Raw genomic sequence first — 57,671 nt, 5'->3', positions numbered from 1 at the left:
GCAGCGGGGCGCTGCGCGCCACCACCGACGTGCGCGAGGCGATCGAGGGCAGCGAGGTGTCCCTGGTCTGCGTGGGCACTCCGTCGGAGCCCAACGGCAGCCTGTGCACGGCCTACTTGGAGCGGGTCACCGAGGAGATCGGCGCGGCGCTGGCCGAGCGGGGCGGGCGGCACACGGTGGTGTTCCGCAGCACGATGCTGCCGGGGACCTGCCTGGATCTGCTGGTGCCGATCCTGGAGAAGCACGTCGGCGGCACCGCCGGCGTCGACGTCGGCGTCGCGGTCAATCCGGAGTTCCTGCGCGAGGGCACCAGCGTGCGGGACTTCTTCGACCCGCCGAAGACCGTCATCGGCGAACTCGACACGGCGAGCGGCGACGTCGTCGCGGCGCTGTACGAGGACCTGCCCGGCGAGGTGTTCCGGGTGCCGGTGCCCACGGCCGAGGCGGTCAAGTACGCGGACAACGCCTTCCACGGACTGAAGATCGGCTTCGCCAACGAGCTGGGCGCGGTGTGCCGGGCGCTCGGGGTGGACTCGCACCAGGTGATGGACGTCTTCCTCGCCGACCGCAAGCTCAACATCAGCCCCGCCTATCTGCGTCCGGGCTTCGCCTTCGGCGGCTCCTGCCTGCCGAAGGACCTGCGCAGCCTGGTGCACGCGGCGCACCGGGCCGACGTGTCGGTGCCGATCCTCGCGCATGTGCTGCCCTCGAACGAGGAGCATCTGCAGCGCGCGGTGGAGCTGGTGGAGCGCACCGGGAAGCGCAAGGTCGGCCTGTTCGGGCTGTCGTTCAAGCCCGGCACCGACGACCTGCGCGAGAGCCCGCTGGTCGAACTGGCGGAACGGCTCTTCGGCAAGGGGTACGACCTGCGGATCCACGACGCCAACGTCAGCCTGTCCCGGCTGCTCGGCGCGAACCGGGAGTACATCGAGACCCGGCTGCCGCACCTGGCGCACCTGCTCGCCGACTCCGTCGAGGACGTGCTGGACCACGCCGAGGCCGTCCTGGTCGGGACGAAGGACCCGGCCGTGCTGTCGGCGCTGCCGCACGGCGACGACCCCGTGATCATCGACCTCGTCCGCCTCCCCGACGCCGAGGCGCGCCGGGCCGAATCCGGGTACGTGGGCCTTGCTTGGTGAGACGAAGGGCGCACGGGGCCGCCGCGCGCTGATCCTGGTGGAGAACCTGTCGGTGCCGTTCGACCGGCGGGTGTGGCAGGAGTGCCGGACGCTGCGCGACGCGGGCTGGGAGGTGGACGTCATCTGCCCGCGCGGCAGCAGGCGGGACACCGAGCCGGAGGCCGTGATCGACGGGGTGCGGATCCACCGCTACCCGCTGCGCGCGGCCACCGGAGGACCGGCCGGCTACCTGAAGGAGTACGGCACGGCGCTGTGGCACACCGCCCGCCTGGCCCGCAAGGTCGGCCCGGTCGACGTGGTGCACGCCTGCAACCCGCCGGACCTGCTGTTCCTGCCCGCGCTGTGGCTGAAGCGGCGCGGGGCGAAGTTCGTCTTCGACCAGCACGACCTGGTGCCGGAGCTGTACCTGTCCCGGTTCGGCCGGGGCGAGGACCTGCTGCACCGGGGCGTGTGCGCGCTGGAGCGGATGACGTACCGGGCGGCGGACGTGGTGCTCGCCACCAACGAGAGCTACCGGGACGTCGCCGTGCGCCGGGGCGGACGGCGGCCCGAGGACGTGTTCGTGGTGCGCAGCGCGCCGGACACCGAGCGGTTCCACCCGGTGGACCCGGAGCCGGAGCTGAAGCGCGGCAAACCCCATCTGCTGTGCTACCTGGGGGTGATGGGCCCGCAGGACGGCGTCGACTACGCGCTGCGGGCGCTGGCGAAGCTCCGCGACGAGGTGGGCCGCACCGACTGGCACGCGGTGTTCGTCGGCGGCGGCGACACCTTCGAGGCGATGGTGGAGCTGTCCCGCCGGCTGGGGCTCGCGGAGCAGGTGGAGTTCACGGGACGCGTGCCGGACGCCGACCTGGTGCGCTACCTGTCCACCGCGGACGTGTGCCTCTCCCCCGACCCGTGCAATCCGCTCAACGACGTGTCGACCATGAACAAGGTCCTGGAGTACATGGTGATGGGCCGGCCGATCGTCTCCTTCGACCTGAAGGAGGCGCGGGTCTCCGCCGGCGAGGCCGCCGTGTACGCGAAGGACGACGACGAGGGCGAGTTCGCCGCACTGATCGCCCGGCTGCTGGACGACCCCGAACAGCGCTCCCGCATGGGGAGGTCCGGGCAGGAACGGATCAACGGCCCGCTGGCGTGGCGCCATTCGCAGGCGGCGCTGCTGGCCGCCTACGAGGCCGCCGTCCGGGGCGGCGCGGGTGCGGCGGCGCGGAGCGGGCGGGAACGAGGCACGTCCCTTGAGCGATGACGCGATACGCCTGGTCACCGTCGGGCGGGTGCTGCGCGGGCGCGGCAGGCTGCTGACGGTCCTCGCCGTGCTGGGGGCGCTGGCCGGCCTCGGCGCCTCCCTGGTGTTCCCGCCGCGGTACACGACGTCGGCGTCGGTGCTGCTGCCGGGCGCCTGGGAGGAGCGCGTGCTGCTCACCCAGGCGGAGATCGCCACCAGCACGGTGGTGACCGACCGTACGGCCGCCGCGCTCGGCTGGGACGGGGTCGACGGCGAGGAGCTGCGCGAGCGGGTGCGCGCCGAGGTCACCGACGGCAACATCATCAGGATCTCGGGCACCGCCGAGAGCCCCGGGAGGGCCCAGCGGCTCTCCGACGAACTGGCGCGGCAGTTCGTGACGTTCTCCGCCCGGATCGTCGACGACACCGCCGACCCGACGGCGGCGGCCGGCCCCGACCAGCTGCGGCAGATGGTCCTCGCCGCCAGCCGCCGCATCACCGAGCTGGCCGACTCCGCCGACCCCGGCCGGACCGTGGAGAGCGTGCAGACCCGCACCGAGCTGGCGAAGCTGCGCACCGAGCTGCAGCAGGCGGTCGAGAAGCTGGACCGGACCGGCTCCGACGCGGCCGGCTCCCGTCTGGTCGTCATGGGTCCGGCGGCCGAGCCCTCCGGCGAGGCCCCGCCGACCCGGGTCCAGCTCATCGCCGCCGGTGCGGTGCTGTTCTTCCTGCTGACGGTCGTCGGGCATCTCACCGCGGCCCGGGTGAACCGCCGGCTGCGCGCCGAGCCGGAGATCGCCGCCGCGCTCGGCTCCGGGCTGCTGGGCGGTGTCGACGTGCCCGCGGACAAGGGCGCGCACCGGCCGGTGGGCGGCGGTGCGCGGCACCGGATCCGCCGGCTGCTCGGACTCGACACGCCCTGGAACACGCCCGCCCCGCCGGCCGCCGGGGACGAGGCGAGCCTGGGGATCCGCTACCGCAGGATGTGCGGCCGGATCCGCGGCCTGGTGCCGGGCGCGCGGCGGCTGCTGCTGGTCGTGCCCGACGACGACGGCATCGCGCTGCGGGCGGCACGGCGGCTGGCCGAGGAGGCCGGCGGCGCTCCGCTGCTGCGGGTGACGGAGGTCTCCGCCGAGGCGCCGCTGGTGCCCGACCGCGAGGACGCGGCGGGCGTCCTGGTCGTGCTGAGCGCGGGCTCCCGCACCGCCGCCGAACTGGCCGGTGTCGCCGAGGCGTGCGCGGACGCGGGCCACGACGTCGTCGGCGTCGTCCTGGCCGGCGCGGTCCGGACCCGCCCGGCGCGGTCCGCCGGCCCGCCGCGGGAGGCCGCCGCGCCGGCGCTCGCCCTCGGCGACGGCGCGCGGGGAGGTACGCGATGACGACCGCCACGGCGGAGCCGGCGGCCGCCGCTCCCCTGCTGGATCTGCAGGCGCTGGTGGTGTCGGTGCGCAGACGCCGCCGCGTGTGGGGGACCCTGGCGCTGCTGGGGCTGCTGATCGGCGTGGCGGTGGCGGTGGTGCTGCCCCCGCCGCCGACCGCGGTGACCAAGGTGCTGGTCGCGCACCAGGACGACCAGCCGAACGACCCCGGCACGCTGATCCGCACCGACGTGGCGCTGCTGCACACCACGCGGATCGCCGACGCGGCGCTCGAGTCGCTCGGGTCCTCCGAGAGCGCGGAGGACTTCATGGAGGACTACGAGGGCGCCGGCCTGACCAACAACCTGCTGGAGATCAGGGCCACGGGCGCGACCGGCGAGGAGGCGGTGGCCCGTGCCGAGGCGGTGGCCGAGGCGTTCGTCGCGGACCACGTGCGGCGGATCAAGCAGGCCGCGACCGCCGACGCCTCGACCCTGCTCGCGCAGCGCGACCGCATGCAGGAAGAGCTCGACCAGGTGAACGAGGCGATCGGCGACGGGCCGCCGGAGGGCAGCCCGGAGGAGTCGGCGAACCTGGAGTCGCTGTTCGCCCGCCGCGCCGAACTCAGCTCGCGCATCAGCGAGTTCTCGCAGCGGGCCGCGGAGGCCCGGGTGGGCACGCCCCGGCTGGTCGCGGGCACGCAGATCGTCGACGCCCCGCACACCGTGAAGCACTCGCTGCCCGTGGCCGTCGCCACCGACGGCGGCATCGGGCTGGTCCTCGGCCTGGTGCTGGGCCTCGTGGTCGCCGCGGTCGCCTCGGTGGTGGGCGACCGTCCGGTGCTGCGCCGGGACATCGCGCGGCACCTGGGCGCCTCGGTCACCGCGGAGCTGTCCCGGTCGGCGCTGCGGCCGGGCCTGTGGCGGCGCCGGCGCGCACGCGCGGCGCGGGCCCGGGTCACCTCGTCGCTGGCCCGTACGGCGCGCGGTGCCGCGGAGCCGCTGGCGCTGCTGGAGCTGGGCTGCGCGCGCGGGGCGGGGATGCTCGCCCTGGGCCTGGCGCGGACGCTGGCGGAGGACGAGCCGGTGGTCGTGGTCGACGCCCTGCCCCGGCACGGCCTCACCGGCCGCCGGCCGGAACCGGGCGACCCGGAGGTGGTCGGCGTGGAGCGGGCCGCGTCCCTGCCGGCCGGCCGGCGCCGGATCGGCGTCGCCTCGGTGGCGCCCGGCGCGGCCTGGTCCGACCTCGCCGACCTCGCCGGCCGGGCCGTGCTGGTGGTGCGGGCCGGGCACGGCACCACCGCGTGGCTGCACACCGTGGCGCGGCAGCTCGCGGACCGGCGCGTGGAGGTGGCCGGTGTGGTGCTGGTCGACCCCGATCCGCAGGACCGGACGGACGGGACGCTGTGGGACGGGCCGTTCCCGGGGCAGCGCGTCCGCGACGAGGGCCGGCCGGCCCGGCAGGACCGCGGGAGCGCCTCCCACCCCGTCCAGGCGGTGGGGGACGGTCCGCGGCGGACTCAGCGGCTGCCGATGTGGGCGGCGCGGGTCCCGGACAGCGACCAGGAGGGGCGGTAGCTCATGTGCGGCATCGCAGGCACGTACCGGTGGCCGGACGGCAAGGCGGTCACCGACCGGCTCACCGAGACCCTCGCCCACCGCGGCCCGGACGGGTCCGGCGGCTACGCCCACGCGCTGGGCGACGGCGAGGTGCACCTCGGGCACCGCAGGCTGGCCATCCTCGACCTGTCCGGCACCGGCGCCCAGCCGATGGCGTCGGACGGTCTGGCCCTGACGTACAACGGCGAGCTGTACAACGCGCCGGAGCTGCGGGCCGAGCTGGAGGGCGCCGGGGTGCGGTTCCGGGGCAGCTCGGACACCGAGGTGCTGCTGGAGGCGTGGCGGCGCTGGGGCACGGACTGTCTGCCCCGGCTGCGCGGCATGTTCGCGTTCGCCGTGTTCGACGAGCGGACCGGCGAGCTGGTGCTGGTCCGCGACCAGCTCGGCATCAAGCCGCTGTTCCTGCTGCGGCGGGGTGAGGGGCTGGTGTTCTCCTCGGAGCTGAAGGCGCTGGCGGCGGTGGCCGGCGGGTCGCTGGAGGTGGACCCGGCGGCGCTGGTCGCCTCGCTGCTGTACTACTGGGTGCCGGACTCGCGGTGCGCGCTGCGGGGGGCGGAGAAGCTGCCGCCGGGCACCTGGCTGCGGTGCCGGCCGGACGGCTCCGTGCAGCGCGGGCGGTTCTGGGACCTGCGGGAGGTCGCCGCCGAGGGCCAGGAGCGCGCCCTGTCCGGTGAGCTGCCGGACCTGGCGGCGGTGGTGGAGGAGTCGACGCGGCTCCACCTGCTGTCCGACGTGCCGGTGGCGACGTTCCTGTCCGGCGGGCTGGACTCCAGCTATCTGACCGCGCTCGCGGCCCGCGACCGGCCCGGCATCCCCGCGTACACCATCGGGTTCCGGGCGGAGGACGCGCGGTTCGAGGCGATGCCGGACGACCTGCGCTACGCCCGGCGGGTGGCCGAGCGGTTCGGGGTCGACCTGCGGGAGATCGAGATCGCGCCGGACGTGCAGGACCTGCTGCCGCGGATGACGTACCACCTGGACGAGCCGGTCGGCGACCCGGCCGCGATCAACACCTTCCTCATCTGCTCGGCCGCCCGGGAGGCCGGGGTGAAGGTGATGCTGTCGGGGATGGGCGCCGACGAGCTGTTCGCCGGGTACCGCAAGCACCTGGCGAACCTGATCGCGGTGCGCTACCGGCGGGTGCCGGGGCCGGTGCGGCGCGGGGTGGCCGCCGCCGTGGACCGGCTGCCGGTCGCCACCCGGCGGCGCGGGCTGCGGTCGGTGCGGTTCGCCAAGCGGTTCCTGTCCTTCGCGGGCCTGCCGGAGGAGACCGCGTTCCGGCGCAGCTACACCCTGTACGACCGCGAGGAGCTGATCGGGCTGCTCGACCCGGACCTGGCCCCGGCGGTGGACGACGTGCTGACCGAGCACGCGGACGTCTACCGGGACAACGCCCTCGACGACTTCGTGAACCGCATGTGCCTGGCGGACGCCCGGATGTTCCTGCCGGGTCTCAACCTCGCCTACACCGACCGGTCGAGCATGGCCGCGTCGACCGAGGTGCGGGTGCCGTACGTGGACGTCGAGGTGGTCAGGGCGGCGTTCGCGGTCCCGGGCGCGCGCAAGATCGCCGGGCGGCAGGGCAAGGCGGTGCTCAAGGAGGCGGCCACGACGGTGCTGCCGCGGGAGATCGTGTACCGGCCCAAGGGGCTGTTCAGCGCCCCGCTGCGGGCCTGGATGAGCCGGGACCTCGCGCCGCTGGTGCGCGAGGTGGTGCACGACGGCCTGCTGGTCCGCTCCGGCTTCCTGCGCCGGGAGGCGCTGGCGCGCATGGTCGCCGAGGACGCCGCCGGGCAGCGGGACCACTCCAAGCACCTCTGGCACGTGCTGACCCTCGAGCACTGGTACCGCGACGCGACCTCCCGGACCGGCCACGACTCCCCCGCCCCGACGGCGTAGAGACAAGAGGAACTCCGTGAAACAGGTAGTGCAGAACTACAAGAGCGGTGAGCTGACGCTGCTCGACGTGCCGGTGCCGGGCTGCAAGCCGGGCGGGGTGCTGGTGCGCAGCGCCTTCTCGCTGATATCCACCGGCACGGAGCTGATGAAGGTGTCCGAGGCCGGCATGTCGATGCTGGGCAAGGCGCGTTCGCGGCCGGACCAGGTGGCGAAGGTCGTGCAGAGCGTCGCCGCCAACGGGGTGCCCGCCACGTACCGCAAGGTGATGGGCAAGCTCGACTCGTACACGCCGCTGGGCTATTCGCTGTGCGGGGTGGTGGAGCAGGTCGGCGCCGGTACCGACGACGTGAAGGCGGGCGACCTGGTGGCGTGCGCGGGCAACGAGCACGCGCTGCACGCCGAGCTGAACTGGGTGCCGAAGAACCTCTACGTCCCGGTGCCGGACGGGGTGGCGCCCCGGCACGCGGCCTTCGGCACGGTCGGGTCGATCGCGCTGCAGGGCGTGCGGCAGGGCGAGTCGCGGCTCGGCGAGACGGCCCTGGTCATCGGGCTGGGGCTGATCGGGCAGCTGGTGGTGCAGCTGCTGAACGCCTCCGGTGTGCGGGTGGTCGGCGTGGATCCCGACCCGGCCCGCTGCGAGCTGGCCGAGCGGCTGGGCGCGGCGGCCTGCGGCGACCCAGACTCCGCGGGCGTGGAGAGCGCGGTCGCGGAACTCACCGGCGGCATGGGCGTGGACCAGGTGTACCTGGCGGCCGGCGGGAGCAGCAACCAGCCCGTCGAGCTGGCCGCGCGGCTGTGCCGGGACCGCGGCCGGGTGATCGACATCGGCAAGTGCCGGCTCGACCTGCCGTGGAACGCGTACTACGAGAAGGAGCTCGACGTCCGCTTCTCCCGCAGCTACGGGCCCGGCCGCTACGACCCGGAGTACGAACTCCAGGGCCGGGACTACCCGATCGGCTACGTCCGCTGGACCGAGCGGCGCAATCTGGCGTGCTTCCTCGACCTGATCGCCCGGGGCGCCGTCGACGTGGAGCCGCTGGTGTCGCACGTCGCGGACTTCGGGGACGCCGTGGAGACGTACCGGCGGCTTCAGGAGGGCGGGCTCGAGGCGGTGGCCGTGCTGTTCCGGTACCCGTCGGCCGGGGACCCGCCCGCCGTCGAGGCCCCGGAGGCGACGGTGCCCGAGGTGCGGCGGCGCGCCGCCCGGCCGGCTCCGGCGCGGCGCCCCGGCCCGGTGCGGCTGGCGTTCGTGGGCGCGGGGAACTACGCCTCGTCGATGCTGCTGCCGCATCTGGCGCGGCGCGACGGCGTGGAGCTGTCCACGGTCGTCACCACCACGGCGCTGTCCGCGGCCAACGCGCAGCGGAAGTTCGGCTTCGGAAAGGCCACCACCGATCTGGACGCGGTGCTCGGCGACCCGGCCGTGGACGCGGTGTTCGTGGTGACCCGGCACAGCTCGCACGCCGAGCTGGCCCGCCGGGCGCTGCTGGCGGGCAAGGCGGTGTTCGTGGAGAAGCCGCTGGCGCTCACCGAGGAGGAGCTGGCCGGGGTGCTCGCGGCGGTCGAGGAGTCCGGCAACGACCGGATCCAGGTGGGCTTCAACCGCCGGTTCGCCCCGCTGCTGCGGGAGGCCCGGGAGCGGTTCGGCGCCCGCACCGGCCCGGCGAGCCTGCGCTACCTGGTCAACGCGGGCCGTCTGGAGCAGGGCAGCTGGTACCTGCGGCAGGACACCGAGGGATCGCGGTTCGCCGGGGAGGGCGGGCACTTCGTCGACACCGCGAGCTGGCTGCTGGGCGCCGACCCGGTGTCGGTGTACGCGGTCGCCCCGGCCGGCGACGAGGACCTGCAGATCGTGCTGCGCTACCCGGACGGCTCCACGGCCGCCATCAGCTACGTCACCTCCGGTCCTTCGTCCTTCCCGAAGGAGACGCTGGACCTCATCGCGGACGGCAAGGTGCTGCGGCTGGACGACTTCGTGCGGGCCGCCGTGCACGACGGCCGGCGCCGGCAGTGGGTCGGCTCCCGGCTGCCGAAGGCCCGGGACAAGGGGCAGAACGCACAGCTGGCGGCGTTCGTGAGGGCCGTGCGGACCGGCGGGCCGATGCCGGTGCCGCTGGAGTCGCTGGCCGCCACCACGACGGCCACGCTCGCCGTGCGCACGGCGCTGGCGAGCGGCGTCCCGGTCACCCTGGCGGGGGCGCGATGAGCATGAGCGCGGGGTGGTACCTGCGGCGGCTGTCCCGGATGGGGCCGCGGGAGGCCGGCGGCCGGGCGGCCGACGCGGTGCGCCGGCGGCGGTGGCGCGCGGGGCTGCCCGGACGGCCGCCGGTGACGGGCGTCCGGTTCACGGCCGTGCTGCCGGAGGGCGCGCTCGCCGCGGTGGCGCCGGACGCGGTGAAGCGCCTGGTCGCCGAGGCCGACCGGCTGATGGCGGGGCGGGCCGAGTTCTTCGGGGTGGTCCGCGACGACATGACGGACCCGGACTGGCACCACGACCCGAGGACCGGGCGCCGCGCCCCGCTGGAGCACGCCTTCGACGTGCCGTACCGCGACGAGGAGGCGGTCGGCGACATCAAGCAGATCTGGGAGCCGTCCCGGCACCAGTACCTGACCGTGCTGGCCGCCGCGTACGCGCTCACCGGGAACGACCGGTACGCGGAGCGGGTGGCCGCGCATCTGCGGTCGTGGTGGGAGGCCGACCCGCCGCTGCGGGGCGCGCACTGGGTCAGCGGCATCGAGCTGGGCATCCGGCTGCTGTCGTGGGTGTGGATCCGCCGGCTGCTGGACGGCTGGGCGGGCGCGCCCGCGCTGTTCGAGGAGAACCCGGTGGCGCTGGACCAGATCTGGCACCACCAGCGCTGGCTGGCGGCGTTCCCCAGCCGGGGGTCGTCGGCGAACAACCACGCGGTCGCCGAGGCCGCCGGGCAGCTCGCCGCCTCCTGCGCGTTCGGCTGGTTCCCGTACTCGCCGCGCCTGCGGGCGGACGCGCTGCGCGACCTGGACCGGCACCTGCGCGCCAACACCTTCCCGTCGGGGATCAACCGGGAGCTGGCGAGCGAGTACCACGGGCTGGTGCTGGAGCTGGGCCTGGCCGCGCTGGCCGAGGCGGACGCCGCGGGCGTGGCCGTCCCGCCGACGGTGCGGCTGGTGCTGCTGCGGATGACGGACGCGCTCGCGGCCGTCGTCGACGACCGGCTGCGCCCGCCCCGCCAGGGGGACGCGGACGACGGGCACGGGCTGGTGCTGGACGGCCCCGGCACCGGCCGCTGGGGGTCGCTGCTGGCCACCGGGGACGCGGTGTTCGGCCGGCGCGACTGGTGGCCGAAGGTGCCGGGCGGTGACGTCCGCACCCCGCTGCTGGCCTCGCTGATCGAGCCGTACCGGAACGGTGCGGCGCGTCCGGAGAGCCGGCCGGCGCACTTCGCGGACGCGGGGCTCACCGTGCTGCGGGGGCCCGGGGGGATCTGGTGCCGCTGCGACGGCGGGCCGCACGGTTTCCTGTCGATCGCCGCGCACGCGCACGCCGACGCGCTGTCCGTGGAGGTCCGGCACGACGGGGTCGACGTGCTGGCCGACCCGGGCACGTACTGCTATCACGGCCAACCGGAGTGGCGGAGCTACTTCCGGTCCACGCTCGGCCACAACACGTTCGAGGCGGGCGGCCGGGACCAGTCGGTGTCCGGCGGCCCGTTCCTGTGGACGCGGCACGCCACGACGCGGGTGCTGGCGGTGGACACCGACGGGGAGGAGGCGGCGCGCTGGTGCGCCGAGCACGACGGCTACCGGCCGCTGATCCACCGGCGGCAGGTGGAACTGGCGTACGAGAGCCGCGAGGTGCGGGTGGTCGACACGGTGAGCGGCGACCGCCGGGAGGTGCGCCTGGCGTTCCACCTCGGCCCGGAGATCGGCGCGGAGCTGGAGGGGAGCCGGGCGCGGCTCACCTGGAGCCGGGACGGCGAGTCCCGCTCGGCGGTGCTCGACCTGCCGGCCGGGCTCACCTGGCGGGCGCACCGCGGGGAGAGCGAGCCGCCGCTGGGCTGGTACTCCCCCGGGTTCGGACGCAAGGAGCCGAGCACCACGCTGGTCGGCAGCGGATCCGTCGACGGGACGGCCGAGTTCACCACCGTCCTCGGGTTCGACGGCTAGGGGCTGCGATGGGTCCGCGTGGAGGAGGGGGCGTGCGCCGGTGGCGGCGCTGGGCGTCCGCGGCCGGGCTGGCGCTGGCGCTGGTGGCGACCGCCGGCTGCGAGCAGCAGCCCGGGACGGCGAAGAAGCCGGACGCGCGGTCGAGGCCGGACGCGCGCACGCAGCCGGGGGACACCGCCGGGGCGCCGCGGACCGTGCCCCGGGTGTGCGAGAGGCCGAGGCCCGGACCGGCGGAGGCGCCGGCCGGCGCGGTGACCGTGGACCCCGCGGTGCCCGGTGACCTCTCCGCGAAGACCGACGCCCGCCCGGCCGGCACCACCTTCTGGCTGCGGCCGGGCAGGCACCGTCTGGCCGACGACCGGTACGCCCAGGTGGAGCCCAAGGAGGGCAACACCTACCTCGGAGCGCCCGGCGCGGTGCTCGACGGCCGAAGGACGAATCAGTACGCCTTCGGCGGCGGCGCGCGCGACGTCACCCTCCGGCACCTGACCGTGCAGGGGTTCGTCGCGCCGCACGACGAGGGTGTGGTCAACCACGACTCGGCCGACGGCTGGGTGATCGAGCACTCCAGGATCCAGTTCAACTCCGGCGCCGGGCTGATGGCCGGCTCCGGCCAGCGGGTGCGGGCCAACTGCCTGCGCGGCAACGGCCAGTACGGCATGAACGCGTACAAGGGGTCGGGTCCGCTGCGCGACCTGGTGCTGGAGGGCAACGAGATCACCGACAACAACCGGCACGACTGGGAGCGGAGGCGGCCCGGCTGCGGCTGCACCGGCGGGGTGAAGTTCTGGGCCGTCGACGGCGCGGACGTGCGCGGCAACTGGGTGCACGACAACCGCGGCACCGGCCTGTGGGCGGACACCAACAACAACGACTTCCTGATCGAGGGCAACGTCCTGGAGGACAACCACGGGGCCGCGCTGATGTACGAGACCAGCTACAACGCGGTCGTCCGGAACAACACGATCCGGCGGAACAACTGGGTCGAGGGCCGGCGGTACGCGGAGCGCGGCGACACCTTCCCGTTCGCCACCCTCTACGTGTCGGAGTCCGGCGGCGAGCCCCGCGTGCGGGCGCGCACCGACGAACTGGAGATCACCGGGAACGTCTTCGAGGACAACTGGAACGCGATCACCCTGTGGGAGAACGCCGACCGGTTCTGCAACAGCCCCGCCAACACCTCCTCGGGCGACTGCACGCTGCTCGTCGAGGACATGGACCGCTGCTCGCGGCCGGGCATCGCCACCGCGCCGCTCTACGCCGACTGCCGGTGGCGGACCCAGCGGGTGGACATCCACCACAACCGGTTCCTGCTGGACAAGTCGGCGGTGGACTGCACGTCCGGGTGCGACCGCATGGCGGTGCTCGCCAACTACGGCACCTACCCGGACTGGTCGCCGTACATGGGCGAGAAGGTGGCCGACGCCATCACGCTGAAGCAGCACAACCGCTGGCGGGACAACGTCTACGAGGGGCCGTGGACGTTCGTCGCCCACGACCCGAGCGGGGAGCTCGGCTTCGAGGAGTGGCGGGGTGCGCCGTACCGGCAGGACGCGGGGAGCACCTACCGCGCCGGGGACGGTGGTTGACGTGCGGGTGGAGCACACGCCGAGGACGGTCCAGGCGGTGTGGGGGCTGCTGGTCCTCAACACCCTCGGCTCCACGGGGGCCGTGACCATCGTGCCGCTGCCCCGGTCGCTGATCCAGATGGTCACGATGGGCGCACTGGTCGCCGCGTTCGTGCTGGCGCTCGCCCTCAACCTGCGGCTGCGGGTGCGGGCCAGCGCGTTCCTGCTGCTGCTCAGCCTGCTGCTGGTGCCGAGCCTGATCTCCAGCGCGGACCTGAGCGCCGGCTTCGGGGCGCTGTTCCGCTGCGGCCGGTTCGCGGTGTTCGTCGCCACGCTGTGGCTGCTCAGCCGCTGGTGGGACGGCTCCACCGCGTTCGTACGGTTCCACGTCCGCTGGTACTTCCTGGTGCTGTGCTCGGTGGCCGCGGGGCTGCTGCTGTCGCCGGGCGCCGCCCTGCCCGACCTCTACGGCGGCCGGCTGGTGGGGGCGCTGTGGCCGCTGACGCCGCCGCAGATCGGGCAGTACGCGGCGGTGGTCGTGGGGCTCGCCGTGCTGCTGGTGCTGGGCCGCCGCACCGACGGGCGCAGTGCCGCGCTGGTGATCGTGCCGTCGCTGGCGCTGCTCGCCCTGACGCACACCCGGACGGCCACCATCGGGCTGCTCGCCGGTCTGGTGGTGGCGGTCGGCTCGATGATGCCGACCAGCGCCGTCGCCCGCCGCTGGTTCGGCCGGGCGGTGCTGTGCGCCGCCGTCGCCGCGGTCGCGTTCGGGCCCCTGCTCCAGGCGTGGTTCCTGCGCGGGCAGACCGAGGAGAACTTCTCCTCCCTCACCGGCCGGGCCAAGGTGTGGGGGGCGCTGCTGGACGCGCCCCGGACGGGAGCGGAGCGGCTGTTCGGCGTCGGGCTGGGCGACAAGTCGTTCGACGGGCTGCCCATCGACAACAGCTGGCTGGCCGTCTACCACGAACAGGGCCTGCTGGGCGTGACGCTGGTGGCGGCGTTCGTGCTGGTGCTGGCCACGGTGGCGTTGCTGCGGCCGCCGTCGCCGGCGCGGGCCTGCGCGCTGTTCCTGATCACCTACTGCGGGATCGCCTCGTACACCGAGGCCGGTCTGGGCGACGCCTCGCCGTACCTGCTGCACCTGGCGGTGGCGGCCTCGCTGCTGGTGTCCCCCGCGGCCCGGCCGGCGCCCGGGTCCGGGCCGCCGGCGCCGGAACCCGCACGGCGGCCCGTCGCGCGGCCGGTCCCCGGGAAGGAGGTGGTGTGAATGCACGTCATGGTGGTGCACAACCGTTACGCGTCGGCACAGCCGAGCGGGGAGAACAAGGTCGTCGACCAGGAGGTGGCGCTGCTGCGGGAGGGCGGCCACCGGGTCGGGGTGTTCGAGCGGCGCAGCGACGACATCGCCGCCCGCTCGCTGCCCGCCAAGGCCGCAATACCGCTGCTGGTGCCGTGGAACCCGGCGGTGCGCGCCCGGCTGGCGGAGCGGCTGCGCGCCGAGCGGCCGGACGTGGTGCACCTCCACAACGTCTTCCCGCTGCTGTCGCCCGCGGTGATCGCCGCCTGCGCGGACGCCGGGGTGCCGGCCGTCGCCACGCTGCACAACTACACCCAGGTGTGCCCGCCGGGCACCCTGCACCGGGACGGCTCGCCGTGCACCGCGTGCGTGGGCCGGGCGCCGCTGCCCGCCGTCCGGCACGGCTGCTACCGCGGCAGCGCGCTGGCGACGGTGCCGCTCGCGGTGAGCCTGTCGGTCAACCGGCGGCGCTGGTGGTCGGGCGTGGAGCGGTTCTTCTGCATCTCGGCGGCGCAGCGCGAGGTGCTGGTGGACGCCGGGATGCCGGCCGAACGGCTCGTGGTGAAGCACAACTTCGTGCCCGAGACGGACGTGCGCCGCACCGGTCCGGGCGAGCACCTGCTGTACCTGGGGCGGCTCGCGGAGGTCAAGGGTGTCCGGCTGCTGATGGCCGCGTGGGACGAGCTCGCCGCCGCCGGCGGGGTGGGGGTGCCGCTGGTGATCGCCGGCACCGGCCCGCTGGAGGCGGAGGTGGCGGCCTGGGCGGCGGGCCGGGACGACGTGCGCCACGTCGGCCTGTACGACCGGGTGCGGTGCCGCCGGGCCGTGGCGGAGGCGGTGGCCGTGGTGGCGCCGTCGACGTGGAAGGAGGCGTTCGGGCTGGTCGTGGTGGAGGCGATGGCGGCGGGGGTGCCGGCCGTCGCCGCCGGGCACGGCGCCTTCACCGAGCTGGTCGAGGACGGGGTGACCGGGCTGCTGCACCGGCCGGACGACGCCGCGTCGCTGGCCGCCGCGCTGCGCCGGATCACCGCGGAGGACGAACGCAACCGGGACATGGGCCGGACCGCCCGGCTCCGGTACGAGCGGGGCTTCAGCCCGGAGGTCGGGCTGGAGCGCCTGGAGGAGGGGTACCGCGCGGCGATCGCGGGACGCGGCGGGGCGGCCCCGCCGCGAGGGGACACGCACACGGGCTCGCGCCGGGGGGACCCGCGCGAGCGGGATGGGGGAAGCAGATGACACGTTGCCGACTGTGCGGTGCGACGGCGCTGGAGAGCGTCGTCGACCTGGGGGCGACCCCGCCGTGCGAGAGCTTTCTCGCGGCGGACCGGCTGGACGCGCCGGAACCGACGTACCCGCTGCACCTGCGGGTGTGCACGGACTGCTGGCTGGCGCAGATACCGCCGCTGATCACGCCGGAGGAGACGTTCAGCGAGTACGCGTACTTCTCCTCGTACTCCTCCTCCTGGGTGGAGCACGCGCGGGTGTTCGTCGAGGACGCGGCCGCGCGGCTGGGGCTCGGCGAGGACTCCTTCGTGGTGGAGGTGGCGAGCAACGACGGCTATCTGCTGCGGCACGTGGTGGACCGGGGCGTCCGCTGCCTGGGCGTCGAGCCGTCGGTGAACGTCGGGGCGGCGGCGCGGGAGGCGGGCGTGCCCACGCTCACCGCGTTCCTGAGCCCCGAGACGGGTGCCGCCGTGCGCGCCGAGCACGGGCCGGCCGACCTGGTGGTCGCCAACAACGTGTACGCGCACATCCCCGACGTCATCGGCTTCACCGGGGGCCTGCGCGCCCTGGTCGCCGACGACGGCTGGGTCTCGATCGAGGTGCAGCACCTGCTGACCCTCATCGAGGGGAACCAGTACGACACGATCTACCACGAGCACTTCCAGTACTACACGGTCGCGTCCGCGGTCCGGGCGCTGGCCAGTGGCGGGCTGACGCTGGTGGACGTGGAGCTGCTGCCCACGCACGGCGGTTCGCTGCGGCTGTGGGCCCGCCCCGACGAGGCGGCCGGCGAGCCGAGCCGCCGGGTGGCCGACGTGCTGGCGCGGGAGAAGGCCGCCGGGCTCCAGGAGCTGTCCGGGTACACCGAGTTCTCCGCGCGGGTGGCGAAGGTGCGCCGGGACCTGCTGCGGTTCCTGGTCGACGCGGCCGAGCGCGGCGAGACGGTCGTCGGGTACGGCGCGCCGGGCAAGGGCAACACGCTGCTCAACCACTGCGGGATCCGGCCCGACCTGCTGCCGTACACGGTGGACCGCAACCCCTACAAGCACGGCCGGTACACGCCCGGCACCCGCATCCCGATCCTGCCGCCGGACCGGATCGCCGCCGACCGGCCGGACTACGTGCTGGTGCTGCCCTGGAACCTGCGCGCCGAGCTGGTCGAACAGCTGGCGTACGTGCACGAGTGGGGCGGCCGGCTGGTCTTCCCCATCCCGGAACTGAGCATTGTCGAGGTCGAGCGATGAAGGTCGTACTGTTCTGCGGCGGTTACGGGCTGCGCATGCGCGCCGGGGCGAACGACGACATCCCCAAGCCGATGGCGATGGTCGGCCCGCGCCCGCTGATCTGGCACGTGATGCGCTACTACGCGCACTACGGGCACAAGGAGTTCATCCTGTGCCTGGGCTACGGCGCCCACCACATCAAGAACTTCTTCCTCACCTACGAGGAGACCACGTCCAACGACTTCGTGCTGCGCGGCGGCCGCACCGAGCTGCTGTCCACCGACATCGCGGACTGGACCATCACGTTCGCGCAGACCGGCATCGAGTCGCCGATCGGTGAGCGGCTGCGCCGGGTGCGGCACCACCTGGACGGCGACGAGATGTTCCTCGCCAACTACGCGGACGTGCTCACCGACGCCCCGCTGCCGGAGATGATCGACCGGTTCTCCCGCCGGGACGCGGGCGCGTCGATGATGGTGGTGCCGCCGCAGTCGTCGTTCCACTGCGTCGAGCTGGGCGAGGACGGCCTGGTGGGCGGCATCACCCCGGTGAGCGAGCTGCCGCTGTGGGAGAACGGCGGCTACTTCGTGCTGCGCCAGGAGATCTTCGACCACATCCCCGAGAACGGGGATCTCGTCGCCGACGGGTGTGCCCGACTGGCCAAGCGGGGAAGGCTCGTCGCGCAGCAGCACCGCGGTTTCTGGCAGCCGACCGACACCGTGAAGGAGCGTACGGCCCTGGACGAGGCCTACGCCCGGGGGGACAGGCCGTGGGCCGTGTGGGAGCGGCGGCGTGCGGAGACGGGGGTGAGCGCGTGATCCGGCTGGGCACCGGACGGCTGGAGCGGATCGTCGCGGTGGGCGCGCACTGCGACGACATCGCCATCGGCGCCGGCGGCACCCTGCTGACCCTGTGCCGGGCCCACCCGGGCCTCAGGGTCGACGCGCTGGTGCTGACCGGCGGCGGCACGGAGCGCGAGCAGGAGGAGGCCGAGGCGCTCGCCGCGTTCTGCCCGGGCGCCGACCTCAGGCTGACCGTGGACAAGCTGCCCGACGGCCGGCTGCCCGCGCACTGGGCGGAGGTCAAGGCGGCGGTCGAGGAGCTGCGTGCCCGCACCGGGCCCGACCTGGTGCTCGCGCCGCGCACCGAGGACGCGCACCAGGACCACCGCGGCCTGGCCAAGCTGATCACGACCGCGTTCCGCGACCATCTCGTGCTCGGCTACGAGATCGTCAAGTGGGACGGGGACCTGGGCCGTCCGGTGGTGTACCAGCCGCTGGCGCCGGAGACGGCCGAGGACAAGGTGCGGCTGCTGCAGGAGCACTACCCCTCGCAGCGGCACCGGCCCTGGTACGACCGGGAGGCCTTCCTCGGGCTCGCCCGGATCCGCGGCATCGAAAGCAACGTGCGCTACGCCGAGGCGTTCGCCGTCACCAAACTCACTGTCGACCTGGGGGGTTGAAACCTTGCGCGTACTGCTCACCGGACACCAGGGCTATCTGGGCACCGTGATGGCCCCGGTGCTCACGGCCGCCGGACACGAGGTGGTCGGGCTGGACGCCGGCCTGTTCGCCGACTGCGTGCTGGGGCCGGACCCCGCGGACCCTCCGGGGACGCGGGTGGACCTGCGGGACGTCACGGCCGGCCACGTGGCCGGGGTGGACGCCGTGATCCACCTGGCCGCCCTGTCCAACGACCCGCTGGGGGCGCTGGCGCCGGAACTCACCTACGACATCAACCACCACGCGTCCGTGCGGCTGGCGAGGCTGGCCCGCGACGCGGGGGTGCGGCGCTTCCTGTACGCCTCGACCTGCTCGGTCTACGGCGCGGCGGGCGGCGACGAGCTGGTGGCCGAGGACGCCCCGCTGCGCCCGGTGACGCCGTACGCCGAGTCCAAGGTGCGGGTGGAGGACGACCTGCACGAGCTGGCCGACGACGACTTCAGCCCGGTGTACATGCGCAACGCGACCGCCTTCGGGTACTCGCCGCGGCTGCGCGCCGACATCGTGCTGAACAACCTGGTGGGTCACGCCCTGCTGTCCGGTGAGGTGCTGGTGCTGTCCGACGGCACGCCGTGGCGTCCGCTGGTGCACGCCGAGGACATCGCCCGCGCGTTCACGGCCGCCCTCCAGGCGCCGCGGGAGGCGGTGCACGACCGGGCGTTCAACATCGGCAGCGAGGTCAACAACGTCACGGTCGCGGAGATCGCCCAGCAGGTCGCGGACGCGGTGGACGGCTCCAAGGTGGTCATCACCGGGGAGACAGGCGCCGACCCGCGCTCCTACCGGGTGGACTTCTCCCGGTTCCGCGCGGCGGTCCCCGGCTTCGAGTGCGAGTGGACCGTGAAGCGCGGCGCGCTGGAACTCGCCGACGCCTACCGGACGCACGGGCTGACCCGGGAGGCGTTCGAGCAGCGGTTCACCCGGCTCGCCGTGCTGCGCGCGGCGTCCGGCGCGGGCACGGTCGACGACACCCTGCGGTGGCGGTCGTGACCACGCCGGGCGAGGAGATGCACGCCCTGGTGGAGCGGATGTACCCGCTGTGCCGGAGCATCACCGGCGACGGGGTGCGCGCCACCCTGGACATCGTCGGGGAGCACCTGCCGCTGGAGGTGCACGAGGTGCCCACCGGCACGCAGGTGCTCGACTGGACCGTGCCGCAGGAGTGGAACGTCCGGGAGGCGTGGATCGCCGACCCGTCCGGCCGGCGGGTCGTCGACCTCGCCGACTCCAGCCTGCACGTGCTCGGGTACAGCGTGCCGGTGGCGGCGCGGATGCCGCTGTCCGAGCTGCGCCCGCACCTGCACACCCTGCCCGAGCATCCGGCGTGGGTGCCGTACCGGACCAGTTACTACAAGCCGGACTGGGGGTTCTGCCTGGCGCAGGAGACCCTGGACGCGCTGCCGGACGGCGAGTACGAGGTGCGGATCGACTCCACCCTCGCGGACGGGCACCTCACCTACGCCGAGCACGTGGTGCCGGGGCGGGTGCCGGACGAGGTGATCGTCTCCAGTCACGTCTGCCACCCGTCGCTGGCCAACGACAACCTGGCCGGCATCGCGGTGGCGGTGTTCCTCGCCCGGTCGCTGGCCCGGGGCACGCCGTACCACACGTACCGGTTCCTGTTCGCGCCCGGCACCATCGGGGCGATCACCTGGCTGGCCCGCAACGCCGGGCGGGTGGAGCGGGTGAAGCACGGGCTGGTGCTGGCGTGCGCGGGCGACCGGGGCTCGCTGACGTACAAGCGGAGCAGGCGCGGGGACGCGGAGATCGACCGGGTGATGCGCCACGTGCTGCGGACCTCCGGACGCCCGCACGAGATACGGGAGTTCACGCCCTACGGCTACGACGAGCGGCAGTTCTGCTCGCCGGGCTTCGACCTCGGCGTGGGTTCCCTCAGCCGGACCCCGTACGCCGGCTACCCGGAGTACCACACCTCGGCGGACGACCTGGACTTCGTGTCCCCGGAGGCGATGGAGGACACTCTCGCCGTCTGCCGGGAGGCGTTCGCCGTGCTCGACCGCAACCGCCGGTACGTCAACCTCAGCCCGTACGGGGAGCCGCAGTTGGGCCGGCGCGGCCTCTACGGGGCGCTCGGCGGCCGCAGCGACGCGCAGGAGGCCCAGCTGGCGATGCTGTGGGTGCTCAGCCTCTCCGACGGCGAGCACGGTCTGCTGGACGTGGCCGAGCGGGCCGGTCTGCCGTTCGACACCGTCGCCGCGGCGGCCGACGCCCTGCACGGCGCCGGACTGGTCAAGGCGTGAGACCGGTGGCCGCCGAGGGGGACGGGACGTCGACAGCGCCGGAGCGGCCGGCCCGCACCGTCACGCGGGCCGTCGCGGGCCGGCTGTCGTGGGGGCTGGCCGACCAGGCGGCCTCCAGCCTGTCCAACTTCGTCGTGGGCGTGTACGTGGCGCGCTCGCTGGGCCTGACCGCGTTCGGCGTGTTCAGCCTGGCCTGGGTGACCTACGGCGTGGTGCTCAGCGTCTCCCGGGGCCTGGCCACCGACCCGCTCGTGGTGCGGTTCAGCGGCGTGTCCGAGGCGTCCTGGCGGCAGGCGGTGGCCCGCTCCACGGGCACCTCGCTGGGCGTCGGCGCGGTCGTCGGCGCGCCGTGCCTGGCGTTGTGGCCGCTGCTCGGCGGCAGCGTGGGGGCCGCGTTCGGCTGCCTGGGCGTGGTGCTGCCCGGCCTGCTGCTGCAGGACGCCTGGCGGTACTCGTTCTTCGCGGCCGGCGTCGGCCGGAAGGCGTTCGTCAACGACGTGGTGTGGGGCGTGGCGCTGATCCCCGCCATGGTCGTGGCGGCCCAGGTGGGCACCGTGCCCGCGTTCCTGCTCGCCTGGGGCGGGTCGGCGGCGGTGGCGGGGGCGTACGGCTGGGCGCAGTCCGGCGTCCTGCCCCGGCCGGCCGGGGCCCGGGCGTGGATCCGCGACCACCGTGACCTGGGCTACCGGTACCTGGTCGAGAACACGTGCGTGAGCGGCGCGAGCCAGCTGCGCGCGTACGGGCTCGGCGCGATCGTCGGCGTCGGCGCGGTCGGCGTCGTCCGGGGCGCCGAGCTGCTGCAGGGCCCGTTCCTGGCCGTGCTGATGGGGCTGACGCTGGTCACCGTGGCGGAGGCGGCGCGGATGCTGCGGCAGGCCCCGCACCGGCTGGGCCGGTTCTGCCTGTTCCTGGGCGGCGGTCAGGCGGTCGCCGCCCTGCTGTGGGGCGGCGTGCTGCTGCTGATGCCGGACCGGGCGGGCGAACTCGTCCTCGGCGACGTCTGGCCCGCCGCCGCGGAACTCATCGTGCCGGCCACCCTCGGTGTCGCGGGGGCCGGTGTCGGCACCGGAGCGGCCGCCGGGCTGCGCGCGCTCGGCGCGGCCCGGCTCAGTCTGCGGTGCCAGATCTTCGCCTCCGTCTGCTACGTCGGCCTCGGGATCGGCGGTGCGGCCCTCGGCGGCACCGTCGGTTCCGCCTGGGGCGCCGCCGCCGCCTCCGTGTGCGGCTCGGCCGCGTGGTGGCTGCATCTGCGCGTCGCCCTGCGCGAGCACCACCGAGATCCCATCCGTGAAGTGAGGACGTCATGACCGCGCAACCCCGGCTGAGCATCGGCCTTCCCGTGTACAACGGCGAGGAGTACCTCGCCGAGTCGCTGGAGGCCCTGCTCGGCCAGACGTACGAGGAGTTCGAGTTGGTCATCTCCGACAACGCGTCGACCGACGGCACCCAGGACATCTGCCGCCGCTACGCCGCGCGGGACTCCCGGATCCGGTACCTCCGGCTGCCCCGGAACATCGGCGCCGCGCCCAACCACAACTACGTCTTCACCCAGTGCCGCGGCGAGCTGTTCAAATGGGCCTCGCACGACGACCTGTACGCCCGGGACCTGCTGAAGCGCTGTGTGGAGGCGCTGGACGAGCGCCCGGACGTGATCCTCGCGCACAGCGACCAGGCCGTCATCGACGAGGACGGCAAGGTCAAGGTGCCCTACGCGTATACGCTCGCCACCGACTCGCCGCACGCGCCGGAGCGCTTCCGCAGCCTGCTGTTCGAGCCGGGCGGCGACGACTTCTACGGGGTGATGCGGGCCGACGTGCTGCGCCGGGTGAAGCCGCACGACAGCTACCACCACGCGGACCGCACGTTCGTCGCCGAGATCACCCTGCACGGCCCCTTCCACCAGGTGCCGGAGCTGCTGTACTTCCGCCGCGACCACCCCACCCGCGCCGAGCGGGCCAACCCCTCCAAGCGCGCCCGCTGCGTCAACCTGGACCCCCGCCGGGCCGGACCGCTGCACCCGACGCCCCGGCTGCTCGCCGAGTACGTGTGGGGGTTCGTCTCGGCGGTCAGACGGGCGCCGCTGTCCGCCGCCGACCGGCGCGCCTGCTACCGGCACCTGGCCGCGTGGGCGGCCGGCCGGGTCCGTCCGGGCGCCGGCGAGCGGGTCGAGGACCGGGCCCCGGTGGACCCGGACGCGCTGGGCGTCTCCGTCGACGCCCTGGTCGCCGGCCGCGAGAGGAGGGACGCGTGAGGTCCCCTCGTGTGGGCATCTTCGGCCTGTTCGGCTCCGGGAACGTCGGCAACGACGGGTCGCTGGAGGCCGTGCTGGGCCACCTCCGCGCCGCGCACCCGGACGCGGCCCTGGACGCCCTGTGCGGCGGACCCGAGACCGTCACGGCCCGGTACGGGGTCCCGGCGGCCCGGCTGCACTGGTACCGCGGGGAGTACCGCACCGCCTCGCGTTTGAAGGACGTCGCGGGCAAGGGCGCGGGCAAGCTCGTGGACGCCTTCCGCATCGCGGCCTGGGTGCGCCGGCACGACGTGGTGGTCGTGCCGGGCACGGGCATCCTGGAGAGCACGCTGCCGCTGCGGCCGTGGGGCATGCCGTACTCGCTGTTCCTGGTGTGCGCGGCCGGGCGGCTGCTCGGCACCCCGGTCGCGCTGGTCGGCGTCGGGGCGTCCGAGACCGGCAGCCGGGCGGTGCGGGCGCTGACCCGGTGGGCGGCGCGGCTGGCCGCATACCGGTCGTACCGGGACACGCTGTCGCGGGACGCGATGCGGGCGACGGGCGTGGACACCCGGGGCGACGAGGTCTACACGGACCTGGTGTTCGCCCTGCCCACTCCCCCGCCGGGCGACCCGGCGGGACCGGGCGGACCGGTGTGCGTGGGCGTCATGGACTTCGGCGGGAACAACGACGAGCGGGACCGGGCGGAGGAGCTGCGCCGCCGCTACCTGGACGGCACCACGCGGTTCGTGCGCGCCCTGGCCGCGGAGGGCAGGCCGGTGCGGCTGCTCACCGGCGACGACGTCGACCGGCCGGTGACCGAGGCGATCCTCGAGGCGGTGGACTCGCCGCTGGTCACCGCCGCCGCGACGGCGTCCCTGGGCGACCTGATGAAGGAGATGGCGGTCGCGGACACCGTGGTGGCGACCCGCTACCACAACCTGGTCTGCGCGCTGAAGGTCGGCACCCCGGTGCTCGCCCTGAGCTACGCGGCGAAGAGCGACCGGTTGATGGCGGACATGGGTGTGGGCGAGTACTGCCACGCGGCGCGCGAGATCGACGCGGGCCGGCTGCTGGAGCAGTTCCGGGAGCTGGAGCGGAACCGGTCGGCGGTGCGGCGGACCCTCGCCGGACGGGGCCCGGTGCTCGCCGGGCGGGTCCGGCAGCAGTTCGCCGCGCTGTCCGCCCTGATCCCGGGGCCCGGCCCCGCCCCCACCCCCGCACGACAGGAGACCCCATGAAGGTGACCGAGGTCCCGGCGATCGCCGGGGCGTTCCTGTTCGAGCCGACGCCGTTCACCGACGAGCGCGGCTTCTTCTGCCGCACGTTCGACGCGGACGTGGTGCGTTCCGCGGGCATCGACCCGGACGCCTTCGTCCAGGACAGCCTCTCCCGGTCGGTGCGGGGCGTGGTGCGCGGCATGCATCTGCGGTCCGGCGAGGGCGAGGCCAAGCTGGTGCGCTGTTCCCACGGGCGGATCTTCGACGTGGTGGTGGACCTGCGGCCCGGCTCGCCGACGTACCGGGGCCGGGCCACGTTCGAGCTGTCCGGCGACACGCAGGCGACGCTGTACGTCCCGGCGGGCTGCGCGCACGGCTTCCAGGCGCTGACGGACACCGCCGACACGTCGTACCGGATCGACCGTCCGCACGACCCGGCGGAAGACGTGACGATCGCCTTCGACGACCCGGAACTGGCCGTCCCCTGGCCGCTGCCGGTCACGGCGACGTCCGAACGGGACCGCAAGGCGCCGGGCCTCGCGGAGGCGCTGAGGACGCCGGCGGGGCGGCGGACGGCGGTGAGGCCGTCGTGAGCGGGGAGGAGCTGCGGCTGCCGCTGTCGCAGGCCGTCAACGAACGGCTGCACGCGCTGGTCCCCGGCGGGGCGCACACGTACGCCAAGGGCGACGACCAGTACCCGCAGGACCTGGCGCCGGTCATCAGTCACGGGCGCGGCGCCCATGTGTGGGACGTCGACGGCAACCGCTACATCGAGTACGGCTCGGGGCTGCGGTCGGTGAGCCTCGGCCACGCCCATCCGCGGGTGCTGGAGGCGGTGCGGCGGGAACTCGACCGCGGCAGCAACTTCGTGCGCCCGTCGGTGGTGGAGGCGGAGGCGGCGGAGCGGTTCCTCGCCACGGTGCCGACCGCCGAGATGGTCAAGTTCGCGAAGAACGGCTCCGACGCCACCACGGCGGCGGTCCGTCTGGCGCGCGCCGTCACCGGGCGCCCGCGGGTGGCGCTCTGCGCCGACCATCCGTTCTTCTCGGTCGACGACTGGTTCATCGGCACCACCCCGATGCCGGCGGGCGTCCCGCGGGCGACCACGGACCTGACGGTCACCTTCCCCTACGGCGACCTGACCGCCACGGAGGAGCTGTTCGACCGGTACCCGGGCGAGATCGCCTGCCTGATCCTGGAGCCCGCCGCCCAGACCGAGCCGCCGCCCGGTTACCTCGCCGGGCTGCGCGACCTGGCCGACCGGCACGGCTGCGTGCTGGTCTTCGACGAGATGATCACCGGCTTCCGCTGGTCCGAGGCGGGCGCCCAGGGCCTGTACGGGGTCACCCCCGACCTCTCCACCTTCGGCAAGGCGCTGGGCAACGGCTTCGCGGTGTCCGCGCTGGCCGGGCGCCGGGCGCTGATGGAGCGGGGCGGGCTGCGCCACGACGCCGACCGGGTGTTCCTGCTGTCCACCACGCACGGCGCGGAGACGCACGCCCTGGCGGCGGCGATGGCGGTGCAGGCCACGTACGTGGAGGAGGGCGTCACCGCGCGGCTGCACGCGCTGGGCGAGCGGCTGGCCGCCGGGGTCCGGGACGCGGCGGCCGCGATGGGCGTCGCCGGGCACGTGGTCGTCCGGGGCCGCGCGAGCAACCTGGTCTTCGCGACGCTCGACGCGCGGGGACGGCCGTCGCAGGAGTACCGGACGCTGTTCCTGCGCCGCCTGCTGACGGGCGGGGTGCTCGCCCCGTCGTTCGTGGTGAGCAGCGCGCTGGAGGAGTCCGACATCGACCGCACGGTGGACGTGGTCGGCCAGGCGTGCGCGGTCTACCGCAAGGCGCTGGACGCGGGTGACCCGACACCGTGGCTGGGGGGCAGGCCGGTACGGCCGGTGTTCCGGCGGAGGGCGTGAGGCAAGCCGTCAACGCGCGCGGCGGCGCAGGGAGTCGGCCGTACGGTCGATTCCCCACGCCGCCGCCGGCACCACCGCCAGGGCGGTGCAGCAACCGCCCACGGTGTCGGTCGCGTAGTGCGCCCCGGTGGCGACCTGCGCCCAGCCCATGACGGCTCCGGCGGCGAAGGCGGCGCCCAGCGCGAGGGCGGTTCCGGCGGCTTGCCCGAGCCCGTGCCGCCCCGCCGCGAGCAGCGCCAGGGTGAGGGCCAGGGCGGTGAGGAAGGCGGTGTGCCCGCTCGGGTAGGCCAGGTTCTCGTCGCCGTGGATGGTGCGGGCGGCCAGTGGCTTGAGCAGCCGCGTGACCCCGACGGCCAGCCCGGGTCCGGCGAGGAGCAGCACGGCGGCGCGGGGACGGCGGGCCGTCAGGCAGCCGATGACACCGGCCGTGAGCAGCAGGAGCGCGCCCGCCGGGTCGCCGAGGAAGTCCGTCGCGGAGGCGACGTGCCACCACGGCGCCCCGGCCCCGTACGCCGCCTCCCCGATCCGCGCGTCCGTCCGGCCGGGCCCGTCGTCACCGGCGTACCGGACCCCGAGCACGACGACCACCGACGCGGCGAGGGCGGCGACGACCGCGAGGCGCCGGCGCAGCACCCCGGGCAGCACCGCCGCGGCGGTCGCCTTGCCGTCCGTCACCGTCACCGTGCCGTCCACCCCCGTGCAACGCCCCGTGTCAGCCTAACCGACGGTGAGGGAAGGGCAGTTGAGGGACGGACGGCGTCGAGGGGCGTCGGGCGGCGCGAACCGGCGGTACGCGGGCGCCGTTCACGCCCGCGTACCGCACGACGGCGGGGGCGCCGCTCGTGCACAGCGCGCCCCCGCCGTCGGCCGGCGGCCCCTCAGGCCGGGTGGTCCGGCTGCTGCTCCGGGGGCGTACCGCCGCCCCGGCCGCCGCCCTTGTTGCCGCGGTCGGTGCCGTGGGCGCGCCCGCCCTCGCCCCGGCCGGGCTGGGACGCCTTGCGGGCTCCGCTGTCCTGCGGCGTGCCCCCGCCCTTGTCGCTGCGCCGCAGCTCGGGCTGTTGCGGATTCGACATCGGCTTCCTCCTTGCGTCGCCTGCGCCTCGGTGCGCCTGCCGCTCACCGGGTGTCTCGTGTGCGCGGGCCGAAACGCCCGGCCGTCCGGATCAGTCCCGCGGGCCGTCGCCCGTCCCCGGCTCGGCCAGCCGCCGGTGGGCCGCCGCCTTCACGCCGTCGGGCAGCACCTTCCCGGCCAGGCCCTGCGCCTTGGTCATCAGCGACCCGGTGACGGCCTTCTTCTCGCCCTTCACGATCGCTTCGAACGCCTGCTCGGCCACCTGGGCCGGGGGGTCCTTCTTCATGGAGCCCATGCGGGTGTCGTCCGTCATGTCGGCCCGGTCGAAGAACTCCGTCTCCGTCGGGCCCGGCATGAAGGCGGTGACCGTCACCCCGGTGTCCTTCACCTCCTCCGCCAGCGCCTGCGCGAAGCTCTGCACGAACGACTTGGAGGCGTTGTAGACCGGCTGGAAGGAGCCGGGCATCTGGGCGGCGACGGAGGAGGTGAAGGCGAGGCGTCCCGCGCCGCGCGCCACCATCGCCCGCAGCAGCGGCTTGGCCAGCCGCACGGTCGCGGTGACGTTGAGGTCGATGACCTCCTGGTCGTCGGTGAGGTCGGTGTCCACGAAGGCGCCGCCCTGACCGACCCCGGCGTTGAGGACGGCGACGTCGACGGTCAGGCCGTCGAGCGCGTCGAGAAGCAGGAAGCGTCCTTCGCCGGTCCGCAGGTCGGCGCGCACCGCGCGCACCTCCGCGCCCGACTCCCGCAGCTTCTCCGCCGCGCCCTCCAGCTCCTCGTCCTCGGCGTTCACCACGAGGTCGTAGCCGTGCGACGCGAACTGTCCGGCCAGCTCGAGGCCGATGCCGCTGGACGCGCCGGTGATCAATGCGAGTGGCCGTGTGTCAGTCATGCCGGACGGGTAACCCCGCCGGTCCGGGTCACGCACCCCGCCCTCCCCCGACGTTTCCCGCCCGTCCGCCCGGTTACCCGCGCGGTGGCGCGTCCCGCACGTCCGGGGCCGCGCCGCGCCCCCTTTCCCGGCGCCGGGGACCGGCCGTCCGCCGGCGGGAGCAGAAACGGAGTCCGCATGGCCAGCACGAAGGTGTCCGACTTCATCCTCCAGCGGCTGCGCGACTGGGACGTCGACCATGTCTTCGGCTACGCGGGCGACGGCATCAACGGACTGCTGGCCGCCTGGGGCCGCGCCGGCAACGAGCCGAAGTTCGTCCAGGCGCGGCACGAGGAGATGTCCGCCTTCCAGGCCGTCGGCTACGCCAAGTTCTCCGGCAAGGCGGGTGTCTGTGCCGCCACCTCGGGCCCCGGCGCGATCCACCTCCTGAACGGCCTCTACGACGCCAAGCTGGACCACGTCCCGGTCGTGGCGCTGGTCGGGCAGACGAACCGCAGCGCCATGGGCGGCTCCTACCAGCAGGAGGTGGACCTCGCCGCGCTCTTCAAGGACGTCGCGTCCGACTTCTGCGAGACGGCGACGGTCCCCGAGCAGCTGCCGAACCTGATCGACCGCGCCTTCCGCACCGCGTACGCCCGGCGCACGGTCACCGCGGTCATCCTGCCGGGCGACGTGCAGGAGATGGACTACAGCCCGCCCACGCACGCCTTCAAGATGGTGCCCTCCAGCCTCGGCCTGGGCCGGTACGCGCCGGTCCCCGCCGACGAGGACCTCCAGCGGGCCGCCGACGTGCTGAACGCGGGCGAGAAGGTCGCCGTGCTGATCGGGCAGGGCGCGCGCGGCGCCCGCGAGGAGGTCGAGCGGCTCGCGGACGTGCTGGGCGCCGGGGTGGCGAAGGCGCTGCTCGGCAAGGACGCCCTGCCCGACGACCTGCCGTACGTCACCGGCTCCATCGGGCTGCTGGGCACCCGCCCCTCGTACGAGCTGATGCGGGACTGCGACACGCTGCTGATGATCGGGTCCAGCTTCCCGTACACGCAGTTCCTGCCGGAGCTGGACCAGGCGCGGGCCGTGCAGATCGACATCGACCCGCACATGATCGGCCTGCGCTACCCGAACGAGGTGAACCTGGTCGGCGACGCCCGCGAGACCCTGCGGCGGCTGCTGCCGCGCCTGCACCGCAAGGAGGACCGGACCTGGCGGGAGCAGGTCGAGAAGAACGTCACCCGTTGGTGGGAGGTGATGCAGCGGCGCGCCGCCGTGAGCGCGGACCCGGTGAACCCGGAGTACGTGGTGCACGCCCTGGACGGCAGGCTGCCCGACGACGTGGTCCTCGCCGCCGACTCCGGCTCGGCCGCCAACTGGTACGCCCGGCACCTGCGGCTGCGCGGCCGGATGCGCGGCTCACTGTCCGGGACGCTGGCGACGATGGGCCCCGGTGTGCCGTACTGCATCGGCGCGAAGTTCGCCCACCCCGACCGGCCGGCCATCGCCCTGGTCGGGGACGGGGCCATGCAGATGAACGGCATGATGGAGATGGTCACGGCGGCGAAGTACTACCGCGAGTGGTCCGACCCCCGGCTGATCGTCGCCGTGCTGAACAACGGCGACCTCAACCAGGTCACCTGGGAGATGCGGGCCATGTCCGGCGCGCCGCAGTTCGAGGAGTCGCAAGCCATCCCGGACCTGCCGTACGCGGACATCGCCCGGCGCATGGGCCTGGACGGGGTCCGGGTGGAGAAGCCGAAGCAGGTCGAGGCCGCGTGGGACCGGGCGCTCGCCGCGGACCGGCCGTTCGTCATCGACTTCCGCACCGACCCGGCGGTGCCGCCGATCCCGCCGCACGCGTCCCTGGACCAAATCGAGGCGGCGGCCGCCGCGATCCTCAAGGGCGACAGCGACCGCGGCTCGATGGTGCGGCAGGGCCTGAAGGCGAAGGTCCAGGAGATGCTCCCCGGCACCCGGCACCGCGCCGGCCGGCCGGGCGCGGGCCCGGACGACAGCGCCTGAGCCCGGTACCGTGCCTCCCGGGACCGCGCGCCCTCCACCTCTTCCGTCCGGCGTCCCCGGGAGCGCTCCGCGCCCGGCCGGGCGCGGGTCGCCGGCGGGCGGTGCGAGGCGCCGCCGCTCCGGGGCGGGTGCGGACACCCGCCCCGCCCTTTCGCCCCGCGGGGGCCGACTCGTAGGATCGACGGGTCATCAACACCGCGACGGGAGACAGGAAGCCGGTGCGAGTCCGGCACGGTCCCGCCACTGTGACCGGGAAGTGCACCCCCTTCCACGTGCCACTGCGCGCCGCGCGGGAAGGCCAGGGGGAAGCGTCGATCCGGGAGTCAGGACACTGGCCTGTCGCGGGCCCGTTCCGAGGAGCGCGGACTCCCCAGGAGGCTTCACGTGTACGACGGCACGTCCCGTCCCGCCCTGTCCACCCCTGCCCGCGGGCGGCTCGCCGTGCGGGCGGCCGCCGCCGCCCTCGCCCTCGCGGCCGCCCTGCTGACCGCCGGCTGCGGATCGTCGCGGGACACCGCCCAGGACGCGAAGGCGCCGGCCGCACCGGCCGCAGGCTTCCCCGTCACCGTCGACAACTGCGGCGTGCGGACCACGTACGAGAAGCCGCCCGCGCGCGTCGTCACCATCCACCAGCACCCGGCGGAACTGATGCTCGCCCTCGGTCTGAAGGACCACATGGTCGGCACCGCCTTCCCCGACTCCCCGGTCCTGCCCGAGCTGAGGAAGGACTACGCGTCGATCCCCGAACTGGCCAGGAAGGAACCGTCGTTCGAGACGGTCCTGGAGGCCGACCCGGACCTCGTCTACGGCGGTTACGGCAGCGCCTTCGCCGAGAACGAGGGCCGTTCCCGCACGGCGTTCGCCGACGCCGGCATCGACACCCACCTCAACCGCGAGTACTGCGGCAGGAAACGGGTCACGATGCGGGACACCTACGACGAGATCCGCACCGTCGGCCGGATCTTCGGCGTCCCGGAGCGGGCCGACACGCTGGTCGCCGGCCTCGCGGACCGTGTCGAGAAGGCCGCCGGCAAGGTCGCGGACGCGCCGAAGGTGCCCGTCTTCGTCTACGACAGCGGCGACCGGACCGCCTTCACCGCGGGCGGCAAGAGCCTGGGCACCGAACTGATCCGGCTGGCCGGCGGCGAGAACGTCTTCGCCGACCTCGACGACGTCTTCGGCGACGTCTCCTGGGAACAGGTCGTCGACCGCAGGCCCGAGGTCATCGCGATCTACGACTACGCCGGCGCCGGCAGCGTGGGACGGAAGAAGAAGTTCCTGCTCTCCCAGCCCGCTCTCGAGGACGTGCCCGCCATCAGGAACAAGCGGTTCGTCGTCCTGCCGCTGACCGCCACCCTGGTGGGCGTCCGCTCCGCCTACGCGGTGGAGGACCTGGCCCGCGGCCTCCACCCCGAGAGCTTCGCGTGACGGCCCCGGCCGTGGGGACCGGCACCGAGCGGGCCGCACGGCGACGGCACGAGGACGACGGGCGGGCCGGCCTGGCCGGTCTCACCGTCACCCTCGTCGTCCTGGCCGTCACCCTGGCGGTCTCCGCCACCGCCGGTCTGGCCATCGGGTCGGTGCGGGTGCCGCCCGGCCAGGTGTGGGGCATCGTGACGCACGCGCTGGGCGCCGGCTGGACGGAACCGGACTGGTCGCGGGCGCGGGAGACCATCGTGCTGGACGTGCGCGCGCCGCGCGTGCTCCTCGGGGCCGTGGCCGGGGCGGGCCTCGCGGTTGTGGGCACCGCCCTGCAGGCCCTGATCCGCAACCCGCTCGCCGAGCCCTACCTGCTCGGCGTCTCCTCGGGGGCGTCCCTGGGCGCCGTGTCGGTGATCGTGTTCGGGGTGACCCTGTTCGGGCCGGCGTCGCTGTCGGTCGCCGCGTTCGCGGGCGCGCTGGGCGCCCTGGTGCTCGTCTACGCCACCGCCCGCACCGGCGGCCGCATCACGTCGGCACGGCTGGTGCTGTCCGGTGTGGCCGTCGCCGCGATGCTCACCGCCGTGCTGGACCTGCTGCTGCTCGCCACCGACCGGGGCAACGAGGCCCGCGCGGTCCTCGCCTGGACCCTGGGCGGCCTCGGCGGGGTCACCTGGGACACGGTCCGGCTGCCCGGCGCGGCCCTGCTCCTGGGGGTCGCCGTCCTCATGGTGCAGGCCCGCAACCTCAACCTCCTGCTCGCCGGTGAGGAGGCCGCGACCACGATGGGCCTGGACGTGGCCCGCTTCCGCGCCCGCATGTTCGTCGTGCTCTCCCTCGTCACCGGCATCCTGGTGGCGGCGTGCGGCCCGATCGGATTCGTCGGCCTGATGGTGCCGCACATCGTCCGCATCGCCGTCGGCGGCGACCACCGGCGCGTCCTGCCGACGGCGGCCCTCGGCGGCGCGGTCTTCCTCGTCTGGGCGGACATCGCCGCCCGCGTCGTCGTGGCGCCCATGGAGATCCCCGTCGGCGTGCTGACCGCCCTGTGCGGCGGCCCCTTCTTCCTGTGGCTGATGCGCCGCACTGCCCGCCGGAGCACCGACCGGGGAGCGGTATGACCGGCACCGAACTCGTCATCGACACGGTCACCCTCACCGCCGGCGCGCACCGGCTGGTCGAGGAGGTCTCCCTGACGGCCCGCCCCGGCGAGGTCATCGGCCTGGTCGGTCCGAACGGCAGCGGGAAGTCCAGCCTGCTGCGCGCCGTCTACCGCGTCCTGCGCCCCGCGGCCGGCCGGGTGTCCGTCGACGGCGCCGACGCCTGGTCGCTGCCCGTGCGGCGACTGGCCCGCACGGTGGCGGCGGTGGTGCAGGAGACGGGCGCCTCGTTCGGCCTCTCGGTGCGTGAGGTCGTCGCCATGGGCCGCACCCCGCACAAGCGGCTGCTCGACGGCGACACCGCCGAGGACGCCGGTGCGATCGCGTCGGCGCTCGAAGCGGTCGACGCCACGAGCCTCGCCCACCGCCCCTTCGACCTGCTCTCCGGCGGTGAGCGCCAGCGCGTCCTCATCGCCCGCGCCCTCGCCCAGCAGCCCGCACTGCTGGTCCTGGACGAGCCGACCAACCACCTCGACATCCGGCACCAGCTCGAGCTCCTCGGCACCCTGCGGAGGCTGCCGGCGACGGTCCTGACCGCCCTGCACGACCTCAACCTCGCCGCCCGCTACTGCGACCGCCTCTACGTCCTGCACGCCGGCCGGGTCACGGCCTCGGGCCCGCCCGCGGACGTCCTGACGCCCCGCCTGCTGGCCGAGGTCTACGGCGTGGCGGCCGAGGTCGCCGTCCATCCGCGCACGGGTGCTCCCCAGGTGACCTTCCTCCCGTGACCGTGGAAGGGCCCCGTGAGCGGCGTGCTCACGGGGCCGGTGCGGCGACGGGATCAGCCGGAGACCGTGATGGTGGAGCTTCCGCTGCTCTGGTAGCCCTCGGTGGCCATGATCATGTAGTACCTGAACTGGCCCAGGTTCAGGCCCGCGCGCGCCCAGGCGTCGAAGTGGTTCCCGGTGGTGATGGTGCCGGATCCACTGGTCACCTTCGACCGGCGGACGCTCCAGTACTGGTCGAAGGTGCGGGTTCCCTCGACGGACGGGGCGTTGTACCGGGTCGTCCGGTAGATGTCGTACGTGCCGCCGTCGCTGGTGACGGTGCCCCGGTGCTCGCCGGTGGGCCGGTAGCTGCCCCAGTTGTCGACGATGTAGTACTCGACCAGCGGGTTCGAGGTCCAGCCGTAGAGGCAGCCGTAGCCGTTGCCCGACGGGTTGAAGTAGCCGGTGTACCGGACCGTCCTGCGTCCGCCGTTGTTCCAGCCCTTGCCGGCGACGAAGTTGCCGCAGTTGGTCCACCGGGTGCTGTAGCTGCCGCCGCCGTTGAGCGTCATGGAGACGGAGCCGCCGCCGTCGGTCCAGAACGAGTAATACATGCCGTCGTAGCCGGTCTGGTTGGTGGTGATGGTGGTGGCGGCGTGGGCGGTGCCGGGCACCAGCAGCCCCGACGCGGTGGCGAGCGCGGCGGCGCCGGCGCCGGCGCCGACGAGGAAGCCGCGTCGGCTCAGGCCGCTGAAGGGGGCGGGGCTTTGCCGGATCCGGTCCTGCTGCGTGCCGTCCTGGTGCATGCGTCCTCCCGATGAAGGTCGGTGGGGGCCGGGCGGCTCCTGCCGCCCGCGGCCTTGCATGGAGCGGCCACCGTCCCCGGTCGTGCGACGTGAGGGGAACGGGGACCTGCTGTCGTGCGGTGGCCACAGTTTTCGAAGGACGCCATGGGCCTGTCAACAGTTTCGACAGTCTTTCGGAAACTATTCTTCCAGCGGGCCACCCGGGACGGTACACATACGCCCAGGTCATCCCCGCTCACAAGGGCGTTACCGTGAAGCGTCGACGGAGGGGCGAGGCGCGCGCAACGCAAGCACGCACAGCTCCATCGAAACTTTCGAAGCGACTGTCACGGGTTCCGGGACATCGCCGCGTGGACCCGGCCGAAGCGCCCCGCAGCCAGATCCCGCCGCGCGACCGACCACCCGAGGACGGCCCCCTCCAGGCCGTGGACCGCATGTTCCCACCGGGCCGGACACACCCGGTCCTCAGGCCGTACGTCCCCGCCTTCCCCCGGACCCTGAGAAGGTCGTCGGCCCGGGGGTGTCATGGGCGGAATGACAGAAGCCCGGTGTGACAACGGAGCGGCGCGGGGAGCCCGTACCGACCATCTTCGCGCGGGCGGCAGTTGTCCCCGACGCTCGTCGCACGGCCTGCGCCGGGTCGGCCGACGGCCCGTCACCCGCCGCCGGCCGTGAGGACCGTCGGCCCGCCGGGCGGACCCGGCAGCCGACGGTCCCCCGGGTCAGGGCGCGGCTACCGCGAGCACGGTGGCGGCGCGTCCGCGGTGACGACCAGGGCGGCCTGGTCGTCGTCGACCGTGCGGCCGTCCATGAAGGCGCGGATGTCCTCCGTCAGGGTCCGCACGACGTCCGTCGCGGTGGGGCGGAGCGGGGCGGAGGCCAGGGCGTCGGCCAGTCGCGCGTCCCCGTACTGCTCCGCGCCCGCGGCCCGGCACTCGGTGATGCCGTCGGTGTACAGCACCAGGCTCTCCGCGGGGCGCAGCGTGAAACGGACGGCGTCGAGCAGGGGCGGGATGCCGATGCCGAGCAGGCCGCCGGAGGCCTCGACCGGGGTGACCGCGTGGCCGGCGTCCAGCAGGAGGGGCGGTGTGTGGCCCGCCCTGACGAGTTCGACGGCGAGTCCGTCGCCGACCGGCGTCAGGTGGCCGTAGACCAGCGTGACGAAGCCGTTGTTCTGCTCGGGGTTGCGGTCGTTCAGGGCTCGGTCGACGGCCTTGACGACGCTGACCGGGTCGTCGAGCAGCGGGGCGACGGCGCGAGCGGTGTGCCGGACCAGGGCCGTCGTGGTGGCGGCCCTGGCACCGCGCCCGCAGACGTCCCCGAGGACGAAGGACCAGCTTCCGTCCCCGCGGGAGAAGACGTCGTAGAAGTCGCCCCCGATGTCGAGCCCCTGGCCGGCCGGGTGGTAGAAGGCGGCGAGCTGCGCGCCGGGGACGTCGGGCAGGTCCGGCAGCAGCAGGCCGGTCTGGAGGTCACGGGCGAGGGCGGCGCGCTGCGCGTACTGGCGTGCGTTGCGCGCGGCCGAAGCGGCGCGGCGGGCCACTTCCTCCGCCAGAGCGATCCGGTGGCCGTCGAGGGACGCTTCGTCCGTCGCGTACAGGCTCAGCGCGCCGAAAGGACGCCCCCGGTCCAGCAGAGGCACGCAGAGGTATCCGGTGACGCCCAGCTCCTGCCAGAGGCCGGGACCGGTCGGGGTGCGGCGGGCCACTTCGGTGACGCCGGAGGCCAGGACCCGCGCGAGGGCGTCGTCCCCGGTGTCCGGGACGGGGCGGTGCGAGGCGAGCAGCTCACGAGCGCGCTCGCTCGTGGCGGCGGCCGCCACCCGCTGGACGCGTCCCGCCTCCACGACGTCCACCGCGGCGAGCGGGGCCAGCACCGGGACGGCCAGGGCGGCCAGCCGTCGCAGTGTCTGCCCCTCGTCCAGCGGGCCGGCCAGCGCGGTGCTGACGGCCAGCAGGTAGGAGAGGTCGTCGCGGGCCGCCTTCTCCCGGGCGTCGGCCGCCCGCCGGGCCTGTTCGGCGTGATGCCGCTCGACGGCGAGGGCGGCGGTGTCGACGAAGAGGCGGGCCAGCGCGAGGTGGATGTCCTGGGGGGCGCACGGTGTGCGGTGGTACATCGCGAACGTGCCCAGCACCCGCCCGTCACGGCCGAGGATCGGCGTGGACCAGCACGCGGCGAGTCCGGCCCGGCCGGCCAGGTCACGGAAGTCCTCCCACAGGGGGTCGCGGGCGATGTCGGTGACGATCACCTGCTGCCGCCGGTGGGCGGCCGTGCCGCACGAGCCGACTCCCTCGCCGATGGCGATGCCGTCGATGGCCCGGGTGTAGAAGCCGGGCAGGCTGGGTGCGGCACCGTGGTGCAGGCGGCGGCCGTCCTCGTCCGCCAGCAGGACCGAGACGATGACGCCGGGGGAGAGCTCCTCGATCGCCCGGCACATCCCCTCCAGCACCTCGGGCAGGGGCGCCTGACGGGCGATCTGTTCCAGGAGCGCGCGCTGCTCGGCGGCCAGCCGCCGGGCGTGTTTGACCTGAGTGGTCTCCACTCCGATCATGCGTACGCCGATGACGTTGCCGCCGGCGTCGCGGCGGGCCTCGTAGGTGAAGTCGAAGAACGCCTCACGGGCCTGGCTGCCGACACCGACGACGACACGGGTGTCGCGGCCGATGTGCCGCTCCCCCGAGCGGTAGACCTGGTCGAGCAGCCCGAGGAAGCCCTGGGCCTTCAACTCGGGCATCAGATCGCCCAGAGGCACACCGGTGCGTTCCCGCCGCCCGCCCCCGATCGCGGTGAAGAACGCGGGGTTCGCGGCCTCCAGCACATGGGCGGGACCCGCCATGGAGGCGAACAGCGCGGTCGACGTCCCGAACAGCAGCGACAGGTCCTCGTCCACGTCCCGTTCCGCCGGTGACGGGCGCGCCCCCTCCTCGGACCGCGGTTCCCGTTCAGCTCTCATCTCGTCCCCTCCACCGGCGCGTGCACCGGCCCGGCACTCGTTCCCCCCGGCTCCGGCCCGTGCCTTCGGCGGGAGCGTGCGACGTGACGTCCCGGCCGCGCGGGACATCACCGCGTCCGACGGGGTGGGGCGCGACCGGCCGGCGAGGCGCGCCCGTCCCGCGGCGGGGCCGTCCGGAGCGGCCGGGGCGACGGGCCGCCTCACGGCTCATCGCCTCGCCCCGCCGGCGGACCGCCCTCCTCGGCACCGCGGCGGAGCGGCCACGGGCATCACCCGGACGCGCCGGCGCCGTCGGCGGCACCGTCCGGGGCGACGGCGGCCAGCGCGTCGGCGACCGTGTCGTGGAGGGGGAGCAACTCGGAGATGCCGGTCATGTTCACCATGCGCACGAGACGGTCGGGCACGCTCGCGATGCGGAGCGAACCGCCCGCCTTCTGGGTGGCGTGCATCAGGACGATGAGGGTGCTGAGGCCGGTGGAGTCGACGAAGTCCACCTGGGCCATGTCCAGGACGAGGTGCGGAGCGCCTTGGCTCACGGCGGTCAGCGCCTGCGCCCGCAGCACGGGCGCGGTGTGCAGGTCGACATCTCCGGTGACCACGACGACGGCTGTGCGCCTCCCGGTGTATCGGACGGTCGTGTCGAGGGTGTCACTCACGTGAGACTTCACTCCTGGACGGACGGCTCTGGTACGGACGGTCTCTGTGCGGCGTGGCGCGTACGGCGGCGGGTGTCACCGCCGCACGGGCGTGCGAAGAGGAGGGGCATGGTGCGGTTTCCCCGTGCGGGTCGGGTCAATCCCGCGGTCCGTTCCGGGCGCCGGGGCCGTGAACGGTGGCCAGTTCGGCGAGACCCGAGACGGTGACGACGGGTTCGAGCAGCGGGGGAACGATCAGTTCCAGCCTCTCGGCGTGGGCGAACAGCACGCTCAGCCCTGCGCTGTCGAGGTATTCCACCTCCGTCAGGTCCACGACGAGGGGGCCCGGGTCACCGTCCAGGGCTTCGGCCAGATGACCGACGTTGCTCATGTCGATCTCGCCGCTGACGACGAGCCGGACGGTGCCGTCGGGGCTCCGTCCGGGTATGAGCGTGAGCGGGGTTGTCATCAGGCGATCCTCATCTGCATGTCGACGGTGGTGCCGGACGGGCCGGGAGAGACGGTGACCTGCTGCATCAGGGCGTGCATCAGGGAGATGCCCCGGCCGCGGTGAGCGTTGGTCTCGGGCCGTGGAACCTTCCACCGGCCGCTGTCGGCGACCGTCACGCGCAGGGTGTCCACCAGCGCCACGGCGCGCAGCCGCACGTCCTCGCCGGGGGCGTTGCGGTGGCCGTGCTCGATCGCGTTCGCGCAGGCCTCACCGGCGGCGACGAGAACGTTCTGCACGGTGTTCGGCGGCAGGTCGCACTGGGCGAGCCAGCTCCGCAACGCCTTGCGGACGGGGGCGAGCTGGGCGGACTCGGCCGGGAAGGTGATCTCCAGCGGCGCCGGATGGCGGTACAGCAGCAGCGCCACGTCGTCGTCGTACCCGCCTGTCGGCGCGAGCCTCGACATCACGGCGCTGGCGAGGTCCTCGACCGGCATGTCGCGGCCCTCCTGCACGGCGTCGCCCGCCTGCTCGATCCCCGTGCTGAGCGGACGCCGCCGGCGTTCGACGAGGCCGTCGGTGTACAGCAGCAGCGTGGCCCGGGCGGGAAGGGAGCACGCGGCCTCCGGGCGCGGCCGGCCCGGCCGTACGGCCAGGGGCAGCGCACGCCCCTCCTCCAGCAGCCGGGTGGTGCCGTCGGGGTGCACGAGGATGCCCGGCGGATGCCCGGCGCTGGAGTAGGTGAGCTCTCCGGTGGCGGGATCGAGCACACCGCAGAACACGGTCGTGCACTGCGCACCGGTCACGCCGGCCGCGAACTGGTCGAGCGCCGTGAGCGTCCGGGCGGGGCTGGGGTCCTGGAGCAGCAGGGCGCGGCAGGCGCTGCGCAGCTGTCCCATGACGCTGGCCGCCTCCAGGCCACGTCCGACGCAGTCACCCACGACGATGCCGATGCGCCCGTCCGGCAGGGCGACGGTGTCGTACCAGTCGCCGCCCACCTCCAGCGGGCGTGTGGCGGGTTCGTACCGCACGGCGAAACCGTCGGGAAGCCGCGCGGGGCCGAGGATGGCGCGCTGGAGCGCGATCGCGGCCTCCCGCTGCTGGTCGATCTGATGCGCCCGCACCAGACCCTGCGCGAGATGCCCGGCCAGCAGCGACAGCAGCAGCTGGTCCTCGGAGGTGAACGGCCGGTGTCCCCCCAGATCGACCCACAGGGCCAGCGGACCTCGCGGGTGTTCCAGCAGGACACTCGCGCCGTTGTCCTCCGGCACCACGGTGAGCGGGGACCGGCGACGCAGCGCCGCGAGCAGTTCCCGGCGCTCGGCCGGCAGGTCCTCCCACCGCAGATCCGCGTCGGCGGTCGTGAGCTCCGGCGTGTCGTCGTCGAAGACGGCGGCCACCACGTCGCGTGCGTGCCACAGCGACCGCAGCTCGTCCAGGGCCCCGGAGAGCGCCTCGGGCAGGCTGGCGGCGCGTGACAGCGAGGTGCTCAGCGCCGCGAGCGCCGTCTCGCGCTGGATGGCGTAGTGCTCGGCGGTGACGTCGCGGAAGGTGCCGACCGTGACCCGGCGGCCCGTGTCCGGGTCCTCGGCCTTGTTGTAGGTCACGGTTATCCACAGGCGGCGGCCGTCCCGGCGGGTGACCGGGACGGTGTACGAGCCCTGCGGGTTCTCCAGCAGGCCGGCGAAGGCGAGGCCGACCTGCTCGTGCGCGCCCGGATCGGTGTCCGCGTCCGGCCACCACGGATGGATCGGGGCGTACGGCAGGCCCTCGGGCCCGTAGCCGAGGATGTCGGTGAAAGCCGCGTTGATCTCCACGACGGCCCCGGACTCGTCGCAGACGAAGAACGCCTCCTGGAGCGAGTCGATGAGCGCCGTCCGCCAGCGCAGGTGGTGGCTGCGCAGCCGGGCCAGTTCGACGTTCGCGCGGACCCGGGCGAGCAGCTCGGCCGCGGCGAAGGGCTTCACCAGGTAGTCGTCGGCGCCGGCCTGCAGTCCCTCGATCGACGCCTCCTGCCCGGCCCTGGCCGACAGCAGCAGGACGGGCACCGAGGCCGTACGGGTGTCGCCACGCAGTCGCGCCACCAGCTCCAGTCCGTCCAGCCGGGGCATCATCACGTCGCTGACGACGAGATCGGGAATGCGCCGGCGGGCGGCGTCGAGCGCCGCGACGCCGTCGGCGACCGCGGTGACCTCGTACCCCGCGGCAGCCAGGATGCGGGTGAGGTACTCGCGCATGTCGGCGTTGTCGTCGGCCACCAGTACCCGTGCGCTGCGCGCGGGACCGGCGTCCGGCCCGAGCGGGACGGCTCCCGCTGCTTCCGGGCCGTCGTCGGGCGACGCGCCCGACGCGCTCACCGGGAGCCAGCGGTGGGCCTCGTGGACGTAGGGGTCGGCGGTGACCGGGGCCGTGGCGCCGGCCGGCTCCGCCACCGTGGAGCCCTCGGGCAGGTGCGCGGTGCCGAACGGCATCCGGATGGTGAAGGTGGTGCCCTTCCCCTCGGTGCTCTCGGCGTCGATCGTGCCGCCGTGCAGACCGACGAGTTCCCGCACCAGGGCCAGCCCGATGCCGCTCCCCTCGTTCGACCGGGAGCGGGCGTTCTCGATGCGGTGGAAGCGCTCGAACAGCCGGGGCATCTCCGCCTCCGGCACGCCGGTCCCGGTGTCGGCCACGGTGACCACGGCATGGGAGCCGGAGCGGCGCACGGCCACGCGGACCGCTCCCTCGAAGGTGAACTTCAACGCGTTGCTCAGCAGGTTGAGGACCACCTTCTCCCACAGGGTGCGGTCCACGTACACCGGTTCGTCCAGGGGGGAGCAGTCCACGTCGAAGGTGAGCCCGGCTCTCTCCATGGCCGAGCGGAAGACGCTGGCCAGTTCCGCCGTCACCGTGGCCAGATCGACCGGCTCGTAGCGGGCCTGCATCCGGCCGGCCTCGATGCGGGAGAAGTCCAGCAGCGTGTTGACCAGTTTGCCGAGCCGCAGCCCGTTGCGGTGGATGACGTCGAGTTCCGCCCGTATCTCCTCCCCCGCGTCGGTGAGCCGGGTGCGCAGTTCCTCGACCGGTCCCATGATCAGGGTCAGCGGGGTGCGGAGCTCGTGGCTGATGTTCGAGAAGAAGGTGGTCTTGGCGCGGTCCAGCTCCGCCAGTTCCTCCGCGCGCCGCTGCTGCGCCTCGTAGCTGCGGGCACTGCCGATGCCGGAGGCGATGTGCCCGGCCGCCAGCTCGATGAAGCCCCGGTAGTGGTCGTCCAGGTCGCGGTAACGGTTCAGGGCGGCCACGAAGAAGCCGTACGGCGCGCTGCCCTGCTGCAGCAAGGGCACCACGAGCGCCTCCTCGGGCGGCTCCGGCCAGCCGCCGCCGGGCAGTCCGTCGAACGGTGCGCCGGTCAGCGGGACCAGGCGCGTCTCGCCCTCGGCCAGCGCCGCCGCCGGCCACACGCCCTCGGAGCCGGCCACGGGAAGGCGCCGCGGTGCGGCGGGCAGCCCGGGGGTGACGCCGGTCGCGCCCGCCAGCCGGGCGTCGTCGCCGTCGAACAGGTAGGTCAGGGTGAAGGGCAGGTCCTTGGGGTTGCGGGACAGCTGCCGGTCGGCGAAGGCCAGCACCTCCTGCTCGGTGCGGATCACGCTGGGGTCCGAGCCCAGGTCCCGCAGGGTGGCCATGCGCCGCTCACCGATCACCCGCTCGGTGTCCTCGCTGACCACGCACAGCATGCCGACGACGTCACCGGCGTCGTCCCGCAGCGGGCTGTAGGAGAACGTGTGGTACGTCTCCTCGGTGTAGCCGGAGCGTTCCAGGAACAGGAGCAGTCCCTCGTCCCACGTGGCCTGCCCGGTGCCGAGCACGGCCTCGATGCGCGGGCCGATGTCCCCCCAGATCTCCGCCCACACCTCGTTCGCGGGCCGGCCCAGCGCCCACGGGTACTTACGGCCGAGCGTGTCCCGCCGGTAGGCCGCGTTGCAGAAGAACGTCAGCTCCTCGCCCCACGCCATCCACATCGGGAACCGGGAGGAGAGCAGGATGCTGACGGCCGTCTGCAGGCTCTGCGGCCACTCCCGCGGCGGGCCGAGCGGCGTGGCCGCCCAGTCCACTTCGGCGAGGTCCCGGCCCACCTCCGGGTCGGCGGTGAACACCTGTTCCCCGACCCTCGCTTGTGGCCTGCTCACCGACCGGCCTGAACGCTCCACGCGACACCCTTCCCCTCCTGCCGACCCCTACGCCTTGGTTCACCCGTCACCCTTCGCAGGGATACGCACACCCGCGGGCCACCGGTCGCGGGTCTCAGAATAATGGGCCTTGCACCTGCGCCGGAGCACCCCACCCGCACACCGCTCGCCTGACGGCCCGGCACCCGTCCACGGCGGGCCGCGCGAGCTCCGGCAGACCGTCGCGCCGACGGCACCCGCGCCCTTGGACCACGGCGGGGATGCCTCCGCCGAGGCGCGGAGGGCGACAGGCGGCGCACACCGAGCACCCGGAAGCGCTGGTGCGCGCGCACGCCGACGGCCGACGACGGCCTCTTCCCCGGTGTCGCCCTGCGGGTGGCGGTCACGTCGGCCCGCCGAGGGCAGGTCGAGGAAGGGCTGATGCGAAGCCGGTCGCTGCCCGTGAGTGCGGCACGTCGTCAGACGTCAGGATCGCTCTCTCCCGTACGCCGCCGGGTGAGCGGCAGGACCCCGGCCGCCAGGGCGATCCCGAAGGCGTCCGTCACCGGGAACGGCGTCACCCCCATGGCGACCGCCTCGTCGGCACCGACGTGGAGATCCAGGGCCGGCCATGTGGCGCCGACCACGTGGATGACGGCGTCGCCGAGGGCCATCAGGCCGATGGTGCCGAGTACGCCTCTGTCGTTGCCGCGGCGGGCGAGTTCGCCGACGAACGCGGCAGCGAGGACGAAGCTCACGATGCAGCCGACGCCCGGACCGCCCCAGCCGTGTCCCTGGCCGGCGAACCAGGGGACACCCGCGGTGCCCGCCGCCAGGCACAGCAGCATGGCGGCCGCTCCGCGCGCGGCTCCCAGCGCCGCGCCGGTCAGCAGGACGGCGAGGGCCTGGAGGGTGAGGGATACCGGGCTGAGCGGAGTGGGCACGGAGACCTGGGCCGCGAGACCGGTGAGAGCGGCGCCGCCGATGACGAGGAGGCTGTCGCGCACGGGGACCGGACCCGGCACGCGATCGGCGAGGACTCCGTGGCGGAGAACAGACGAGACCGTGGCGGTCGTCATGGGGGTGACCTCCGTTCCGCACGGACCGCGCCTTCCTGTGAAGACGCGTCAGGACCGGCCGACTTCTCTGTGCATGGCGTCCATATGGGCACTCGGCAGCGGTACGAGAATGAGATCCATTTCGGTAGGATTCCAGCCAGGTTGTCGGCTGCCGTGGCACGTCGCCCCAGCAAGCCCGGAGGCTTCTGGGAGGTGCCCATGGCACTGTGCGCGTCGCTGACAGCGACGGCGTCCCGCACGCCGGCGCAGCGGTTGTGCGCCCGCTCTCACCGCCTGCTGCCCGGACGCCTGCAGTTGGCGGGTGAGAGGTATGGCGGTGCGCCGGCACCGGTCCGGTGACCGCCCGTACCCCGTGTCCGGGACGGTGACGGCGGAAGGGCCCCGCGAGCGGTGTGCTCGCGGGGCCCTTCGTCGCGCCTGCCCGGTGAAAGGTGAGAAGACGATCACGAGCAGGACGACGGGGCGGCTACAGCGTCACGGCTCGAGCAGCGGGCCGCCGCCGCGCTCCTCGGCGGCGGCGTAGCGCCTGGCCACGTCCTGCCAGTTGACGACGGCCCACATGGCGTCGATGAAGTCGGCCTTCTGGTTCTTGTACTGGAGGTAGAAGGCGTGCCCCCAGGCGTCGAAGACCAGGATCGGGGTGGAGCCCTGGCCGACGTTGCCCTGGTGGTCGTAGACCTGCTCCACGATCAGCCGCCCGCTCAGCGGCTCGTACGCGAGCACGCCCCAGCCCGAGCCCTGCGTGGTGGCGGCGGCCTTGGACAGCTGGGCCTTGAAGCCGGCGAAGGAGCCGAAGGACTCCTTGATCGCCTCGGCCAGGTCCCCCACGCCGTCCTGGGCGAGCGGCTCGCCGCCGCCCTCCTTCGGTCCGGTCATGTTCTGCCAGTGGATCGAGTGCAGGATGTGGCCCGAGAGGTGGAAGGCCAGGTTCTTCTCCAGGCCGTTGACCGAACCCCACGACTCCTTGTCGCGCGCCTCGGCCAGCTGCTCCACGGCGTCGTTCGCGCCCTTCACATAGGCCGCGTGGTGCTTGTCGTGGTGCAGCTCGATGATCTCCGGGCTGATCACCGGTGCCGGCGCCGCGTAGTCGTACGGAAGCTCCGGGAGCGTGTGAAGCGCCATGTCCAACGTCCTCCGACATTATTGCGAGTCATGTGCAACTGCACGCCAATAGCAAGAACCTTGTTGCACACTATGCGCGACAACCGGGCCCGCAGGAAGGAGGGCCATGGGCTTTCCGGCCTCCTCGTGGCGGGCCGGGGCCCGGAGGGCGGAGCGTGCGAAGACGCCGGTGGCGGTGATCAGCGGGAACGCGCCCGTGGACGCTCGTCCTCCGCCGGGTCCGGCCCCGCGGCCGGACAGCGGTGTGCCCTCGCCACCGCAGCATCGAGGCCGCTGTGACGAGGGCACGCGCGGAGTCAGTGTCCGGGGACGACGCCCGACAGTTCGTTGGTGCTCTCCGGCAGGGTGACGGAAGTGATCTTCTTCCCCGTCTCCACGTCGATGGCGTGCAGCGCCTTCTTACCGGGCTCGGAGACGTACGCGACGTGTCCGCGGACGAACAGGGTGGGCCGGGCCTGCTGCCAGTCCAGCGGCTCCTGCCACTGGCCCACGGCGGGGATCTTCTTCTCGACCTTCCCGGTGTTCGGGTCGATGACGTGGACGGCACCGTCGGTGCCGAGGACCAGGGCCTCGCCGTGCGGGCCGCGGGCCAGCGAGCGGAAGGAGTAACTGGTGCCCAGGTCGACCAGGCGCAGCTTCTTCTTCTCGGTGTCGATGAGGGAGATGCGGGTGGGACGCTCCAGCTCGGCCTCCGGGTCGGTCTTGTAGTCGCCCAGGAGGACCGGCGAGACGTCGCTGCCGGCCTGGTTGCCGATGCGGCCGTAGTCGTCGGGTGCGTCGATCTTGGTGAACTCGCCGTCCTTGTAGATCAGGATGCCGTCCTCGCAGCCGACGGCGACGGCTTCGTTCTCGGCCGCCGCCTCGCCGTGGACGCCGGGGCAGTTCTCGTTGCGCGCGATCTCCTTGCCGTTCTCGCCCAGCACCAGCGCGCCGGTGCGCTTCTCCTCGGTGCCCAGGGTGCTCAGGAGTTCGCCGTCGGCCAGCTCGATGGCGACGCCGTGATGCGGCTCGGCGGAGGTGTAGGTGCGCCCTTCCGGCTTCTTGCCGGTGCTCAGGTCGGCGGGGTCGAAGACGTTGACCTCTCCGGTGCCGTCGGTGAAGAGCACCGTCTTGCCGGCGTGACGGACCACGTGGCCGGGCTTGGCGCCCTTGTACTCGATGCCGGTGAAGGCCTGGCCGGTGGCGTCCAGGACGCGGAAGCCGCTGTCGGTGGAGACGACGACGTGGTCCTCGTCGCCCGCGGGGTTGACCCGGTTGAAGCCGGGAAGCTCGATGGTCCTGGCGAGCTTCAGGCTTTCGCCGTCGAGGATGTACAGGCCGCCGTCGAAGGTGGCGACCAGCGGGTCCTTGACCGCCACGGCGGGCGTGGCGCTCGCGGTTCCGTCGGACTCGGCGCCGGTGGCGGAGGAGTCCTCTCCGCCGCAGGCGGTCAGGACGGTGGAGACCGCCAGGGCCAGTGCCGTGCCCGTGAGGGCTCTGCCGCGTATCGACTTGTTCATCAGCGTGTTCCTTTCTGCACCGCGCGGTGGCGGCATGGGGGCATGACGTGCCGGCGTCCGATGGCCGGTGCGCCGGGAGGCTCGGAGGGTCAGTCGCCGGTCAGGCCGGCGACCATGGCGGTGGTGTTGGCGCGCATCATCCGCAGGTAGGTGTCGGCGCCCCCGCCCTCGGCGGTCAGGGACTCCGAGTGGAGCTCGACGACGCGAACCCCGCCGCCCATCTCCGTCCGCAGCACCTCGGCGAGCCGTCCGGGCTGGGAGGAGTCGGCGAAGACGGTGCGTACGCCCGCCCTCTCCATCGCCTCGGTGAGGGAGCGCAGGTCCGAGGAGCTGGGTGAGGCCAGCGTGGTGCCGCTGGGGATGACCGCGCCGATCACCTCGAAGCCGAAGCGGTCGGCGAGGTAACCGAAGACGTGGTGGTTGGTGACGAGGACCCGCCGGTCTGCGGGCACCCGGCCGAAGGACTTCTCCATCCAGGTGGTGAGCTCCGCGAGGTGCTTCGCGTAGCGGTCGGCGTTGGCGCGTATCGTGTCGGCGTCGACGCCGTCGACGTGCTTGATGATCTGGTCGGCCATCAGGCCGGTGACCTTGCGCACCCGGTCGGGGTCGGTCCAGAAGTGCGGGTCGGGCTGCCCTGCCTCGCCCTCGGGGCCGCCGTCGTCGGCGGTGTGGAAGGCGAGCGGGTCGGCCGCCTCGCCGGCCGCGAAGGTCGCGACCCCGGACTCGCGGGCGGCGGCCACGTGCCGCAGGACGTTCTCCTCCAGGCCCAGGCCGTTGTAGACGACCAGGTCGGCCTGTTCCAGTTCGGCTGCCTGCACCGCCGACAGACCGAAGGAGTGCGGGTCGGCGTTGGGCTTCATCAGGACGGTGACGTCGGCCTCGCCGCCGACGATCTTCCGGGTGACGTCGCCGAGGATGTTGGTCGTGACGACGATGCCGGGACGGTCGCCGCCGGTGGTGCAGGCGGTGGCGGTCGCGGCTGTCACGAGGGCGAGCAGGCCCGCGATCAGGTGGCGCAGGCGTGCGATGCCCACCCGCGCGCGCTGCTTCGTCTCGGTACGGCTCATCGTCCGGTCTCCGCCATGAGGACGGGCTTGACGTCCAGGTCGAAGGAGCGCGCGATGCGCAGGCCGTCGTTGTAGTCGATCTCGAACACCCTCCTGCCCTCCGGGTCGTTGACGTAGGCGCGGCTGCGGTCGACCTCGATGACGGGGGCGCCGCCGTCGGCGCCGGCCCGTTTCCGGTCTGTCAGCAGCGGCTCGGTCCGCGCGGTCCGCTTCCCGGTGGCGATGTCGTAGCCGTGCAGCGAGCCGTCGGTCTCCAGGACGAGCAACGGGGAGCCCTCCCCGGCCGTGTTGGCCGCGACGACCGGCCCGGTGTCCACCCGTGTCCAGGTCCGCTCGGTGACGTCGAGGACCCAGACGGCGTCTCCGGCCGCGGCGGTGAGGGTGTCGCTGCCGGGGCGGTGGCGGAAGACGGTGGCCCGCTCCTTCGCCGGGACATCCTGTCCGTACGGGATCTCCTCGGCGGTGAAGGCGCCGCTCCGAGCCCGGACGAGCAGGGCGCCGTCGGCGCAGCCGAGGATCACGCCGCGCCCGGTGACGGCGTCGCCCCGGGGCTCCTCGCACGTCACGTCCGGTGAGGCGACGCGCTCTCCCTCGCGGTCGAGGACGACGAGTCCGGTCGTGCCGCCCTTGTCCGCGAAGGCCAGCAGGTGCTCCTCGTACGGGACGACGGCGCCGGTGTAAGTGCCCGGCAGCGTACGGGAAGACGCGATCCGTCCCTTCTCCAGCTCGCCGCGGTCGTAGAGGAGGGCGCGGCCGTCCTCGTCGGTCACCGCGGTCACGGCGGCGTCGCTGCGCACCTGGGCCCGGCTGCCCGCGGGAAGCTCACCGACGTCCCGTGCCGCCGCGCTGTAGTAGTGGACGTGGTCCCCGTGGTCCACCATCCAGGCTCCGCCGTCGAGGACGTGCGTGCCGCCGGGCGTGTGGAGGTAGCCGAACCTGCCGTCCGTCCACAGCCGGACGGCGTCCTTCACCGGGGCCGTCCTGTGCGCCTTGCCGGTGATGAGGTCGAGGATCCTGGTGTCGCCGCTGTCGGGGTCGTTCAGGAGGAGCCGGGACTGCTGCTCGGCGGCCTCCCGGGCTCCTTCGACGTACCCGTGCGGGGTCACGGACGGGGAACTCGCGGCGGGCCGTGCGGCGCTGTTCCCCTCTCCCGCGCAACTCGTGGTGAGCAGCGCGGTGAGCACCAGTGCGGCCGATGCCCACGGAGTGACGTTTCTGCGGACGGTCATGACGATCGCCTCGGCTTCTTTCAGTTGACTTCGAGTACGGGGACCGGGGCGTGGACGCGGCGCGTACGGCGGTCACGCAGGCCGGACAGCAGGTGGGAGAGGAAGAACAGGCTCACCGCGAGGGCGGCGACGGTCGCGCCGGCCGCGGTGCTCAGGTGCCAGGACAGCAGCAGGCCGCCGAACGTGGCCGAGGTGCCGAGCAGGGCGGCGAGCGCCATGACCCCGCGCACGGAGCGGGCCCAGGGCAGGGCGGCCGCCGGCGGCGCGATGAGCAGCCCGAGGACCAGCAGTGTTCCGACGATGTGGAACGAGGCGACGATCGCCAGACCGAGCAGGCCGAGCAGCACCGCGTGGGCCAGGCGCGGCCGCAGCCCCAGGGTGTGGGCCTTGCGCTCGTCGAACGCCAGGGCCAGGAAGGCACGGTGGCCCAGCACCGACACCACCAGCGCCACGAGCAACGCCGCCGCGAGCACGAGGAGGTCCTGCTGCCGGACGGCGAGAACGTCGCCGAAGAGGAAGCCGGTCAGGTCGACCGCGAAGGACTGCGAGCGCGACACGATGATCACGCCGAGCGAGAGCATGCCCACGAACAGCAGCCCGATGCCGGTGTCCTGGGACAGCCTCGGCGTACGGCCCAGCACGGTGACGCCGGCCGTCATGACGGCGGCGCTGACCACCGCGCCCGCCATCGGATTCCCCCCGAGGAGCGCGGCCGCCGCGACACCGGGAAGCAGCCCGTGGGACATGGCGTCACCGAGGAAGGCCATCCCCCTCAGCACCACCCAGGTGCCCGCCAGCGCGCAGATGGCGGATACGAGCGTCCCGCCCCACAGGGCCCGCTGCACAAAGGTCACCTCGAACGGGACCGTCAACCATTCCATGGCCAGGAGACTACAATGAAAATCATGTTCAAAAAACCGCCCCCTTCCCCCGCCCCGTCCCTCGGCCGGGCCGCCCGCATCCGCTTCTCGGAACTGTGCGCCGGCTATCCGGGGCGCCCGGTGCTCCGTCAAGTCACCGGAGAGATACCCGAGTCGGCCACGACGGTGCTCGTCGGCCCGAACGGCAGCGGCAAGTCGACCCTGCTCGGCGTGCTCGCCGGTGTGATCAAGCCGACGTCCGGCGCCCTCCTCCGCACCGGCGGCCGGCCGCCCGCCTTCGTACCTCAGCGCGGAGCGGTCGGTGACACCCTGCCGCTCACCGTTCGGCAGACCGTGGAGATGGGGCGCTGGGGCGAGCGCGGCCCGTGGCGCCGGCTGACCGCACGGGACCACGCGACCGTGGACACGGCGCTCGGCCGGCTCGGCATCGGCGACCTCGCCTCACGTCAGCTGGGCGAGCTCTCGGGCGGGCAGCGCCAACGCGCTCTCATCGCCCAAGGACTGGCGCAGGAGTCGGACCTGCTGCTCCTCGACGAGCCGACCACCGGCCTGGACCCGGAGGCGAGGGAGCGGATCGGGGCACTGCTGACGGCGCTCGCCGCCGACGGGGTGACGGTCGTCCAGGCCACGCATGACCTCGAGGTGGCGCGCGCGGCGGACACCTGCCTCCTGCTCCAGGACGGTCACCTCGCCGGGCAGGGGCGTCCGGAGCAGGTTCTCACCACGTCGGCGCTGACCCGGGTCTGGCAAGCGCTCTGAGGAGCCCGGCACACGCGACCGCGCAGGCGGGCCGGCACAGCCGGCCGGCGCGTGGGGCCCGGGTGTGCCACCGGGACAGCGGGCCCGGTCCTGTGCGACCGCCGGCCCGGTCCGCGTTCACGCCGAGGGCGGACATCAGCAACGGCTCGTCGCCGGGGTCCGCCTCGTACGCGTCGGCGCCCGGCCCCGGACATCTGCCGGGCTATGGCTCAGGCGTCGATGATGACGGGGATGATGAGGGGCTTGCGACGGTAGGTACGGAACGCCCAGTTCGCCACGGCACGGGCGATGAGCTGTTCGAGCTGGTGCGCGTCCCCGACGCCTTCCTCGGCCGCGGTGGCCAGGGTCTTCTCGATGACGGGGACGACCGGTTCGAAGGTGGTGTCGTCGTGGACGAAGCCGCGGGCCAGGAAGTCGGGGGCCTCGGCGAGGGCGCCGGTGTCCGCGTCGACGATCGCCACCACCGTGACGACGCCTTCCTCCGCGAGGGTGAGGCGGTCCTTGAGGGACGCTTCGGTGGCGCCGCCGACCTCCATGCCGTCCACGTAGACGTTGCCGGCGGGGACCTTGCCGGTGATGGACGCGCGCCCGTCGACGAGGTCGACGACGACACCGTCCTCGGCGATGACGACCCGGTCGGGATCGACGCCGGTACGGATGGCGAGGTCGCCGTTGGCCCGCAGGTGGCGCCATTCGCCGTGCACCGGCATGACGTGGCGGGGTTTGACGATGTTGTAGCAGTAGACGAGTTCGCCGGCACTGGCGTGCCCGGAGACGTGCACCTTGGCGTTGCCCTTGTGGACCACGTGGGCGCCCCACCGGGTGAGTCCGTTGATCACCCGGTAGATGGCGTTCTCGTTGCCGGGGATGAGGGAGCTGGCGAGCAGGACGGTGTCGCCCTTGCCGATGCGGATCATGTGGTCGCGGTTGGCCATCCGCGACAGCGCGGCCATCGGTTCGCCCTGGGAGCCGGTGCACACCAGAGTGACCTTGTGGTCCGGGAGCTTCTCCAGCTCCTTCGTGCTCACGACCAGACCGGAGGGGACCTTCAGGTAACCCAGGTCCCGGGCGATGCCCATGTTGCGGACCATCGACCGGCCGACGAAGGCGACCTTCCGGCCGTGCTGGTGGGCGGCGTCCAGGACCTGCTGGATGCGGTGCACATGGCTGGCGAAGCTGGAGACGATGACCCGGCGCGGCGCGGTGCGCATCACCTGCTCGATCGCCGGGTTCAGCTCACGCTCGGAGGTGGTGAAGCCGGGCACTTCGGCGTTGGTGGAGTCGGTGAGGAACAGGTCCACGCCCTCCTCGCCGAGGCGGGCGAAGGCGCGCAGATCGGTGATGCGGTCGTCGAGGGGGAACTGGTCCATCTTGAAGTCGCCGGTGTGCAGCACCATCCCGGCCCCGGTGCGGATCGCGACCGCGAGGCTGTCGGGGATGGAGTGGTTGACCGCCACGAACTCGCAGTCGAACGGTCCGAACCCGCGCCGGTCGCCCTCCCGCACCCGGACCGTACGCGGCCGGATGCCGTGCTCCTTGAGCTTGGCCTCCAGGAACGCCAGCGTCAGCCTGGAACCGACGACGGGGATGTCGGACCGCTCGCGCAGCAGGTACGGCACGCCGCCGATGTGGTCCTCGTGGCCGTGGGTGAGCACCACGGCCACGACGTCGTCCAGCCGGTCCCGGATCGAGGTGAAGTCCGGCAGGATCACATCCACACCGGGCTGGGTCTCCTCGGGGAACAGCACGCCGCAGTCGACGACGAGCAGCTTGCCGGCGTGCTCGAAGACGGTCATGTTGCGGCCGATCTCGCCCAAGCCGCCCAGGGCGACGACCCGTAGTCCTCCCTCGGGAAGGGGCGGGGCGGCTTTCAGCTCGGGGTGCGGATGACTCATGCCTTCACGGTACCCGGAGAGTGGACGGCGTGATCCATCACCTGTGCGCTCTCTGCTTCCCGGCGGTCCGGTCACCCGCATCTGCGGCGACGGGACCGTGGGGACTGCAGCTGCTCCGGCCACCGGCCCGCCGCCGCGCCGGGAGCGGCATGTCACGCGGTGAGGGTCCTGCCGGCACGTGCCGGCAGGACCCTCACCGCTCCGTTCGGCTCCCGCTCGTCCCGTCGGTCAGCCGGACGAGGGGGTGCCGAGCATCGCGGAGGCCCGCTGCAACGGGCTGTCCACGCGCGCGGGTGCGGCCTCGGGAAGGGTGCGACAGGTGAAACCGAGCCGGGACATGGCCCGCAGGACCTCGCCGACGCTGAAATCGCGCCGGTCCTGGCGGGTGACGACCTCGCCGACCTGCTTGGCGGGGTAGTGGCGTCGTCCGATGATCACGGACTCGCCGGTGACCGGTTCGGGCCTGACGCCCTTCATCGATTCCAGTACGCCGCTCTTGGTCAGGTCGAACGGGAAGCGGGCGATGACACAGCGCATGATGCCTCACAGGGAGAGGAGGGACGGGGCCGACCGCCGTGAAGCGGTTCAGCGGGAGAGGGCGAGGACACCCGGAGCGTTGCCCTGTTCGTCGGCCACGGGCAGGGCCCCGAGCCGGCGGCGCCGCATCGCACGCTCGGCCTCGGCCCTCGTGGTCGGCGGCGAGGCGAAGGGAGCGATGACGTCGGCGATGTCACGCAGACGGATCCGGTCCGTGTACCCGGAGCTGTCACGAACGGCCGTGAGCCGGGCCCGGGTGACCAGACCGGTGCACAGACCGTCGTCGTCGCAGACGACCAGGTGAGCCGTACGGGCGGCGGCCATCACGGACAGTGCCACCTCCACGGTCATGTCCTCCCAGACCTGCGGTCCGGCCGCTTTCATGGTGTCGGCCACCGTGCCGTGCACGCGGCGGTCGTTCTCCGGACGGACCTGCGTCTGGACCAGCGTCAATGGGTGCCTCCTGCGGAGATGGGCCGGCTTTCTGATCACGAGGGTTCTACGCCGCCGTACCGACGGTCGACTGCCGTACGGACGCGCGGCGGGCCGCCGAAGCGGGACGGCGCCGGCCGCGTGAGGCCGCGCCGCGCTTCTTGGGGCGTTCGGCCACCGGTGCGGTGATGACGACCGGGACCCCGGAGGGGGCCTGGGCTCCGGTGATGCGGCGCAGGGCTTCCCCGCCGACGCGGACCTGGGTGGTCTGCGGGACGACGCCGGCCGCTGCCATGAGGCGGGTCACGGCGCGGCGCTGGCTCGGGGTGACCAGGGTGACGACGCTGCCGGACTCGCCGGCGCGGGCCGTGCGGCCGCCGCGGTGGAGGTAGTCCTTGTGGTCGGTGGGCGGATCGACGTTGACAACGAGGTCGAGGCTGTCGACGTGGATGCCGCGCGCCGCGACGTTGGTCGCCACCAGCACGGTGACGTGCCCGGTCTTGAACTGCGTCAGCGTGCGGGTGCGCTGCGGCTGCGACTTCCCGCCGTGCAGGGCGGCGGCCCGTACCCCGCTGTTCAGGAGGTGCTCGGTGAGGCGGTCGACGGCGTGCTTGGTGTCGAGGAACATGAGCACGCGGTCGTCACGCGCGGCGATCTCGGTGGTGGCCGCGTGCTTGTCCGCGCCGTGGACGTGCAGCACGTGGTGCTCCATCGTCGTGACCGCGCCGGCCGAGGGGTCGACGGAGTGCACGACGGGGTCGCTGAGGTAGCGGCGCACGAGCAGGTCGACGTTGCGGTCGAGGGTGGCGGAGAACAGCATGCGCTGGCCCTCGGGGCGGACCTGGTCGAGCAGGGCGGTGACCTGCGGCATGAAGCCCATGTCGGCCATCTGGTCGGCCTCGTCGAGGACGGTGACGCACACCTGGTCCAGCCGGCAGTCGCCGCGGTCGATGAGGTCCTTGAGGCGTCCCGGTGTGGCGACGACGATCTCGGCGCCACCGCGCAGCGCGCTCGTCTGCCTGCCGATCGGCATCCCGCCCACCACGGTGGCCAGCCGCAGCTTCACGGAGCGGGCGTAGGGGGCGAGCGCGTCGGTGACCTGCTGCGCCAGCTCACGCGTCGGTACGAGGACCAGTCCCAGCGGCTGCCGCGCCTCGGCGCGCCGCCCGGCCGTACGGGCCAGCAGCGCCAGACCGAAAGCGAGGGTCTTGCCGGAGCCGGTGCGGCCACGGCCCAGGACGTCCCGTCCGGCGAGGGAGTTCGGCAGGGTCGCGGCCTGGATCGGGAACGGCACGGTCACGCCTTGCGAACCCAGCGCGGCCGACAGTTCCTTGGGCATGTCGAGATCGGCGAAGCCCTCCACGGCGGGAAGCGCGGGAGTGACCGTCTCGGGGAGGGCGAACTCTCCCTGAATCGCGGCGGGCCGCCGCCCGTGACCGCCGGAACGGTTCGAGCTGCCCGACCGGTTCGGGGCCGACGAACCGAATCGGCTGCCGCCCCTTCCGGAGCCGGCACCGCCCTTACGGGTACGGGAGAAACGGTCGTTCGTACGTGTGCGGTTCATGAAGAACCTTCCTCGATGCGGCACGTATCAAGGAATTCCCGCAGCGGTGAACAGCACGGAGAATTGCATGAACGGGCCGGTGGAACGCGACAGCGCATCTGTCCGACGGAAATCCGTACACGCACAGGCGCTGAAATGAGTGACGCAGAGCGGACGCACTGTTCGGGCGTCCGTCGCGATGAGGTCATACCGGGTTGCGCGCACCCTCGAAGGATGCTTCACGGGTTTCCTGTCGGTCGTCCACAGGAGAAACATCCGCGGAAAACGCAAGCAGCTGGGACCTGCACCCCAAAGGATGCGGGTCCCAGCTACGAAATGCGCGTCAGCGTCAGGCGGGAACGATGTTCTCGGCCGTCGGACCCTTCTGGCCCTGCGCGATGTCGAAGGTCACCTTCTGGCCCTCGAGCAGCTCACGGAAGCCCTGGGTGGCGATGTTCGAGTAGTGGGCGAACACGTCGGCGCCGCCACCGTCCTGCTCGATGAAGCCGAAACCCTTTTCCGCGTTGAACCACTTCACAGTACCAGCAGCCATGTCATTTCTCCTTCGGGGCAGTGTCTCGGAGTCCGCACCGTGCGGACCCCGTGTCGCCGCGATGATCACCCCGCCCGGAAAAAGACCGGAACATGTAAAAGCGCTTCCAGCGGCACAGGAGCCGATCCGGAGGCACTTGAAGTTTTCGGGAACCACAACTGCAACTGAGATCGACAGTAGCACGCCGCGGCGGCCTGCGTGCGGGGAAGAGTCCGAGCTCACTTATTGCGGCAGAGAATCTGTCCGCGCGTTCCAGTGAAATCTCAGCCCGCGGGCACAGATATTGATCCAGCCGGAGCGTCGAACGAGCCTCACGGCGGCCACCGATGCCGTCGGCGGGCCAGAGGTCGGGATCCCCCGCTTCGGCCACACCTCGTCAGAACGCACGGCAGGCGGGAACCCGGCCGATTTCCTTCAGGTTCTCGCGAGGACCACCCGCGGAACACCCCCTCCGCCCGGCACGACCTGCGGGATCAACCAGGTGACGCCCCACCGGAACGAGCGTCGTCCCAGCGTCGGGACATCACCCGTAACGACCACACCGCGCATAGGGCACACTCAAGAAGCCGCAGGTCAGAATCCCTTCGCAGCCGGTTCGAGGATCGCGGCGCACTCCACAGCCGGGCAGGAGATCACGTCCGGTCCCGCAGCGGTGAACGGAACTTTCAGGCCGGTGTCCCGTAGCGGGCCGCGATCACCGTCGCGCGGCGGTGCAGACGGGTGCGCAGCCACTGCGGGGCCTCCACCTCCGCGTACATGGCGTGCTGCCACAGCGCCCATTCCGCGTGCCGTGCGTCCTGGAAGACGACGTGCAGCCGGAGCCGGCCGTCCTCGCCGGTCTCCTCGGAGCGGACCGCCAGGGCGGTGGCGACCAGGTGCTCCCGGCGCGCGGGGTCCACGCGGACCACCACGGTGGTGTTCTCGCCGCCGGTCCGGAACCGCACGTTGCGTTCGCGCCAGGCCCGGTCCAGGTCGACCGTGTCCGAACGCTGCGCGGGTTCGTCGAGTTCCTCGGCTTTCAGGACCCGGCTCAACCGGTAAGTACGGTCCTCGGCGCTCCGCTTGGCCAACAGGTAGCCCTGGTCCCTGACGGTGACCAGACCGATCGGGTCCACCGTGCGCCACTTCGGGGGCTGGCCCACGGCCGCGTAGTGGATGCGCAATTTGTGCCCGGCCAACACCGCGCGTCGGATCTCGGTGGCGATGGAGTCGGAGACCTCCACGTGGGCCACGCGACGCGAGAGGAGATCGGTCTCCGGGTCGATGAGCAGCCGCTGCGCCGCTTCGGCGGCGGTGTCCCGCAGCCCCTCCGGCAGCGCGTCGACCACTTTCAGCACGGCTGAGGCGAGCGCCGATCCCAGACCGAACAGCTGCGCGCCGCGCCGTGATCCGGCGACCACGAGAGCGAGCGCCTCGTCGTGGTTCAGGCCGGTGAGCGCTGCCTGGAAATCCGGCAGCAGCGCGAACCCGCCGTGCCGCCCGCGCTCCGCGTAGACCGGGACCCCCGCCGCGGAGAGTGCCTCCATGTCGCGCAGCACCGTCCGCGTCGACACCTCCAGCTCCCGGGCGAGTGTCTCCGCGGTCATCCGGCCTCGCTGACGCAGTAACAGCACCAGGGAAACCAACCGGTCGGCGCGCATGGAAAAACCCTAGCGAAATACATGACCAAGGGTGTCACGTTTTCCTGACAGGGTTCATCGCACGACGTCAGAGCGCGGCGGTTGCCGAAGCGGCGGGCGTGCGCAGTGTCATGAACCGAATGGAGCATGCGGTAATGGAACGTAACGCGGTCAACCCGGTGTCGTGGTCGGTCGAGATGGGCTTCAACCAGGGCGAGGTCGTCTCCGGGCACTCGCGCACCTTGTACATCTCGGGCCAGACGGCGATGAGCAAGGAAGGCAAGCCCGAGCACGACGGTGACATGGCGGCTCAGCTGGCACTGGCCATCGACAACGTCGAGGCGGTGCTCGCCGAGGCGGGCATGACCCTCTCGAACCTCGTCCGGCTGAACGTCTACACGACCGACGTCGATCTGCTCTTCCAGCACTACGGTGTGCTGGCGGGCCGCCTGGGAGGCGCCGGCGTCGCGCCGACCACCACCATGCTCGGGGTGACGCGGCTGGCGATCCCCGGTCAGATGATCGAGCTCGAGGGCACCGCCGTCGCGTGACGTGACCCCGTCTCCGCCGCTGCTCGGGCCTGTCGGACCGGCCCGAGCAGCGGGCGGGCGGTCCCCCGCCCGCCGCGCGACGCGCCCGAGCGCCGGCCCCACACCCGTGAGGCCGGCGCTTCGGTGTGCGCGACACGTACCGCGCCCTCCCGGCGCTACCGCTCCTCGCCCCGGACGACACGGCGGAGCCTGGTGAGGCGCTCCTGCAGGTCACGCTCCCCACCGTGCCGCGTGGGGCGGTAGTAGTCCTTCCCCACAAGGTCGTCCGGCGCGTACTGCTGCGCCAGCACTCCCTCGGGGACCCTGTGCGGGTAGCGGTAGCCGATCCCGTTTCCCAGTTCCCTGGCGCCCGTGTAGCGGCTGTGGCGCAGGTGCGCGGGGATCTCGCCGACGGCGCCCGCCCGGACGTCGGACATGGCCTCGTCGATTCCGGCGATCACCGCGTTCGACTTCGGTGCCATGGCCAGGTGCACGGTGGCCTGGGCCAGAGCCAGGCGAGCCTCGGGCATGCCGATGAGCTGGACCGTCTGGGCCGCGGCGACAGCGGCCGGGAGAGCCGTGGGGTCGGCCAGCCCGATGTCCTCGCTCGCGTGCACGACCAGGCGCCTCGCGATGAAACGCGGGTCCTCGCCGGCGACGAGCATGCGGGCCAGGTAGTGCAGCGCCGCGTCGGGATCCGAGCCGCGGATCGACTTGATGAACGCGCTGACGACATCGTGGTGCTGGTCGCCCTGCCGGTCGTAGCGCACCGTGGCCTCGGCGACGGCGCGCTCCACCGCCGGGACGTCGACCACGGTGCCGCCCGTGCCCGTCACCCCGTCGGCGCTCGCCTC

The 57,671-nt window shown here is 73.4% G+C and carries 47 protein-coding genes and 1 riboswitch (2 of these 48 running past the window's edge); of the genes, 26 read left to right on the top strand and 21 right to left on the bottom strand.

The features are described from left to right. The 20 genes in view from ACIQ8B_RS26905 to ACIQ8B_RS26810 are tightly spaced (at most 16 nt apart) and all read left to right on the top strand, a layout consistent with a single transcriptional unit that may run on beyond the window. Positions 1–1,139: the 3' portion of a nucleotide sugar dehydrogenase gene (locus ACIQ8B_RS26905; RefSeq protein ID WP_403550282.1), read on the top strand. Its footprint begins 178 nt before the window's first position; 1,139 of the gene's 1,317 nt are visible here — the last part of the coding sequence; its start codon lies off the left edge, out of view; the stop codon is at positions 1,137–1,139. Further along, on the top strand, positions 1,129–2,388 hold the full coding sequence (locus ACIQ8B_RS26900; RefSeq protein WP_290003972.1) for a glycosyltransferase family 4 protein: 1,260 nt from the start codon (positions 1,129–1,131) through the stop codon (positions 2,386–2,388). Before ACIQ8B_RS26905 ends, ACIQ8B_RS26900 begins: the two co-directional genes overlap by 11 nt. Next, the gene (locus ACIQ8B_RS26895; RefSeq protein ID WP_403550280.1) at positions 2,378–3,745 is read left to right on the top strand and encodes a polysaccharide biosynthesis protein; all 1,368 of its coding nucleotides are present in this window, start codon (positions 2,378–2,380) and stop codon (positions 3,743–3,745) included. Before ACIQ8B_RS26900 ends, ACIQ8B_RS26895 begins: the two co-directional genes overlap by 11 nt. Continuing rightward, positions 3,742–5,301 carry a Wzz/FepE/Etk N-terminal domain-containing protein gene (locus ACIQ8B_RS26890; protein WP_403550278.1) on the top strand — a complete coding sequence of 520 codons (1,560 nt, stop codon included), beginning with the start codon at positions 3,742–3,744 and terminating at the stop codon, positions 5,299–5,301. Before ACIQ8B_RS26895 ends, ACIQ8B_RS26890 begins: the two co-directional genes overlap by 4 nt. A gap of 3 nt (positions 5,302–5,304) precedes the next feature. Further along, complete coding sequence (gene asnB, locus ACIQ8B_RS26885) at positions 5,305–7,242, top strand: asparagine synthase (glutamine-hydrolyzing) (RefSeq protein WP_290003979.1); 1,938 nt, start codon at positions 5,305–5,307, stop codon at positions 7,240–7,242. 16 nt (positions 7,243–7,258) lie between these two features. Beyond that, positions 7,259–9,448 (top strand): bi-domain-containing oxidoreductase, encoded by a 2,190-nt coding sequence (locus ACIQ8B_RS26880; RefSeq protein ID WP_403550275.1) that lies wholly within the window; start codon positions 7,259–7,261, stop codon positions 9,446–9,448. Then, positions 9,445–11,388 carry an alginate lyase family protein gene (locus ACIQ8B_RS26875; protein ID WP_403550273.1) on the top strand — a complete coding sequence of 648 codons (1,944 nt, stop codon included), beginning with the start codon at positions 9,445–9,447 and terminating at the stop codon, positions 11,386–11,388. The genes ACIQ8B_RS26880 and ACIQ8B_RS26875 overlap by 4 nt, the downstream gene beginning before the upstream one ends. An 8-nt stretch (positions 11,389–11,396) precedes the next feature. Next, positions 11,397–12,977, top strand: a complete 1,581-nt coding sequence (locus ACIQ8B_RS26870; RefSeq protein ID WP_290003982.1) for a right-handed parallel beta-helix repeat-containing protein — start codon at positions 11,397–11,399, stop codon at positions 12,975–12,977. Next, positions 12,970–14,223, top strand: a complete 1,254-nt coding sequence (locus tag ACIQ8B_RS26865) for an O-antigen ligase domain-containing protein (protein WP_403550271.1) — start codon at positions 12,970–12,972, stop codon at positions 14,221–14,223. The genes ACIQ8B_RS26870 and ACIQ8B_RS26865 overlap by 8 nt, the downstream gene beginning before the upstream one ends. Next, complete coding sequence (locus tag ACIQ8B_RS26860) at positions 14,224–15,489, top strand: glycosyltransferase (protein ID WP_403550269.1); 1,266 nt, start codon at positions 14,224–14,226, stop codon at positions 15,487–15,489. Continuing rightward, the gene (locus tag ACIQ8B_RS26855) at positions 15,486–16,721 is read left to right on the top strand and encodes a class I SAM-dependent methyltransferase (RefSeq protein WP_403550267.1); all 1,236 of its coding nucleotides are present in this window, start codon (positions 15,486–15,488) and stop codon (positions 16,719–16,721) included. The genes ACIQ8B_RS26860 and ACIQ8B_RS26855 overlap by 4 nt, the downstream gene beginning before the upstream one ends. Next, positions 16,718–17,518 carry a glucose-1-phosphate cytidylyltransferase gene (locus ACIQ8B_RS26850; RefSeq protein ID WP_290003988.1) on the top strand — a complete coding sequence of 267 codons (801 nt, stop codon included), beginning with the start codon at positions 16,718–16,720 and terminating at the stop codon, positions 17,516–17,518. The genes ACIQ8B_RS26855 and ACIQ8B_RS26850 overlap by 4 nt, the downstream gene beginning before the upstream one ends. Beyond that, a complete protein-coding gene (locus ACIQ8B_RS26845; RefSeq protein WP_403550265.1) occupies positions 17,515–18,162 on the top strand; it encodes a PIG-L deacetylase family protein in 648 nt (215 codons plus the stop codon). The genes ACIQ8B_RS26850 and ACIQ8B_RS26845 overlap by 4 nt, the downstream gene beginning before the upstream one ends. 4 nt (positions 18,163–18,166) lie before the next feature. Further along, positions 18,167–19,192 (top strand): NAD-dependent epimerase/dehydratase family protein, encoded by a 1,026-nt coding sequence (locus ACIQ8B_RS26840; protein ID WP_403550263.1) that lies wholly within the window; start codon positions 18,167–18,169, stop codon positions 19,190–19,192. Next, on the top strand, positions 19,180–20,463 hold the full coding sequence (locus ACIQ8B_RS26835) for a DUF4910 domain-containing protein (RefSeq protein ID WP_290003994.1): 1,284 nt from the start codon (positions 19,180–19,182) through the stop codon (positions 20,461–20,463). The genes ACIQ8B_RS26840 and ACIQ8B_RS26835 overlap by 13 nt, the downstream gene beginning before the upstream one ends. Positions 20,464–20,468: 5 nt before the next feature. Beyond that, positions 20,469–21,770: a hypothetical protein gene (locus ACIQ8B_RS26830; RefSeq protein ID WP_403550261.1), complete on the top strand. Its 1,302-nt coding sequence runs from the start codon at positions 20,469–20,471 to the stop codon at positions 21,768–21,770. Continuing rightward, a complete protein-coding gene (locus ACIQ8B_RS26825; RefSeq protein WP_290003997.1) occupies positions 21,767–22,714 on the top strand; it encodes a glycosyltransferase family 2 protein in 948 nt (315 codons plus the stop codon). The genes ACIQ8B_RS26830 and ACIQ8B_RS26825 overlap by 4 nt, the downstream gene beginning before the upstream one ends. Further along, positions 22,711–23,931, top strand: a complete 1,221-nt coding sequence (locus ACIQ8B_RS26820; protein ID WP_403550259.1) for a polysaccharide pyruvyl transferase family protein — start codon at positions 22,711–22,713, stop codon at positions 23,929–23,931. The genes ACIQ8B_RS26825 and ACIQ8B_RS26820 overlap by 4 nt, the downstream gene beginning before the upstream one ends. Further along, complete coding sequence (gene rfbC, locus ACIQ8B_RS26815; protein ID WP_403550257.1) at positions 23,928–24,503, top strand: dTDP-4-dehydrorhamnose 3,5-epimerase; 576 nt, start codon at positions 23,928–23,930, stop codon at positions 24,501–24,503. Before ACIQ8B_RS26820 ends, rfbC begins: the two co-directional genes overlap by 4 nt. Beyond that, entirely contained in the window at positions 24,500–25,825 is a 1,326-nt protein-coding gene (locus tag ACIQ8B_RS26810; RefSeq protein ID WP_290004001.1) for a glutamate-1-semialdehyde 2,1-aminomutase, read from the top strand. Before rfbC ends, ACIQ8B_RS26810 begins: the two co-directional genes overlap by 4 nt. A gap of 9 nt (positions 25,826–25,834) precedes the next feature. On the opposite strand, the gene ACIQ8B_RS26805 is transcribed toward ACIQ8B_RS26810, so the two are convergent. The 3 genes from ACIQ8B_RS26805 to ACIQ8B_RS26795 form a co-directional block, all read right to left on the bottom strand. Then, the gene (locus tag ACIQ8B_RS26805) at positions 25,835–26,518 is read right to left on the bottom strand and encodes a phosphatase PAP2 family protein (protein WP_403550255.1); all 684 of its coding nucleotides are present in this window, start codon (positions 26,516–26,518) and stop codon (positions 25,835–25,837) included. A 185-nt stretch (positions 26,519–26,703) separates the two neighbouring features. Then, positions 26,704–26,898 (bottom strand): hypothetical protein, encoded by a 195-nt coding sequence (locus ACIQ8B_RS26800; RefSeq protein WP_106412024.1) that lies wholly within the window; start codon positions 26,896–26,898, stop codon positions 26,704–26,706. Positions 26,899–26,988: 90 nt separating this feature from the next. Beyond that, positions 26,989–27,789 (bottom strand): SDR family oxidoreductase, encoded by an 801-nt coding sequence (locus tag ACIQ8B_RS26795; protein ID WP_106416214.1) that lies wholly within the window; start codon positions 27,787–27,789, stop codon positions 26,989–26,991. A 177-nt stretch (positions 27,790–27,966) separates the two neighbouring features. Between ACIQ8B_RS26795 and ACIQ8B_RS26790 the strand changes: the two genes are divergently transcribed. The 4 genes from ACIQ8B_RS26790 (at position 27,967) to ACIQ8B_RS26775 (ending at position 33,106) form a co-directional block, all read left to right on the top strand. After that, a complete protein-coding gene (locus ACIQ8B_RS26790) occupies positions 27,967–29,799 on the top strand; it encodes a thiamine pyrophosphate-requiring protein (RefSeq protein ID WP_403550252.1) in 1,833 nt (610 codons plus the stop codon). 166 nt (positions 29,800–29,965) lie between these two features. Further along, a riboswitch (cobalamin riboswitch) is annotated at positions 29,966–30,154 on the top strand. Between the two features lie 29 nt (positions 30,155–30,183). Then, positions 30,184–31,227, top strand: coding sequence for an ABC transporter substrate-binding protein (locus ACIQ8B_RS26785; protein WP_403550250.1), 1,044 nt, complete (start codon positions 30,184–30,186; stop codon positions 31,225–31,227). Further along, positions 31,224–32,339, top strand: a complete 1,116-nt coding sequence (locus ACIQ8B_RS26780) for a FecCD family ABC transporter permease (protein ID WP_403473592.1) — start codon at positions 31,224–31,226, stop codon at positions 32,337–32,339. The genes ACIQ8B_RS26785 and ACIQ8B_RS26780 overlap by 4 nt, the downstream gene beginning before the upstream one ends. Then, entirely contained in the window at positions 32,336–33,106 is a 771-nt protein-coding gene (locus ACIQ8B_RS26775; RefSeq protein ID WP_290004014.1) for an ABC transporter ATP-binding protein, read from the top strand. The genes ACIQ8B_RS26780 and ACIQ8B_RS26775 overlap by 4 nt, the downstream gene beginning before the upstream one ends. 53 nt (positions 33,107–33,159) lie before the next feature. On the opposite strand, the gene ACIQ8B_RS26770 is transcribed toward ACIQ8B_RS26775, so the two are convergent. The 11 genes from ACIQ8B_RS26770 to aztB all read right to left on the bottom strand — a co-directional run bounded on the left by ACIQ8B_RS26770 (position 33,160) and on the right by aztB (position 48,949). Further along, positions 33,160–33,891: a glycoside hydrolase family 11 protein gene (locus ACIQ8B_RS26770; protein WP_290004016.1), complete on the bottom strand. Its 732-nt coding sequence runs from the start codon at positions 33,889–33,891 to the stop codon at positions 33,160–33,162. 733 nt (positions 33,892–34,624) lie between these two features. Further along, positions 34,625–36,844 (bottom strand): SpoIIE family protein phosphatase, encoded by a 2,220-nt coding sequence (locus tag ACIQ8B_RS26765; protein WP_403550247.1) that lies wholly within the window; start codon positions 36,842–36,844, stop codon positions 34,625–34,627. A 269-nt stretch (positions 36,845–37,113) separates the two neighbouring features. Then, positions 37,114–37,500: an STAS domain-containing protein gene (locus ACIQ8B_RS26760; protein ID WP_290004021.1), complete on the bottom strand. Its 387-nt coding sequence runs from the start codon at positions 37,498–37,500 to the stop codon at positions 37,114–37,116. 136 nt (positions 37,501–37,636) lie between these two features. Further along, on the bottom strand, positions 37,637–37,948 hold the full coding sequence (locus tag ACIQ8B_RS26755; protein WP_106412032.1) for an STAS domain-containing protein: 312 nt from the start codon (positions 37,946–37,948) through the stop codon (positions 37,637–37,639). Beyond that, complete coding sequence (locus ACIQ8B_RS26750; RefSeq protein ID WP_403550288.1) at positions 37,948–41,925, bottom strand: SpoIIE family protein phosphatase; 3,978 nt, start codon at positions 41,923–41,925, stop codon at positions 37,948–37,950. The genes ACIQ8B_RS26755 and ACIQ8B_RS26750 overlap by 1 nt, the downstream gene beginning before the upstream one ends. 626 nt (positions 41,926–42,551) lie before the next feature. Continuing rightward, entirely contained in the window at positions 42,552–43,151 is a 600-nt protein-coding gene (locus ACIQ8B_RS26745) for a biotin transporter BioY (RefSeq protein ID WP_403550245.1), read from the bottom strand. Positions 43,152–43,625: 474 nt separating this feature from the next. After that, a complete protein-coding gene (locus ACIQ8B_RS26740; protein ID WP_403550243.1) occupies positions 43,626–44,273 on the bottom strand; it encodes a superoxide dismutase in 648 nt (215 codons plus the stop codon). Between the two features lie 296 nt (positions 44,274–44,569). After that, positions 44,570–45,772, bottom strand: coding sequence for a zinc metallochaperone AztD (gene aztD / locus ACIQ8B_RS26735; RefSeq protein WP_403550241.1), 1,203 nt, complete (start codon positions 45,770–45,772; stop codon positions 44,570–44,572). Between the two features lie 89 nt (positions 45,773–45,861). Continuing rightward, the gene (aztC, locus tag ACIQ8B_RS26730; RefSeq protein ID WP_403550239.1) at positions 45,862–46,839 is read right to left on the bottom strand and encodes a zinc ABC transporter substrate-binding protein AztC; all 978 of its coding nucleotides are present in this window, start codon (positions 46,837–46,839) and stop codon (positions 45,862–45,864) included. Beyond that, positions 46,836–48,068 carry a hypothetical protein gene (locus ACIQ8B_RS26725; RefSeq protein WP_403550237.1) on the bottom strand — a complete coding sequence of 411 codons (1,233 nt, stop codon included), beginning with the start codon at positions 48,066–48,068 and terminating at the stop codon, positions 46,836–46,838. The genes aztC and ACIQ8B_RS26725 overlap by 4 nt, the downstream gene beginning before the upstream one ends. 20 nt (positions 48,069–48,088) lie before the next feature. After that, positions 48,089–48,949: a zinc ABC transporter permease AztB gene (aztB, locus tag ACIQ8B_RS26720; RefSeq protein ID WP_403550235.1), complete on the bottom strand. Its 861-nt coding sequence runs from the start codon at positions 48,947–48,949 to the stop codon at positions 48,089–48,091. A gap of 15 nt (positions 48,950–48,964) precedes the next feature. On the opposite strand from aztB, the gene aztA reads away from it, so the two are divergent. Next, a complete protein-coding gene (gene aztA, locus ACIQ8B_RS26715; protein WP_403550233.1) occupies positions 48,965–49,708 on the top strand; it encodes a zinc ABC transporter ATP-binding protein AztA in 744 nt (247 codons plus the stop codon). Positions 49,709–49,917: 209 nt separating this feature from the next. On the opposite strand, the gene ACIQ8B_RS26710 is transcribed toward aztA, so the two are convergent. The 6 genes from ACIQ8B_RS26710 to ACIQ8B_RS26685 form a co-directional block, all read right to left on the bottom strand. Next, positions 49,918–51,603 carry a ribonuclease J gene (locus ACIQ8B_RS26710; RefSeq protein WP_403550230.1) on the bottom strand — a complete coding sequence of 562 codons (1,686 nt, stop codon included), beginning with the start codon at positions 51,601–51,603 and terminating at the stop codon, positions 49,918–49,920. Positions 51,604–51,831: 228 nt separating this feature from the next. Further along, positions 51,832–52,140: an SCO5918 family protein gene (locus ACIQ8B_RS26705; protein WP_290004084.1), complete on the bottom strand. Its 309-nt coding sequence runs from the start codon at positions 52,138–52,140 to the stop codon at positions 51,832–51,834. A gap of 48 nt (positions 52,141–52,188) precedes the next feature. Then, entirely contained in the window at positions 52,189–52,593 is a 405-nt protein-coding gene (locus tag ACIQ8B_RS26700; RefSeq protein ID WP_403550228.1) for a CBS domain-containing protein, read from the bottom strand. A gap of 46 nt (positions 52,594–52,639) precedes the next feature. Further along, the gene (locus ACIQ8B_RS26695; protein WP_403550226.1) at positions 52,640–54,136 is read right to left on the bottom strand and encodes a DEAD/DEAH box helicase; all 1,497 of its coding nucleotides are present in this window, start codon (positions 54,134–54,136) and stop codon (positions 52,640–52,642) included. A gap of 328 nt (positions 54,137–54,464) precedes the next feature. Continuing rightward, positions 54,465–54,668, bottom strand: a complete 204-nt coding sequence (locus ACIQ8B_RS26690; RefSeq protein ID WP_030404051.1) for a cold-shock protein — start codon at positions 54,666–54,668, stop codon at positions 54,465–54,467. Positions 54,669–55,333: 665 nt separating this feature from the next. Continuing rightward, positions 55,334–56,308: a helix-turn-helix transcriptional regulator gene (locus ACIQ8B_RS26685; protein ID WP_403550224.1), complete on the bottom strand. Its 975-nt coding sequence runs from the start codon at positions 56,306–56,308 to the stop codon at positions 55,334–55,336. Between the two features lie 134 nt (positions 56,309–56,442). On the opposite strand from ACIQ8B_RS26685, the gene ACIQ8B_RS26680 reads away from it, so the two are divergent. Further along, positions 56,443–56,838 (top strand): RidA family protein, encoded by a 396-nt coding sequence (locus ACIQ8B_RS26680; protein WP_403550222.1) that lies wholly within the window; start codon positions 56,443–56,445, stop codon positions 56,836–56,838. Positions 56,839–56,993: 155 nt separating this feature from the next. Here the strand turns inward: ACIQ8B_RS26680 and ACIQ8B_RS26675 are convergent, their stop codons facing one another. Then, positions 56,994–57,671, bottom strand: partial view of a replication-associated recombination protein A gene (locus ACIQ8B_RS26675; protein WP_403550221.1) — the end only. Its footprint extends 699 nt past the window's final position; only the last 678 of its 1,377 coding nucleotides appear in the window; its start codon lies off the right edge, out of view; it ends in the stop codon at positions 56,994–56,996.

Origin of the sequence: Streptomyces sp. NPDC096105 (assembly GCF_044763335.1) — a bacterium.
Classification (GTDB): domain Bacteria; phylum Actinomycetota; class Actinomycetes; order Streptomycetales; family Streptomycetaceae; genus Streptomyces.
Note: the sequence above shows the minus strand (reverse complement) of the source record. Positions and strands in the feature narration are given on the sequence as shown.

Excerpts from the sequence above, each read along its gene's own strand:
- ACIQ8B_RS26710 (WP_403550230.1), bottom strand. The coding sequence starts at position 51,603 with ATGAGTCATCCGCACCCCGAGCTGAAAGCCGCCCCGCCCCTTCCCGAG.
- ACIQ8B_RS26790 (WP_403550252.1), top strand. The coding sequence starts at position 27,967 with ATGGCCAGCACGAAGGTGTCCGACTTCATCCTCCAGCGGCTGCGCGAC.
- ACIQ8B_RS26685 (WP_403550224.1), bottom strand. The coding sequence starts at position 56,308 with ATGCGCGCCGACCGGTTGGTTTCCCTGGTGCTGTTACTGCGTCAGCGA.
- rfbC (WP_403550257.1), top strand. The coding sequence starts at position 23,928 with ATGAAGGTGACCGAGGTCCCGGCGATCGCCGGGGCGTTCCTGTTCGAG.
- ACIQ8B_RS26765 (WP_403550247.1), bottom strand. The coding sequence starts at position 36,844 with ATGAGAGCTGAACGGGAACCGCGGTCCGAGGAGGGGGCGCGCCCGTCA.
- ACIQ8B_RS26770 (WP_290004016.1), bottom strand. The coding sequence starts at position 33,891 with ATGCACCAGGACGGCACGCAGCAGGACCGGATCCGGCAAAGCCCCGCC.
- ACIQ8B_RS26690 (WP_030404051.1), bottom strand. The coding sequence starts at position 54,668 with ATGGCTGCTGGTACTGTGAAGTGGTTCAACGCGGAAAAGGGTTTCGGC.
- ACIQ8B_RS26740 (WP_403550243.1), bottom strand. The coding sequence starts at position 44,273 with ATGGCGCTTCACACGCTCCCGGAGCTTCCGTACGACTACGCGGCGCCG.
- ACIQ8B_RS26795 (WP_106416214.1), bottom strand. The coding sequence starts at position 27,789 with ATGACTGACACACGGCCACTCGCATTGATCACCGGCGCGTCCAGCGGC.
- asnB (WP_290003979.1), top strand. The coding sequence starts at position 5,305 with ATGTGCGGCATCGCAGGCACGTACCGGTGGCCGGACGGCAAGGCGGTC.
- ACIQ8B_RS26745 (WP_403550245.1), bottom strand. The coding sequence starts at position 43,151 with ATGACGACCGCCACGGTCTCGTCTGTTCTCCGCCACGGAGTCCTCGCC.
- ACIQ8B_RS26850 (WP_290003988.1), top strand. The coding sequence starts at position 16,718 with ATGAAGGTCGTACTGTTCTGCGGCGGTTACGGGCTGCGCATGCGCGCC.
- aztB (WP_403550235.1), bottom strand. The coding sequence starts at position 48,949 with ATGGAATGGTTGACGGTCCCGTTCGAGGTGACCTTTGTGCAGCGGGCC.
- aztD (WP_403550241.1), bottom strand. The coding sequence starts at position 45,772 with ATGAACAAGTCGATACGCGGCAGAGCCCTCACGGGCACGGCACTGGCC.
- ACIQ8B_RS26755 (WP_106412032.1), bottom strand. The coding sequence starts at position 37,948 with ATGACAACCCCGCTCACGCTCATACCCGGACGGAGCCCCGACGGCACC.
- ACIQ8B_RS26870 (WP_290003982.1), top strand. The coding sequence starts at position 11,397 with ATGGGTCCGCGTGGAGGAGGGGGCGTGCGCCGGTGGCGGCGCTGGGCG.
- ACIQ8B_RS26750 (WP_403550288.1), bottom strand. The coding sequence starts at position 41,925 with ATGTGGATGGCGTGGGGCGAGGAGCTGACGTTCTTCTGCAACGCGGCC.
- ACIQ8B_RS26855 (WP_403550267.1), top strand. The coding sequence starts at position 15,486 with ATGACACGTTGCCGACTGTGCGGTGCGACGGCGCTGGAGAGCGTCGTC.
- ACIQ8B_RS26875 (WP_403550273.1), top strand. The coding sequence starts at position 9,445 with ATGAGCATGAGCGCGGGGTGGTACCTGCGGCGGCTGTCCCGGATGGGG.
- ACIQ8B_RS26680 (WP_403550222.1), top strand. The coding sequence starts at position 56,443 with ATGGAACGTAACGCGGTCAACCCGGTGTCGTGGTCGGTCGAGATGGGC.
- aztC (WP_403550239.1), bottom strand. The coding sequence starts at position 46,839 with ATGAGCCGTACCGAGACGAAGCAGCGCGCGCGGGTGGGCATCGCACGC.
- ACIQ8B_RS26725 (WP_403550237.1), bottom strand. The coding sequence starts at position 48,068 with ATGACCGTCCGCAGAAACGTCACTCCGTGGGCATCGGCCGCACTGGTG.
- ACIQ8B_RS26860 (WP_403550269.1), top strand. The coding sequence starts at position 14,224 with ATGCACGTCATGGTGGTGCACAACCGTTACGCGTCGGCACAGCCGAGC.
- ACIQ8B_RS26890 (WP_403550278.1), top strand. The coding sequence starts at position 3,742 with ATGACGACCGCCACGGCGGAGCCGGCGGCCGCCGCTCCCCTGCTGGAT.
- ACIQ8B_RS26800 (WP_106412024.1), bottom strand. The coding sequence starts at position 26,898 with ATGTCGAATCCGCAACAGCCCGAGCTGCGGCGCAGCGACAAGGGCGGG.
- ACIQ8B_RS26695 (WP_403550226.1), bottom strand. The coding sequence starts at position 54,136 with ATGAACCGCACACGTACGAACGACCGTTTCTCCCGTACCCGTAAGGGC.
- ACIQ8B_RS26705 (WP_290004084.1), bottom strand. The coding sequence starts at position 52,140 with ATGCGCTGTGTCATCGCCCGCTTCCCGTTCGACCTGACCAAGAGCGGC.
- ACIQ8B_RS26775 (WP_290004014.1), top strand. The coding sequence starts at position 32,336 with ATGACCGGCACCGAACTCGTCATCGACACGGTCACCCTCACCGCCGGC.
- ACIQ8B_RS26825 (WP_290003997.1), top strand. The coding sequence starts at position 21,767 with ATGACCGCGCAACCCCGGCTGAGCATCGGCCTTCCCGTGTACAACGGC.
- aztA (WP_403550233.1), top strand. The coding sequence starts at position 48,965 with ATGAAAATCATGTTCAAAAAACCGCCCCCTTCCCCCGCCCCGTCCCTC.